At 66.4% G+C, this 55,564-nt stretch carries 49 protein-coding genes (1 of these 49 cut by a window edge); 30 read left to right on the forward strand and 19 right to left on the reverse strand.

Annotated elements, in window-relative coordinates; all coding sequences use genetic code 11:
• Window positions 1–186 (reverse strand): hypothetical protein (locus ZRA01_RS00140; RefSeq protein ID WP_218028624.1); only part of this gene is annotated, 186 nt, incomplete at its 3' end.
• Between the two features lie 155 nt (window positions 187–341).
• On the opposite strand from ZRA01_RS00140, the gene ZRA01_RS00145 reads away from it, so the two are divergent.
• Window positions 342–1,646, forward strand: a complete 1,305-nt coding sequence (locus tag ZRA01_RS00145; RefSeq protein ID WP_141348720.1) for a hemolysin family protein — start codon at window positions 342–344, stop codon at window positions 1,644–1,646.
• A gap of 13 nt (window positions 1,647–1,659) precedes the next feature.
• Here ZRA01_RS00145 and ZRA01_RS00150 read toward each other — a convergent pair whose 3' ends face one another.
• Window positions 1,660–2,202 carry a hypothetical protein gene (locus tag ZRA01_RS00150; protein ID WP_141348721.1) on the reverse strand — a complete coding sequence of 181 codons (543 nt, stop codon included), beginning with the start codon at window positions 2,200–2,202 and terminating at the stop codon, window positions 1,660–1,662.
• Window positions 2,203–2,341: 139 nt separating this feature from the next.
• Here ZRA01_RS00150 and ZRA01_RS00155 point away from each other — a divergent pair, with 139 nt between their 5' ends.
• The 7 genes from ZRA01_RS00155 to pstS (ZRA01_RS00185) all read left to right on the forward strand — a co-directional run bounded on the left by ZRA01_RS00155 (window position 2,342) and on the right by pstS (ZRA01_RS00185) (window position 10,054).
• Window positions 2,342–3,355 carry a sulfate ABC transporter substrate-binding protein gene (locus ZRA01_RS00155; RefSeq protein WP_141348722.1) on the forward strand — a complete coding sequence of 338 codons (1,014 nt, stop codon included), beginning with the start codon at window positions 2,342–2,344 and terminating at the stop codon, window positions 3,353–3,355.
• A complete protein-coding gene (gene cysT, locus ZRA01_RS00160) occupies window positions 3,355–4,188 on the forward strand; it encodes a sulfate ABC transporter permease subunit CysT (protein WP_141348723.1) in 834 nt (277 codons plus the stop codon). Before ZRA01_RS00155 ends, cysT begins: the two co-directional genes overlap by 1 nt.
• On the forward strand, window positions 4,188–5,090 hold the full coding sequence (cysW, locus tag ZRA01_RS00165; protein ID WP_141348844.1) for a sulfate ABC transporter permease subunit CysW: 903 nt from the start codon (window positions 4,188–4,190) through the stop codon (window positions 5,088–5,090). The genes cysT and cysW overlap by 1 nt, the downstream gene beginning before the upstream one ends.
• A gap of 13 nt (window positions 5,091–5,103) precedes the next feature.
• Window positions 5,104–6,213: a sulfate/molybdate ABC transporter ATP-binding protein gene (locus ZRA01_RS00170; RefSeq protein WP_141348724.1), complete on the forward strand. Its 1,110-nt coding sequence runs from the start codon at window positions 5,104–5,106 to the stop codon at window positions 6,211–6,213.
• Complete coding sequence (locus ZRA01_RS00175; RefSeq protein ID WP_141348725.1) at window positions 6,213–7,157, forward strand: CysB family HTH-type transcriptional regulator; 945 nt, start codon at window positions 6,213–6,215, stop codon at window positions 7,155–7,157. The genes ZRA01_RS00170 and ZRA01_RS00175 overlap by 1 nt, the downstream gene beginning before the upstream one ends.
• A 505-nt stretch (window positions 7,158–7,662) precedes the next feature.
• Entirely contained in the window at window positions 7,663–8,733 is a 1,071-nt protein-coding gene (pstS, locus tag ZRA01_RS00180; RefSeq protein ID WP_218028625.1) for a phosphate ABC transporter substrate-binding protein PstS, read from the forward strand.
• A 259-nt stretch (window positions 8,734–8,992) separates the two neighbouring features.
• Window positions 8,993–10,054 (forward strand): phosphate ABC transporter substrate-binding protein PstS, encoded by a 1,062-nt coding sequence (gene pstS, locus ZRA01_RS00185; RefSeq protein WP_141348726.1) that lies wholly within the window; start codon window positions 8,993–8,995, stop codon window positions 10,052–10,054.
• Between the two features lie 8 nt (window positions 10,055–10,062).
• Here pstS (ZRA01_RS00185) and ZRA01_RS00190 read toward each other — a convergent pair whose 3' ends face one another.
• Both ZRA01_RS00190 and ZRA01_RS00195 read right to left on the reverse strand, forming a co-directional pair.
• On the reverse strand, window positions 10,063–10,536 hold the full coding sequence (locus tag ZRA01_RS00190) for a hypothetical protein (protein ID WP_141348727.1): 474 nt from the start codon (window positions 10,534–10,536) through the stop codon (window positions 10,063–10,065).
• A gap of 68 nt (window positions 10,537–10,604) precedes the next feature.
• Window positions 10,605–12,335, reverse strand: a complete 1,731-nt coding sequence (locus ZRA01_RS00195) for a sensor domain-containing protein (RefSeq protein WP_141348728.1) — start codon at window positions 12,333–12,335, stop codon at window positions 10,605–10,607.
• A gap of 381 nt (window positions 12,336–12,716) precedes the next feature.
• On the opposite strand from ZRA01_RS00195, the gene hflX reads away from it, so the two are divergent.
• Window positions 12,717–14,069 carry a GTPase HflX gene (gene hflX / locus ZRA01_RS00200; RefSeq protein ID WP_141348729.1) on the forward strand — a complete coding sequence of 451 codons (1,353 nt, stop codon included), beginning with the start codon at window positions 12,717–12,719 and terminating at the stop codon, window positions 14,067–14,069.
• A 157-nt stretch (window positions 14,070–14,226) separates the two neighbouring features.
• On the forward strand, window positions 14,227–14,826 hold the full coding sequence (gene wrbA / locus ZRA01_RS00205) for an NAD(P)H:quinone oxidoreductase (RefSeq protein ID WP_141348730.1): 600 nt from the start codon (window positions 14,227–14,229) through the stop codon (window positions 14,824–14,826).
• Window positions 14,827–14,941: 115 nt separating this feature from the next.
• Here the strand turns inward: wrbA and ZRA01_RS00210 are convergent, their stop codons facing one another.
• Genes ZRA01_RS00210 through ZRA01_RS00225 form a run of 4 tightly spaced genes read right to left on the reverse strand, consistent with a single transcriptional unit; the run spans window position 14,942 to window position 17,501 of the window.
• The gene (locus ZRA01_RS00210) at window positions 14,942–15,541 is read right to left on the reverse strand and encodes an FMN-dependent NADH-azoreductase (RefSeq protein ID WP_141348731.1); all 600 of its coding nucleotides are present in this window, start codon (window positions 15,539–15,541) and stop codon (window positions 14,942–14,944) included.
• A 23-nt stretch (window positions 15,542–15,564) separates the two neighbouring features.
• Window positions 15,565–16,284 carry a pirin family protein gene (locus ZRA01_RS00215; protein WP_141348732.1) on the reverse strand — a complete coding sequence of 240 codons (720 nt, stop codon included), beginning with the start codon at window positions 16,282–16,284 and terminating at the stop codon, window positions 15,565–15,567.
• 56 nt (window positions 16,285–16,340) lie between these two features.
• Window positions 16,341–16,907, reverse strand: coding sequence for a YceI family protein (locus tag ZRA01_RS00220; RefSeq protein ID WP_141348733.1), 567 nt, complete (start codon window positions 16,905–16,907; stop codon window positions 16,341–16,343).
• A 30-nt stretch (window positions 16,908–16,937) separates the two neighbouring features.
• Window positions 16,938–17,501, reverse strand: a complete 564-nt coding sequence (locus ZRA01_RS00225; RefSeq protein ID WP_141348734.1) for a YceI family protein — start codon at window positions 17,499–17,501, stop codon at window positions 16,938–16,940.
• Window positions 17,502–17,620: 119 nt separating this feature from the next.
• Between ZRA01_RS00225 and ZRA01_RS00230 the strand changes: the two genes are divergently transcribed.
• From ZRA01_RS00230 to ZRA01_RS00250, 4 genes are all read left to right on the forward strand, one after another.
• Complete coding sequence (locus ZRA01_RS00230) at window positions 17,621–18,514, forward strand: LysR family transcriptional regulator (RefSeq protein WP_141348735.1); 894 nt, start codon at window positions 17,621–17,623, stop codon at window positions 18,512–18,514.
• Window positions 18,515–18,985: 471 nt separating this feature from the next.
• Window positions 18,986–22,783, forward strand: a complete 3,798-nt coding sequence (locus tag ZRA01_RS00240; RefSeq protein ID WP_141348736.1) for an N-6 DNA methylase — start codon at window positions 18,986–18,988, stop codon at window positions 22,781–22,783.
• An 82-nt stretch (window positions 22,784–22,865) separates the two neighbouring features.
• The gene (locus ZRA01_RS00245; RefSeq protein WP_141348737.1) at window positions 22,866–24,059 is read left to right on the forward strand and encodes an AAA family ATPase; all 1,194 of its coding nucleotides are present in this window, start codon (window positions 22,866–22,868) and stop codon (window positions 24,057–24,059) included.
• Window positions 24,056–24,706 (forward strand): DUF4276 family protein, encoded by a 651-nt coding sequence (locus tag ZRA01_RS00250; RefSeq protein ID WP_141348738.1) that lies wholly within the window; start codon window positions 24,056–24,058, stop codon window positions 24,704–24,706. The genes ZRA01_RS00245 and ZRA01_RS00250 overlap by 4 nt, the downstream gene beginning before the upstream one ends.
• Before the next feature lie 295 nt (window positions 24,707–25,001).
• Here the strand turns inward: ZRA01_RS00250 and ZRA01_RS00255 are convergent, their stop codons facing one another.
• The 7 genes from ZRA01_RS00255 to ZRA01_RS00285 form a co-directional block, all read right to left on the reverse strand.
• Complete coding sequence (locus ZRA01_RS00255) at window positions 25,002–25,376, reverse strand: hypothetical protein (protein ID WP_141348739.1); 375 nt, start codon at window positions 25,374–25,376, stop codon at window positions 25,002–25,004.
• Between the two features lie 746 nt (window positions 25,377–26,122).
• Window positions 26,123–28,033 carry a family 2A encapsulin nanocompartment cargo protein cysteine desulfurase gene (locus ZRA01_RS00260; protein WP_141348740.1) on the reverse strand — a complete coding sequence of 637 codons (1,911 nt, stop codon included), beginning with the start codon at window positions 28,031–28,033 and terminating at the stop codon, window positions 26,123–26,125.
• Entirely contained in the window at window positions 28,002–28,940 is a 939-nt protein-coding gene (locus tag ZRA01_RS00265) for a family 2A encapsulin nanocompartment shell protein (protein ID WP_141348741.1), read from the reverse strand. The genes ZRA01_RS00260 and ZRA01_RS00265 overlap by 32 nt, the downstream gene beginning before the upstream one ends.
• Window positions 28,941–29,182: 242 nt before the next feature.
• Complete coding sequence (gene epsC, locus ZRA01_RS00270) at window positions 29,183–30,202, reverse strand: serine O-acetyltransferase EpsC (RefSeq protein WP_141348742.1); 1,020 nt, start codon at window positions 30,200–30,202, stop codon at window positions 29,183–29,185.
• A gap of 3 nt (window positions 30,203–30,205) precedes the next feature.
• The gene (locus ZRA01_RS00275; RefSeq protein WP_141348743.1) at window positions 30,206–30,721 is read right to left on the reverse strand and encodes a rhodanese-like domain-containing protein; all 516 of its coding nucleotides are present in this window, start codon (window positions 30,719–30,721) and stop codon (window positions 30,206–30,208) included.
• A gap of 431 nt (window positions 30,722–31,152) precedes the next feature.
• Window positions 31,153–31,839, reverse strand: coding sequence for an RBBP9/YdeN family alpha/beta hydrolase (locus ZRA01_RS00280; protein WP_141348744.1), 687 nt, complete (start codon window positions 31,837–31,839; stop codon window positions 31,153–31,155).
• A gap of 2 nt (window positions 31,840–31,841) precedes the next feature.
• The gene (locus ZRA01_RS00285) at window positions 31,842–32,861 is read right to left on the reverse strand and encodes a sulfate ABC transporter substrate-binding protein (RefSeq protein WP_141348745.1); all 1,020 of its coding nucleotides are present in this window, start codon (window positions 32,859–32,861) and stop codon (window positions 31,842–31,844) included.
• A gap of 238 nt (window positions 32,862–33,099) precedes the next feature.
• Between ZRA01_RS00285 and ZRA01_RS00290 the strand changes: the two genes are divergently transcribed.
• The 5 genes from ZRA01_RS00290 (at window position 33,100) to ZRA01_RS00310 (ending at window position 41,646) form a co-directional block, all read left to right on the forward strand.
• The gene (locus tag ZRA01_RS00290; protein ID WP_141348746.1) at window positions 33,100–33,642 is read left to right on the forward strand and encodes a redoxin family protein; all 543 of its coding nucleotides are present in this window, start codon (window positions 33,100–33,102) and stop codon (window positions 33,640–33,642) included.
• 539 nt (window positions 33,643–34,181) lie between these two features.
• Complete coding sequence (locus ZRA01_RS00295) at window positions 34,182–37,238, forward strand: response regulator (protein WP_141348747.1); 3,057 nt, start codon at window positions 34,182–34,184, stop codon at window positions 37,236–37,238.
• Between the two features lie 286 nt (window positions 37,239–37,524).
• Complete coding sequence (locus ZRA01_RS00300) at window positions 37,525–37,833, forward strand: HPF/RaiA family ribosome-associated protein (protein WP_141348748.1); 309 nt, start codon at window positions 37,525–37,527, stop codon at window positions 37,831–37,833.
• A gap of 199 nt (window positions 37,834–38,032) precedes the next feature.
• A complete protein-coding gene (locus ZRA01_RS00305) occupies window positions 38,033–38,968 on the forward strand; it encodes a sodium:calcium antiporter (protein WP_141348749.1) in 936 nt (311 codons plus the stop codon).
• 14 nt (window positions 38,969–38,982) lie between these two features.
• A complete protein-coding gene (locus ZRA01_RS00310) occupies window positions 38,983–41,646 on the forward strand; it encodes a cation-translocating P-type ATPase (RefSeq protein WP_141348750.1) in 2,664 nt (887 codons plus the stop codon).
• A gap of 145 nt (window positions 41,647–41,791) precedes the next feature.
• Here ZRA01_RS00310 and ZRA01_RS00315 read toward each other — a convergent pair whose 3' ends face one another.
• The gene (locus tag ZRA01_RS00315; RefSeq protein WP_141348751.1) at window positions 41,792–42,130 is read right to left on the reverse strand and encodes a hypothetical protein; all 339 of its coding nucleotides are present in this window, start codon (window positions 42,128–42,130) and stop codon (window positions 41,792–41,794) included.
• Between the two features lie 346 nt (window positions 42,131–42,476).
• On the opposite strand from ZRA01_RS00315, the gene ZRA01_RS00320 reads away from it, so the two are divergent.
• Both ZRA01_RS00320 and ZRA01_RS00325 read left to right on the forward strand, forming a co-directional pair.
• A complete protein-coding gene (locus tag ZRA01_RS00320) occupies window positions 42,477–42,929 on the forward strand; it encodes a DUF4760 domain-containing protein (RefSeq protein WP_141348752.1) in 453 nt (150 codons plus the stop codon).
• 350 nt (window positions 42,930–43,279) lie between these two features.
• A complete protein-coding gene (locus ZRA01_RS00325; RefSeq protein ID WP_170182858.1) occupies window positions 43,280–44,131 on the forward strand; it encodes a GTPase family protein in 852 nt (283 codons plus the stop codon).
• Window positions 44,132–44,398: 267 nt separating this feature from the next.
• Here the strand turns inward: ZRA01_RS00325 and ZRA01_RS00330 are convergent, their stop codons facing one another.
• Entirely contained in the window at window positions 44,399–44,983 is a 585-nt protein-coding gene (locus ZRA01_RS00330) for a superoxide dismutase (protein WP_141348754.1), read from the reverse strand.
• Between the two features lie 127 nt (window positions 44,984–45,110).
• Window positions 45,111–46,469, reverse strand: coding sequence for an exodeoxyribonuclease VII large subunit (gene xseA / locus ZRA01_RS00335; protein WP_141348755.1), 1,359 nt, complete (start codon window positions 46,467–46,469; stop codon window positions 45,111–45,113).
• A 298-nt stretch (window positions 46,470–46,767) separates the two neighbouring features.
• On the opposite strand from xseA, the gene ZRA01_RS00340 reads away from it, so the two are divergent.
• The 8 genes from ZRA01_RS00340 to ZRA01_RS00375 all read left to right on the forward strand — a co-directional run bounded on the left by ZRA01_RS00340 (window position 46,768) and on the right by ZRA01_RS00375 (window position 53,518).
• The gene (locus ZRA01_RS00340; RefSeq protein ID WP_141348756.1) at window positions 46,768–47,373 is read left to right on the forward strand and encodes a MotA/TolQ/ExbB proton channel family protein; all 606 of its coding nucleotides are present in this window, start codon (window positions 46,768–46,770) and stop codon (window positions 47,371–47,373) included.
• A 10-nt stretch (window positions 47,374–47,383) separates the two neighbouring features.
• Window positions 47,384–47,806: an ExbD/TolR family protein gene (locus ZRA01_RS00345; RefSeq protein ID WP_141348757.1), complete on the forward strand. Its 423-nt coding sequence runs from the start codon at window positions 47,384–47,386 to the stop codon at window positions 47,804–47,806.
• A gap of 18 nt (window positions 47,807–47,824) precedes the next feature.
• On the forward strand, window positions 47,825–48,835 hold the full coding sequence (gene lpxK, locus ZRA01_RS00350) for a tetraacyldisaccharide 4'-kinase (RefSeq protein ID WP_141348758.1): 1,011 nt from the start codon (window positions 47,825–47,827) through the stop codon (window positions 48,833–48,835).
• Window positions 48,816–49,004, forward strand: a complete 189-nt coding sequence (locus ZRA01_RS00355) for a Trm112 family protein (RefSeq protein WP_141348759.1) — start codon at window positions 48,816–48,818, stop codon at window positions 49,002–49,004. The genes lpxK and ZRA01_RS00355 overlap by 20 nt, the downstream gene beginning before the upstream one ends.
• Before the next feature lies 1 nt (window position 49,005).
• A complete protein-coding gene (gene kdsB / locus ZRA01_RS00360; protein WP_141348760.1) occupies window positions 49,006–49,767 on the forward strand; it encodes a 3-deoxy-manno-octulosonate cytidylyltransferase in 762 nt (253 codons plus the stop codon).
• 58 nt (window positions 49,768–49,825) lie between these two features.
• Window positions 49,826–50,479 carry an adenylate kinase gene (adk, locus tag ZRA01_RS00365; RefSeq protein WP_141348761.1) on the forward strand — a complete coding sequence of 218 codons (654 nt, stop codon included), beginning with the start codon at window positions 49,826–49,828 and terminating at the stop codon, window positions 50,477–50,479.
• A 92-nt stretch (window positions 50,480–50,571) separates the two neighbouring features.
• A complete protein-coding gene (locus tag ZRA01_RS00370) occupies window positions 50,572–51,822 on the forward strand; it encodes a 6-phosphofructokinase (RefSeq protein WP_141348762.1) in 1,251 nt (416 codons plus the stop codon).
• Complete coding sequence (locus ZRA01_RS00375; protein ID WP_141348763.1) at window positions 51,812–53,518, forward strand: gamma-glutamyltransferase family protein; 1,707 nt, start codon at window positions 51,812–51,814, stop codon at window positions 53,516–53,518. Before ZRA01_RS00370 ends, ZRA01_RS00375 begins: the two co-directional genes overlap by 11 nt.
• A 29-nt stretch (window positions 53,519–53,547) precedes the next feature.
• Here the strand turns inward: ZRA01_RS00375 and ZRA01_RS00380 are convergent, their stop codons facing one another.
• Window positions 53,548–54,177, reverse strand: a complete 630-nt coding sequence (locus tag ZRA01_RS00380) for a YbhB/YbcL family Raf kinase inhibitor-like protein (RefSeq protein ID WP_141348764.1) — start codon at window positions 54,175–54,177, stop codon at window positions 53,548–53,550.
• Window positions 54,178–54,376: 199 nt separating this feature from the next.
• Here ZRA01_RS00380 and ZRA01_RS00385 point away from each other — a divergent pair, with 199 nt between their 5' ends.
• Window positions 54,377–55,564 carry the 5' portion of a phenylacetate--CoA ligase family protein gene (locus ZRA01_RS00385; protein ID WP_141348765.1) on the forward strand. Its footprint extends 153 nt past the window's final position, so only the first 1,188 of its 1,341 coding nucleotides appear in the window; the start codon lies at window positions 54,377–54,379; its stop codon lies off the right edge, out of view.

Consider the following 55,564-nt stretch of genomic DNA (forward strand, 5'->3'; position numbering starts at 1 on the left):
GGGCGGGCGGGTGTCGACGGGCGGCGCGGTGGGGCGGGGCGCGAGGCGGGCCTGCAGCGTGGTGCTGCGGGGCGGGGCGTCTGGCGGCTCGAGATCGAGCAGCAGCAGGGCCAGGTGGAAAACCAGCGACAGGGCGAGCGCCGCGGCGAGCGTTCGCGACCGCGGGGCGGACGAAGGGTGGAGCATCGGCGCGATTTTAGACGCTGGCCCGGCGGGGCGGGCAGCTTTTTGGCGGGGGCGCTTGCGCGGGTACTGCCGTGCATCGGGCGAAGACAGGGCTACAATAGGCGCCGTTTTTATTCCCTGGCCACACGTCCGCCGGACGCCGGGTGGCCTGCCTGATGGATATAGTTCTGATTCTGCTGCTGATTCTTCTCAACGGCGTCTTCGCGATGTCCGAGATCGCCGTTGTTTCTTCCCGCAAGTCCAGGCTGCAGAACCTGGCCGACGACGGGAGCCTGGGGGCCGAGGCGGCGCTCAGGCTGCATCAGGAGCCGGCGAGCTTTTTGTCGACGATCCAGGTCGGCATCACGCTGGTGGGCATTCTGAATGGTGCGGTCGGCGAGGCCGCCATCGCCGACCCGCTGGCCGAGTGGTTTGCCCAGATCCCGCTGCTGGCGCCCTACGCGCGGGGCGTGGCGCTGACGATCACGGTGGTCGTCCTCACGTATTTCTCGGTGGTGGTGGGCGAGCTGGTGCCCAAGCGCCTGGCGCTGCTGGCGCCGGAGGGCATCGCAGCGCTGATGGCGCGGCCGATGATGATCCTGGCGCGCGTCACCCACCCGCTGGTGGTGATCCTGTCGGGTTCGTGCTCGGCGCTGCTGCGCCTGCTGGGCGCCCGCCGCAAGGAAGAGCCGCCGGTGACCGACGACGAGATCAAGGTGCTGATGGAGCAGGGCGCCGAGGCCGGCGTCTTCCACGAGAGCGAGCAGGAGATCGTCTCCAACGTGCTGCGCCTCGACGAGCAGCGCATCTCGGCGATCATGACCCCGCGCCGCGACATGTTCATCATCGACCTCGACGAGGGCGAAGAGGTGGTGTGGCAGCGCCTGGTGGAGACCTCGTTCTCGCGCCTGGTGGTGTGCCGCGACGGGCTGGAGCACGTGCTCGGCGTGCTCCAGACGGGCGATCTGCTCAAAAAGGCGCTTCCTGGCCACGGCGTCACGCTGGACGATCTCGAGGCCCTGCTGCGCCCGCCGCTGTATGTGCCCGAGTCGGTGACCACCACCCAGCTGCTTGAAAGCTTCCGCCGCGCGCGTCTGCAGTTTGCGCTGATCGTCGACGAATACGGCGAGGTGCAGGGCCTGGTGACCCTCACCGACGTGCTGGCGGCCATCGTCGGCGAGCTGTCGGTGCCCGAGGCCCCCGAAGATCGCGACATGCTGCAGCGCGAGGACGGCTCGTGGCTGGTGGATGGCGACGTGGGCATCGAGCGGCTGAAGTCGGTGCTCGACATCGGCGACGACCTGCCCGGCGAGGAGGAGCACTCCTTCAACACCGTCGGCGGCCTGATAATGCACGTGCTCGGGCGCATCCCCGCGCCCACCGATCACTTCGAGGCCGGCGGCTGGCGCTTCGAGGTGCTCGACATGGACCGCAACCGGGTCGACAAGGTGCTGCTCTCGCAGGTGACGCCGGCCGCCTGACCCCGCGCGGCGGCTAGCGCCCGCACCACTCGCGCCGGTCGCCGCGGCCGAAGGGCAGCGACTGCCGCTCGGTGAGGCTGATGGTGGTGCGCACCTTGCCGCTGGTGGCGTCGAAGAGCACGCTGAAGCGGGCCGGCTCGGCCCAGTCGTCGCAGTAGCGCCACTCCCACACCAGCTCGTCCCGCGCCTTGAAGTAGATCGTCCAGCCCGGATACGACGGGCCCAGGACGCGCAGCACCTCGTCCTGGCTCATGCCGGCCTGGATGCGGGCGAAGTAGCGGGGCTGCATCACGTTGTCGATGCTCACGAGGCGCCCGCCGGCGTCGGTGCGGGCCATCCAGGTGTGCACGCCCATCGGGCCCCGGGGGTAGGCCAGCTGCTCGCCGCCGTCGGTTTCGCGCCAGCGCATGGCCGGGGTGCCGAGGCTGCGCTGCAGGTCGGCGAGGGTGCTGACGCCGGGCTCGAGGGGCGGGCCGCCGAACTGGGCGCAGGCGCCCAGCGCGAGGGCGGCGAGGCTGGTGAGGAGGGGTTTGAGGCCGTGAGCCAATGGGTTCATGGTGCGCTCCGATGGGATCTGCCGGTGCCTGTTGGCGTTCTTACTTCCAAAAAGTAATAAGCAAAGCCTTTTTTATTCGTTTGGGTGGGGGTTCGGCTTTTCTATACTCGCGTTTCTCGACTTTCAATGGAGAATCGCCATGTCCCCGTCCCGTCTCTTCGTGCGCCCCGTCGTGGCTGCCCTGGCCGCCGTGAGCCTGCTGTCTGCCGGTGGCGCACAGGCCGATACTACGCTCCTCAACGTCTCCTATGACGTGGCCCGCGAGCTCTACAAGGAGATCAACCCGGCCTTCGTCGCCCACTGGCAGCGTACCGCCGGCGAGAAGCTGACGATCAACCAGAGCCACGGTGGTTCGAGCAAGCAGATCCAGTCGGTGATCGCCGGCCTCGAGGCCGACGTGGTGACCATGAACCAGGCCGCCGACCTGGACGTGCTGGCCAAGAGCGGCCTCACCGGCGCCGACTGGCGCAAGGCTTTCCCCAACGCGGCGGCGCCCTACACCTCGGCAACCATCTTCCTGGTCCGCAAGGGCAACCCGAAGGGCATCAAGGACTGGGACGATCTGGCCCGCGCCGGCGTGCAGGTGGTGATCCCCAACCCCAAGACCTCCGGCAACGGCCGCTACACCTACCTCGCAGCCTGGGGCTACGCGCTGTCGAAGGGTGGCAACGACGCCAAGGCGCAGGAGTTCGTCGGCAAGCTGTTCGGCAACGTGCCGGTGTTCGACGGTGGCGGCCGCGGCGCGACCACCACCTTCACCCAGCGCGGCATCGGTGACGTGCTGGTCACCTTCGAGAACGAGGCGGTGCTGATCGACAGCGAAGTGGGCGGCGACAAGTTCGACGTGGTCTATCCGTCGCTGTCCATCGACGCCTCGGCGCCGGTGGCGATCGTGAACAAGGTGGTGGACAAGCGGGGTACCCGCAAGCAGGCCACCGCCTACCTCAACTTCCTGTATTCGCCCGAGGGCCAGGAGATCATCGCCAAGCATTACTTCCGCCCGCGTGACCCGGCGGTGGCCAAGAAGTACGCGGCCCGCTTCCCGGCGATCCGCACCTTCACGGTCGAAGAAAAGTTCGGCAGCTGGGAAGCCGTCCAGAAGACCCACTTCGCCGACGGTGGCGTGTACGACCAGATCACGGTGAAACGTTGATGGCTTCCCGCAGCAATCGCGTGTTGCCGGGCTTCGGCCTGTCGCTCGGCTACACGCTGGTCTATCTGTCGCTGATCGTGCTGATCCCGCTGGCGGCGGTGTTCGTCAAGAGCAGCAGCCTGGGCTTCGAGCAGTTCTGGAACGTGGTCACCGCCCCGACTGTGGTGGCCTCCTACAAGCTGTCGTTCGGGGCCTCGCTGCTGGCGGCGTCGATCAACGCGGTGTTCGGGCTGATGCTGGCCTGGGCGCTGGTGCGTTATTCCTTCCCCGGCAAGCGGCTGGTGGATGCGCTGGTGGATCTGCCCTTCGCGCTGCCCACCGCGGTGGCGGGCATCGCGCTGACCGCGCTCTACGCGCCCAACGGCTGGGTCGGCCAGCACCTCGAGCCGCTTGGCATCAAGGTCGCCTTCACGCCGCTGGGCGTGCTGGTGGCGCTGATCTTCATCGGCCTGCCTTTCGTGGTGCGCACCGTGCAGCCCATCCTCGAAGACCTCGATACCGAGTACGAGGAGGCTGCCGTGAGCCTGGGCGCCAACCGCTGGCAGGCCTTCCGCCACGTGGTTTTCCCGACGCTGATGCCGGCGCTGCTCACCGGTTTTGCGATGGCCTTCGCCCGTGCGGTGGGTGAATACGGGTCGGTGATCTTCATTGCCGGCAACATCCCGATGGTTTCCGAGATCACCCCGCTGATGATCATCACCAAGCTCGAACAATACGACTACGCCGGAGCGACCGCGATCGCGGTGGTCATGCTGGTCTTCTCGTTCACGCTGCTGCTCGCCATCAACGGCCTGCAGGCGTGGACCGCCAAACGTACCGGGAGGGAACGCTGATGTCGGGCGCTGCTGCAGTTCTCAAGGCCTCATCCGGCAACGCTGGTGGCCGCTCCACCCGCTACGAGGCCAACGCCGCCACGCGGGAGCCGGCGTGGGTCAAGTGGTCCATCCTCGGCGTCTCGCTCACCTTCTTTGCGGTGTTCCTGCTGATGCCGCTGGTGGCGGTGTTCGTCGAGGCCTTCCGCAAGGGCTGGGACACCTACCTCGCGGCCCTCATCGAGCCGGACGCCCTCTCGGCGATCAAGCTGACTCTCATCGCGGCCTTGATCTCGGTGCCCCTCAACCTCGTTTTCGGCGTGGCCGCGGCGTGGTCGATCACCAAGTTCGACTTCCCCGGCAAGCACCTGCTGATCACCTTCATCGACCTGCCGTTTTCGGTCTCGCCGGTGGTGGCGGGCCTGATCTACGTGCTGGTCTTCGGCGCCCAGGGCTGGTTCGGGCCGTGGCTGTCGGACCACGACGTGAAGATCATCTTCGCGGTGCCGGGCATCGTGCTGGCGACGGTCTTCGTCACCTTCCCCTTCGTCGCCCGTGAGCTGATCCCGCTGATGGAGGCCCAGGGCAAGGACGAGGAAGAAGCCGCGGTGGTGCTCGGCGCGCGGGGCTGGCAGACCTTCTGGCACGTGACCCTGCCCAATGTGAAGTGGGGCCTGCTCTACGGGGTGATCCTGTGTAACGCCCGGGCGATGGGCGAGTTCGGCGCGGTGAGCGTGGTGTCGGGCCATATCCGCGGCCTCACCAACACCATGCCGCTGCACGTCGAGATCCTCTACAACGAATACCAGTTCGCCGCCGCCTTTGCCGTGGCCTCGGTGCTGGCGCTCTTGGCGCTGGTAACCCTGGCGGTGAAGGTGTGGGTCGAGAAGCGCGCCGGTGCCGCCGGCGCCCGCGAAGAATGAGGTTGAAGCAAAAATGAGCATCCAGGTTCGCAACATCCGCAAGCAGTTCGGCGGTTTCACCGCGTTGAAAGACGTTTCCCTCGACTTCCCCACCGGCGAGCTGGTGGCGCTGCTGGGGCCCTCCGGCTGCGGCAAGACGACGCTGCTGCGCATCATCGCCGGGCTGGAATCGGCCGACGGCGGTCAGGTGCTGCTCGACGGCGCCGACGCCTCCGACACCCATGTGCGGGAGCGCCAGGTGGGCTTCGTGTTCCAGCACTACGCGCTGTTCCGCCACATGACCGTGTTCGACAACGTGGCCTTCGGGATGCGCATGAAGCCCCGCGCCCAGCGCCCGTCCGAGGCGGCGATCAAGGCCAAGGTGACCGAGCTGCTGAAGCTCGTGCAGCTCGACTGGATCGCCGACCGCTTTCCGTCGCAGCTCTCCGGCGGCCAGCGCCAGCGTATTGCGCTGGCCCGGGCGCTGGCGGTCGAGCCGCGGGTGCTGCTGCTCGACGAGCCCTTCGGTGCGCTCGATGCCAAGGTGCGCAAGGAGCTGCGCCGCTGGCTGCGCCGGCTCCACGACGAGCTGCACATCACCTCGATCTTCGTCACCCACGACCAGGAAGAAGCGCTGGAAGTGGCTGACCGCGTGGTGCTGATGGACCACGGCAAGGTGGAGCAGGTGGGTACGCCGGAGGAGGTCTATCGCCACCCGGCTTCGCCCTTCGTGTATGGCTTCCTGGGTTCGGTGAACCTCTTCCACGGCCGCGTCGAGAACGAGGCGGTGCATGTGGGCGGCGAACGCCTGTCGGCCGACAAGGTGGCGCTGGATGCCGGCTCGGAGGTGGTCGCCTTCGCGCGCCCCCACGAGCTCAACATCGTTGTCAGCCCCGAGGACGCCAGCGGCGTGCCGGCGCGGATCAGCCGCATCCTGTCGTTTGGCGTCACGGCGCGGGTCGAGCTCGACGGCCTCAACGGGTCGAGCGGCCAGATCTTCGAGGTCGAGATGACCCGCGAGGAGGTCGGCCAGCTGGGCCTCCATGAAGGCCAGGCGGTGCGCCTGGTGCCTTCGCGCCTCAGCATCTTCGAGCGCGGGGTGACCGGCGTGCCGGCGCCCGCCGCGCCCAACTGGGAGATCTGATGAACTTCCAGCAACTCCGCATCGTGCACGAGACGGTGCGCCGCAACTTCAACCTGACCGAGGTGGCGGCGGCGCTGTTCACCTCCCAGTCGGGCGTCTCCAAGCACATCAAGGACCTCGAGGACGAGCTCGGGCTGGAGCTCTTCGTGCGCAAGGGCAAGCGCCTGCTGGGCCTCACCGAGCCGGGCGAGGAGCTGGCGGTGGTGGTGGACCGGATGCTGATGGACGCCCGCAACATCAAGGGCATCGCCGCCCAGTTCAGCAACAAGGACCACGGCCAGCTCACCATCGCCACCACCCACACCCAGGCCCGCTACGCGCTGCCGCGGGTGGTGACGCGCTTCAAGCAGGCTTATCCCAAGGTGCATCTGGTGCTCCACCAGGCCAGCCCCAACGAGATCGCCACCATGCTGCAGGACGGCCGCGCCGACATCGGCATCGCCACCGAGACCCTGGCCGAGATCAGCGATTGCGTCTCCTTCGGCTTCTACGGCTGGCACCACTCCGTGATCGTGCCCGCCGGCCACCCCCTCGAGGGCGTGACGCCGCTGACCCTCGAGGCCATCGCCGAGCATCCGCTGATCACCTACCACCAGGGCTTCACCGGCCGCACCCGCATCGACGAGACCTTCGCCGACGCCGGCCTCGCCCCCGACATCGTGATGTCGGCCCTCGATGCGGACGTGATCAAGGCCTACGTGGAGCTCGGCCTCGGCATCGGCATCGTCGCCTCGATGGCCTTCGACCCGGAGCGCGACCGCAACCTGAGCATGCTGCCGAGCGACCACCTGTTCGGCGAGAACCTGGCCCGCATCGCGGTGCGCAAGGGGCACTTCCTGCGCGGCTTCGCCTACCGGTTCATCGAGCTGTGCTCGCCGGCGCTCGGCGAGTCCGTGGTGCGGGCGGCGCTGCGGCCGGAGACGGAGCGGGAAGCGGTGTTCTGATCGGCGAGTAGGCGTTGTGGCGCGCGGCCGGGCGCCCGCGGCCCTTCGTGGCCCCTAGCTGGCCCTTGGCTGGCCGGGTCGGGGCCAATCCAGGCCCCGATGCGGGACGGGCAAGTTCCCGTAAACCGCAACCGCCTTCCGCCCCGCGAGCCTTGACGTAGGCTCCCCAGGCGGACGCGACGCCGCGCTGGTCAGCGCAAGAATGGCCCGGCGCTGACATCAAACCGTCTAACTCTTCTGCTCCAATACCTTGAGCCCTGTAGGCCCCCGATGTTGCCGAAGGGCGCTGCCGGCGGCGCTTCCACGGGGCGCAGCGGGTGTCCGTGGCATTTCGGGCGCCGGACACCAATCTTTTCACATGCGGCCGGGCGGCGAGTGACTAAGCTCACGGCTCGATCAACAAATCGGGAAGCAGCGTCCCGCGGGCTCTTCGCCGGCGCGCATTTCCGGATCAACCATTGCAGAGAGAAGGCGGTGCGCCGCTGGCGTGCTGCCAATGGGAGCTATGAAAAGAAGCCTTTCGAAGGGCGTCCTCGGCCTGTGCCTGGGCGCTGCCATGGTCGGCCAGCCTGCCCGCGCGGCGGACGACATCACTGGCGCCGGCTCGTCGGCCGCCGCGCCGGCCTACCGGATCTGGGGCCAGGAATACCGGAAGGCCGGCGGCGAGGCCCTTGAGTACGACCCGGTCGGCTCCGGAGCGGGCATGGCGCGCATCAAGCAGCGTCAGGCCGACTTTGGCGCGTCGGATGTGATCGCCCCGCAGGCGGCCCTCGCCAAGGACGGGCTGGTGATGTTCCCGACCGTGGTGTCGGGGATCGTCCCGGTGGTGAACCTGCGCAAGGGCGGGGCACCGCTCAAGCTGAGCGGAGAGGTGCTGGCGCGGATCTTCCTGGGCGAGATCAGCCACTGGCAGGCTCCCGAGATCGTGGCCCTCAACCCGGGCGTGAGCCTGCCGAACGAGGCCATCCGCGTGGTGTGCCGGAGCGACGGCTCCGGCTCGACGCACCATTTCTCCGATTACCTGAGCAAGGTCAGCCCGGCCTGGAAGGCGAGCTTCGGCGTGGCCAGCAAGCACCCGTGGCCGGAGGGCTTCATCGCCGTCAAGGGCAGCGGGGAGGTCTCGAAGACGGTCCGCAGCACGCCGGGGGCCATCGGTTACATCGATTACAGCTACGTGGTCGAGGACCACCTGACCCCGGTTCAGCTGAAGACGGCCAGCGGGCGGTATCTCAGCGCCTCGCCCGAGAGCTTCCGCAGCGCGGTGGTGGGCAGCCGCTGGTTCTCCCACGGGGATTTCTCGGAGGGCCTGATCCAGATGCCCGGCGAGGGTGCGTGGCCGATCACCATGGGCACCTATGTGGCGCTGCCGAAGGTGGCCGCCGATACGGCGCGGACCGCCCGCGCGCTGCGTTTCTTCGTGTGGGCCTACGGCCGCGGCGACGCGCTGGCCCGCCAGGCGAAGTTCGTGCCGCTGCCCGAGAAGGTGCAGGCCAGCGCGTTCCGGGAGCTTTCGAGCGTGGTGGGGAAGAACGGCGAGCCGATCGGCATGAGTGCGGTGAGCGTGCTCGTCAGGTAAGCCCCCACGCCAGCCTTTGCCGCCGCAGTCAACCGGGCCCCGCGGGGGCTGCGCGGCCGGAATGGGAACCAGGCCCGGCCCGCGGCCATGGCATTTCAAATGCCGGCACCAATCTTTTCACGGGGGGGCGGGCGGCGAGTGACTAAGCTCACGGCTCGATCAACGAACCGACAGGCGACGTCCCGCGGCCGGCCCGTCGCGCCGCATTCCCGCGCGAGCCTTGGCAGGCAGAAGACGGGGCGTCCCATCGCAGGAAACCATGAACATAAGTCTTTCGAAGCGTGCCATTGGCCTGGGCCTGGGCGCCATGCTGACCTGCCAGTTTGCCGCGGCCGCGGACGGCATCGGTGGGGCGGGCTCGTCTGCCGCCGCGCCGGTCTACCGGACCTGGGCCCAGGAATACCGGAAGGCTGGCGGTGAAGCGCTGGAGTACGATCCGGTCGGCTCCGGCGCGGGCCTCGCGCGCATCAAGCAGCGTCAGACCGATTTTGGCGCCGTCGATGTGATGGTCCCCAGGAACGAGCTGGCCCGCGACGGGCTGGTGATGTTTCCGACCGCGGTGTCCGCCATCGTGCCGGTCGTGAACCTGCGCAAGGGCGGGGCGCCGCTGAAGCTGAGCGGCGAGGTGCTGGCCCGGATCTTCCTCGGCGAGATTACCGCCTGGAATGCCCCCGAGATCGCCGCCCTGAATCCGGGGCTGTCCTTGCCCAACGAGCCGATCCGCGTGGTGTGCCGCAGCGATGTCTCCGGGACCACCCATCATTTCTCCGACTACCTGAGCAAGGTCAGCCCGGCCTGGAAGGCGCGCTTCGGCGTGGTGGGGAGGCCCGCGTGGCCGGCAGGTTTCATCGCAGTCAAAGGCAGTTCGGAGGTGTCCCGGGCTGTCCGAAGCACGCAGGGGGCCATCGGCTACATCGACTACGGTTATGTCGTCGAGGATGCCCTGACGCCGGTTCAGCTCGCCGCGGCGAACGGCCGCTATGTCGGCGCTTCGCCGGCAAGCTTTCGCAATGCCGTGGTGAGCAGCCGCTGGTTCACCCACGGCGATTTCTCGGATAGCCTCACCCAGATGCCCGGCGAGGGCGCCTGGCCGATCACGATGGGCACCTATGCGGTGGTCCCGAAGGTGGCCGGCGAACCGGAGCGTGCGGCGCGGACGCTGCGTTTCTTTTTATGGGCTTACGATCACGGCGATGCGCTGGCGCGGCAGGCCAGGTTCTCCCCGCTGCCGGAGAAGGTCCAGGCCAGCGCCTTCCGCGAGCTCTCAAGCGTGATCGGCAGGAACGGCGAGCCGATCGGCCTGAACGCGCTGGTCAGATGAGGCTGGGCTCAGCGCCGGCCCTTGCCGCCGCGCCAGGGGCTGCGGCGGGTGTCTTCTTCTTCGACCTTGGGCTTGGGCATCAGCAGGTTCTTGCCGGGCTCCTTGGCGGCGGCGCGCTGGGCGAGCACCGCGGTGTCCACCTGGGCCTGGCCCAGATGCACGCTCTGGAAATTGGCCGGGCCGTCGAAGGCGGCGAGCTTGCCGCGCAGGTGGGTGACGAGGCCGGCGGTGTCGGTTCTTTTGGGCAGCCCGACCATCAGCTGCTGGCCCGCGGCGGTGAGCGAGAAGCGGTCGTCCTCGACCTGCACCAGGCCGTGGGCGGTGAGGCGCCGGATGGTGTCGATCAGCCGGCTGGTGCCGGGCACGGCCTCCAGCAGCGGCTCGAAGCCGGCCATGATCTCGACGAGCTCCGCCGGGCGGCGCTTGGAGGCGAGCGTGGTGGCAAGAAGAAAGAGGGCGTCGGTGTCGGAGATCGGGTGCATGGCTGGCGTGCTGGCGGGCGGTTGCGCGGGGCCATGAGTGTACGCGTTTTCGGGCGCGGCTGCCGCGCTCACTGTGCGGCGAAGCGGATCTGGTTGCGCCCGGCCGCCTTGGCCTGGTACATCGCCCCGTCGGCGAGCTTGAGGATGGCCTCCATGTTGCTCTCTTCGGGCGGGAACAGGGTCACGCCCAGGCTCGCCGAGCACCGATGCTCCACTGTCCGGGCGGGCCCGCCGTCGTCGCCGAGCGCCAGGCTGTAAGGCCGGGCGAGGGCGTCGCGGATGCGCTCCGCAACCTCGACGACATAAGCGCGGGTGGTGGCGTGGTCGGGAGCCACGTTGACCAGCAGCGCGACGAACTCGTCGCCGCCCAGGCGGGCCACGGTGTCTTCCTCGCGCAGGCAGTGGGCGAGGCGCCGGGCGGCCTCCTGCAGCAGCAGATCGCCGGCGCGGTGGCCATGCCGGTCGTTGACCGGCTTGAAGTTGTCGAGATCGAGGTAGATCACCGCGCCGTGCCGCCCGCTGCGGCGGCTTTGCGCCACGGCCTGGGCCAGGCGGTCGAAGAACAGGCGGCGGTTGGGCAGGCCGGTGAGGGCGTCGTAGAACGCCAGCTGGTGGATCTTGGCCTCGTAGAGCTTGCGGTCGGTGATGTCGCGAATCGAGGCCAGCAGGGTCGGCTCGCCGTCGAGGTCCATGGCGCTCAGGACGACATCGACGGGGACTTCGGCGCCGTTGTCGTGGCGCCGCTGCACCCACTCGAAACGGAGATGCCCCAGGCGCGAGGCGCTCGCCATGTGCTCCCCGGCGAGCTCTTCGGAGGTCTTGCCGCAGGGCTGCACGGCGGGGGCGAAGTCCCAGGGATGGAGCTCGCGCAAGGCGTCCCGGCTGGTCACGCCCAGCATGTCGAGGAGGGCCTGGTTGCCGTCGATGATCCGGCCTTGCCGGAGCACCGCCACCGCATCGTGGCTGGCTTCGAAGAGGGTGCGGAAACGCGCCTCCGAACGCAGCGTGGCGGCCTGGGCGTCCTTGAGTTCGGTGATGTCCGAGGCGAAGCCGAGCAGGCAGTCGGGCTGTTCGGGCCGGCGCAGCAGCAGCTTCTTCAGCCAGAAGTGGCGCAGCCTCCCGTCGGCGGTCGGCATGAGCACCTCGGTGGTCTGCTTCTCGCCGCGGGCAAACACCAACTCGTCGGATGCCCGCACGTGCTGGACGACTTCGGGGGGCAGCAGCTCGCTGTCCTGCATCCCCAGGAGCTCCTCCGGCGTGCGCCGAAACAGCGCGGCGGCGGCGCGGTTGGTGTAGGTGTAGCGGTGGTCCTGGCCCTTGGTGTAAATGTAGCCATCCACGCTGTCGAGGATCGCATCGAGGAACTGCTGGTTCTCCTTGAGGGCCTGCTCGAAGTGCTCGCTCTCGGTGATGTCGATGGAGACCCCCGACAGGCCGACGATTTCGCCTTGCGGCCCGACGATGGGCGTCTTGATGGTCAGGTAGCGATGCCGCGCGCCGCTCTTCTTGAAGAAGCGGGTCTCCCGCTGCTGCGTGCTCTGCCCGGAGGCAAGAACCTTTGCGTCATGCTCGTGGAGCAGGGTGGCGGTGTCGGCGTCGAAGAACTCATCGGCCGTGTGGCCCACCACGTTTTCGAGGGGCGCACCCACCAGCTCGCAGAAGTGCTGGTTGGCGTAGGTGTAGCGGTAGCGGTCGTCCTTGCTGAAGATCAGGGCGCCGACGTTGTCGAGGGCGGCCCGGAGGGCGTCCAGTTCACCCTGGGGTGAACGATTGTTGCGCCCCATGTCGCGGCAAGCCATGACAGCCCCCTCTTCGCAAGAAGATCGGAATTGAAAAATTTGTTATTTATTCCCTGAAGCTATTCTAGTACAAGACGTGGTGCCCCCCTTGACGTATCGCGTCCGGTAACAGCCCTTCAGCGCTGGGGCTCCGCATTCCGGTGTATGCGAAGTGGCTTGGGCTGGCGTGGCCTGCTCCTTGGATGTCTTTCTGTGGCGCGGGTTGGCTGCGATGATCCAGCATGAAAATGGCGCGTGTTTGCGATAAATGTCATATTCGCGATATCCGGCGCCCACGCCCGAAGGCGCTGCGCTCGCCGTCCCGATGCGAGCCCGGTGGGGGTGTTTCGCCCCGCTGCGGGTACTATCCGTGTTCAACCACTCAAAAGAAGCCGATTGCCGATGCAAAGTGAAGTCAAAGAGAAGCCCATGTGCGCCGTCGTGGCGGCGGTGCAACTGCCCAACGTGAGCGACGGAGAGTTCGAATCCTCGCTCGCCGAGCTGCGGGAGCTCGCCAAGACGCTGGGCTTCGAGGTCGTCCACAGCTTCATCCAGAAGCGCGCCGGCTTCGACACCACCGGCTACCTCGGAGCCGGCAAGCGGGACGAGATCCGCCGCTTCGTGCTCAACGAGCCCGCCATGGAGGATTTCGAGGGCTTCGAGCAGGTGCAGGCGGCGCTCGGCGGGCGGCCCATCGAGGCCATCCTGGTCGACCACGAGATTTCGCCCACCCAGGCCCGCAACCTCGAGGTGGAGGCCGGCTGCCCGGTGATGGACCGCACCATGGTCATCCTCGAGATCTTCCACCGCAACGCCCGCTCCCGCGCGGCCCGCGCCCAGGTGGAGATCGCCCGGCTCGGCTACATGGCGCCGCGCCTGCGTGAGATGGCCAAGCTGGCCGGGCCCCAGGGCCGCCAGCGCAGCGGGGTGGGCGGCCGCGGTGCGGGCGAATCCCACACCGAGCTCGACCGGCGCAAGATCCGCGACCGCATCGCCGAGCTGCAGCTCGAGATCACCGCGATGGAGCTCGAGCGCAAGACCCAGCGCGCTCGCCGCCAGGGCCGCCAGGGCCTCGCCGCGGTGGCGCTGGTGGGCTACACCAACGCCGGCAAGTCCACGCTGATGCGCGCCCTCACCGGCAGCGAGGTGCTGGTGGCCAACAAGCTCTTCGCCACGCTGGATACCACGGTGCGCGTGCTCTACCCCGAGAGCGTGCCCCGCGTGCTGGTGAGCGACACGGTGGGCTTCATCAAGAACCTGCCCCATGGCCTGGTGGCCTCGTTCAAGTCCACCCTCGACGAGGCCCTCGACGCGGCGCTGCTGCTCCACGTGATCGACGCCAGCGACCCCGGCTTCGAGCGCCAGCTGCAGGTGACCGACGAGGTGCTGGCCGAGATCGGCGCCGACGAGGTGCCGCGCCTCCGCGTCTTCAACAAGATCGACCACGTGGGCGACGCCACCGCCCAGGCCGAGCGCGAGGCGGACCTGCGCGCCCTCTACCCCGGCTGCGTGGTAATGAGCGCTCGCCGCCCCGACGACGTGGCGGCGCTGCACCAGCTGATCGTGGCGCGCTTCCAGCAGGACTTCATCGAGGCCGAGCTGTTTCTGGCCTGGTCGGCCCAGCAGCTGCGCGGCGAGGTGTTCGCCAACTGCGAAGTGCTCGAAGAGCGCGCCGACGAGGAGGGCGCCTTCTTCCGCGTGCGCGGCGGCCGCGACACCTTGGAAGCCCTGCGCGCGCAGATCGCCCGGGCTTGAGCTTGGCGCGGGGGTGGGCTGGGCCCACCCGGCGCCGGGGTGGCCGGCTTTGCCTTTACCTGGTGAAAGCAGCAGCTACTATCAGACGAGGGCCACCCGGCCGGCCAGGCCGACGGGCGGGTTCATGCCGCGGTTCCAACTCTCCGGGAGAAGCTCCATGTCCAAAGTCCTCGTCCTGTATTACTCCACCTACGGCCACATCGAAACCATGGCCGAGGCGGTGGCCGAAGGCGCCCGCGCCACCGGCGCGACGGTCGATCTGAAGCGGGTGCCCGAGACGGTGCCCGAGGCAATCGCCGGGCCGGCCCACTTCAAGCTCGACCAGGCCGCGCCGGTGGCGGCCGTGGCAGACCTGGAGCACTACGACGCGATCATCGTCGGCTGCCCGACCCGCTTTGGCCGCCTGCCCTCGCAGATGGCCAGCTTCTTCGACCAGGCGGGCGGGCTGTGGGCGCGGGGCGCGCTCAACGGCAAGGTGGGCGGCGCCTTCACGTCCACCGCCACCCAGCACGGCGGCCAGGAGATCACGCTGTTCTCGGTGATCACCAACCTGCTGCACTTCGGGCTGATCATCGTCGGCCTGCCCTACAGCTTCCAGGGGCAGACGACCATAGACGAGATCGTCGGCGGCAGCCCCTACGGCGCCACCACCATCGCCGGCGGCCAGGGCCAGCGCCAGCCGAGCGCCATCGAGCTGGACGGTGCGCGCTACCAGGGCCGGCTCATAGCGGAGACGGCCAACAAGCTGTTCGGGTAAGGCCGGGCCGGCATACAAGACAAACGGGCCCAGCGGGCCCGTGTTTTTGCGGCAAATGCAGCAACCCGGGCCGGCGGCAATCGCCCGGCCCGGGTTTTCAGGCCATTCAGCCCGTTCAGGCCACCACGGCACCGATCGCGGCTTCGGCTGCGGCGAAGGCCTTGTCGGCGCTCTCGGGGCCCATCGCCAGGCCTTCGGCGTAGATGAATTCCACGTCGGTCATGCCCAGGAAGCCCAGCACGCCCTTGAGGTAGGGCACTTGCGAATCGGCCGGGGTGTCGCGGTAGATGCCGCCGCGGGCCAGCGCCACGTATACCTTCTTGCCCTTGAGCAGGCCTTCGGGGCCGTTCTCGGTGTAGCGGAAGGTGACGCCGGCCCGGGCGATGGCGTCGATCCAGGTTTTCAGCTGCACCGGCACGCCGAAGTTGTACATCGGCACGCCCAGCACGATCGCGTCGGCGGACTGCACCTGGGCGATCAGCGCGTCGTCGAGGGCGACGCGGGCGGCCTGCTCGGGCGTGCGCTGCTCGGCGGGGGTGAACAGCGCGCCGAGGGCGGCTTCGTCGAGCACCGGGTGCGGGTTGGCGGCGAGGTCGCGCAGCTCGACCACGGCGGCCGGGTTGGCGGCCTTCAGGCGGGCGGTGATGGCGTCTGCCAGGCGGGTCGAGTTGGCGCCGGCGGAGCGGGCACTGCTGTTGATCTGCAGGATCTTCATGGGGTTCTCTCCAGGGTGTGGGGTCAGAAATCGGGGAGTTCGTTGGGGCGCAGGTCGAAGACCAGCACTTCGGCTTTCTCGCCCTGGCTGAATTCGATGCGCTCCGCATTACGCAGGCGGGCGCCGTCGCCGGCCTGCATGGGTTGGCCATTCACCACCAGCCTGCCCTGGGCCAGATGCACATAGGCGTGGCGGCCCGGGGGTAGGGTGAGGGTGTGCTGCTCGGCGCCGTCGAACAGCCCGGCATACACGCGGGCGTCCTGGTACACGCCCAGCGAGCCGTCGGTGCCGTCCGGCGAGATGATCAGGCAGAGGCGCCCACGCTTGTCGGCGGCACTGAAATGCCGCTGCTGGTAGCGCGGCTCGACGCCCTGGCGGTCGGGCACGATCCAGATCTGCAGAAAGTGCACCGGCGCGCGGTTGGAGGCGTTGAACTCGCTGTGGCGGATGCCCGTGCCGGCGCTCATCATCTGCACGTCGCCGGGGCGGATCACCGAGCCGGTGCCCATCGAATCCTCGTGGGCGAGGGCGCCGTCGAGCACGTACGAGAAGATCTCCATGTCCCGGTGCGGGTGGGTGCCGAAGCCCTGGCCGGGGGCGACCAGGTCGTCGTTGATCACCAGCAGGTCGGAGAAGCCCACCTGTTTCGGGTCGTGGTAGTGGCCGAACGAGAACGTGTGGCGGGAATCGAGCCAGCCGAATTGTGCGTTGCCGCGCTCGGCGGCGGGTCTCAGTTCAAACATGGAGCCTCCTTTTTGGTGTTGCCGGGCACTGCCGCGGGGGCTGTGCCCGCGGGCGATCAGCCCTTGATCGCTTCGAGGGAGATCGTGATGGTCACGTCGTCGCCCACGTGGGGGGCGTACTTGCCGGCGTTGAACTCGCTGCGCTTCACCACCACGCTGGCGTCGGCGCCGATGGCGTCCTTCTTGAGCATCGGGTGGGGCATCGCCACGAAGTTGTTCACCTTCAGGGTCACCGGCTTGGTGACGCCCTTGAAGGTCAGGTCACCGGTGATCGACACCGGCTTGTCGCCCTTGAAGACCACCTTGGTGGATTTGAAGGTGGCGGTCGGGTACTTGGCGGTGTCGAGGAAGTCTTCGCCCTGGATGTGCTCGTTGAAGGTGTCGTAGCCGGTGTCCACCGACTTGGTGTCGATCACCACGTCCACCGAGCCGGTCTTGGCGGCCTTGTCGAGCACCACGGTGCCGGTGGTCTTGTTGAACTTGGACAGCTGGGTCGACATGCCGAAGTGGCTGTACGAGAAGCGCGCAAAGGTGTGGGTGCTGTCCACGTTGTAGGTTTCCGGCGCGGCGAAGGCCGGGGCGGCGAGGGTGAGGGCGGCGATGAGGGTGGCGATTTTTTTCATGGAGGACTCCTGTTGGGGGGTGTTGCGGGATTACTTGCCGGAGGCGGCGATACGGAACTTGATCTGGATGTCGTTGGCGACGATGTCGAAGGCGGCCCACGGCCCTTCGCCGATGGTGAAGTCACCGCGGCGGATGGTGAGGCTGCCGTCGAACACGCCGGTATTGCCCTGGGGCGTGAAGGTGGCGGGCACCACCACGTTGTGGGTCTTGCCCTTGATCGTCAGGGTGCCGGCCACTTCATAGCGGTTGGCGCCCAGGCTCTTGACTGCGGTCGACACGAAGCGTGCGGTCGGGAAAGCCTTGGTGTTGAACCACTGCTTGCCGGCCACTTCGGAATCGGCCTCGGCGGTGCCGGTGTCGATGCTGGCCAGGTCCACGTCGATGGTGGCCTTGGCGTTGGCCGGCTGGGCCGGGTCGAAGCTGAGCTGGCTCGCAAACTTCTTGAACTTGCCGTCCATCGCCACGCCCATCTGCTTGTAGCCAAAGCCGATACGGCTCTTGTCGGCCTGAACCTGGTTGTATTCGATGGCGTGGGCTGCCGGGGCGAGGGCGGCACCGAGGGCGAGAGCAAGGGCGAGGGCGGGGCGTTTCATGGCAGGTTCTCCGTGTGGCTGCGATGCGCTGTGGGCACCGGCGATGGATGAACTGTAAACGTCCTTGCCTGCGCTAAATAGACGACAATAAAGAACGAACTGTTTGCACAGAGGCAACAATGAATCAACTCGATGCAATGCGCACCTTCATGCGGGTGGCCGAGCTGGGCAGCTTTGCCGCGGTGGCCAACCAGCTCGGCACCGTGCGCTCGGTGGTCACCCGGCAGGTTGCGGCGCTGGAGGAGCACCTGGGCGTCAAGCTCATGGTGCGCAGCACGCGCAGCCTCACGCTCACCTCGGCGGGCGCCGCCTACCTCGACAAATGCCGGGCCATCCTCGACATGGTCGACGCCGCCGAAGCCGAGCTGATGGAGGAGCGCGCCACCCCGCGGGGCAAGCTGCGGGTGAGCCTGCCCCTCAGCTACGGCCTCAAGCGGCTGGCTCCGCTGATGCTGGCGTTCTCGCAGCTCTACCCCGAGATCCAGCTGGCGATGGACTTTACCGACCGGCGGATCAACCTCATCGAAGAGGGCGTCGACCTCTCGGTGCGCGTCACCGGCCGCCTCGAGCCCGGCGACATCGTGCGCAAGCTCGGCACCAGCCAGCTGCTGGCGCTCGCCTCGCCCGGCTACCTGGCCCTCCGCGGCCGCCCGCAGCACCCGTCCGAGCTCATGCGGCACGCCTGCATCGGCTACGCCCCCCACGGCAGCGGCCGCCCGTGGGTTTTCATGGTGGATGGGCGGCTCGAGAGCTTTGCGCTGTCGTTCCGGCTGCAGGCCAACAACGGCGATGTGCTCGCCGAGGCCGCCGCCCAGGGCATGGGCATCACGATCCAGCCCGACTTCATCGCCGCCGACTACCTGGCAGCGGGCCGGCTCGAGACGCTGCTCGACGCCTTCGCCCCGCCGCCCCTGGGCGTTTACGCGGTGCTCCCGAGCAACCGCTACATGCCCCACGCGGTGCGGCTGCTGATCGAGTTTTTGTCGGAGAGGCTGGGGGCGGGGGAGGGCTGAGGCCGCTTGGCGATGTCGACGAGCGGGCCACCGAGGTTGGTCTGGCGGGTGGGCTCGCCGATCACGGCGGCAGCCAACGCAGGCGTAGGTCGGGTTAGCGCAGCGTAACCCGACACCCCACGACCGGCAGGCCGACAACGGCACCGATTTCAAACGGTCGCAATCTGATAGATTGCGCGGCTTGCGATTGAAACCGTCTTGATACTGGGCGAATCCCATCAGCCAGAGTGCTGCCATGACTGCCCGAACCTCGGGTGTTCGTGGGCCGGATTGCCGAACATCCGGGCGTCACGCGTGGTTCGATCCACCGTAAAAATCAGACGGCACACCGCGCCGGACGGTTGTGGCGGTTCAAAGTGTCCAAGGTGGATCAGTGGGCGCGCTAATGGGGCAAACGAGGTTGTTGGTAACGGTCCGGCCTCGTCCAATGATTGATGGCGTGGCCAAGAAATAGAACAGGAAAAGAACGAGATGCTCACTCAAGATAATTTGGCCGATCTGCTGCACGCCCTCAGTTTCGAGAAAAAGGGGGTGATTCACCGTAAGGCGATCGGCGCTGCGGTTTTGGAAGTGAACTTCAAGACAAAGGAGATCACTTATCCCGAAGCCGCGGGCCTGGTCATCAATGAGCGCCAGACCTGCAACTTCGAAGCCAACGAAAATTTTGTTGTGCTCGAATGCGTCCACCGTCTGCTGGAGAAGGGCTACAAACCTGAGCACATCGAACTGGAGCCCAAGTGGAAGGTGGGACGTGGCGCAAGCGGTGGCCGTGCAGACATTCTGATCAAGGACAACGATGGCCGCCCACTGCTGATCATCGAATGCAAAACGGCGGGAGGCGAGTTCAAGCGTGCGTGGAACAAGACTCAGCAGGATGGTGACCAATTATTCAGCTACGCACAGCAGATCAGCGAAACCCAATTTCTGTGCCTGTATACCTCGGATCTGGATGCTGGTGCGGCCAGTTACACCAGTCACATCATCGCGCACCGCGACAACGAAAAATATCTGGCGGATAACCCGCTGCTCAAAAGCTTCAGATCGGTAACTGATGTGAAAGAGCGTCACGCTGTCTGGCGTGACACGTACAAGCTCGATTACACGACCAAGGGCATTTTCGAAGAAAACATTCAGCCCTACCACATCGGCAAAGACAAATATTCACTAGCTGACTTGCACGCCATCTCTGCCCGCGACCAGCAGAAGAAATACCACGAGTTTGCCACTATCCTGCGCCAGCACAATGTGTCGGGACGCGAGAACGCCTTCGACAAGCTGGTCAATCTGTTTCTGTGCAAGTTGGTGGATGAAATCGAGAACCCATCCGACTTGAAGTTTTACTGGAAGGGTGTTGCCTACGACACCCATTTTGACCTGATGGACCGCCTGCAGCAGTTGTACCAAGCGGGGATGGGAAAGTTTCTCGGGGAAGACATCACCTACATCAACCAGGGCGACGTCAACAACGCACTTCGATTCATCAAGCAGAACCCGGATGCCACGCAGCGCGCGGTATGGAATCTGTTCATTCAGCAGAAATTTTTCACCAACAACGATTTTTCGTTGATCGACGTCCACAACGAAAAGCTGTTCTACCAGAACGCCGAGGTGCTGCTGAAGATCCTGCAGATGTGGCAGGACATTCGCCTGACCGACCCGCACGGCCATAACCAGTTTCTGGGCGATATGTTCGAGGGCTTCCTCGATCAGGGCGTCAAGCAGAGCGAGGGGCAGTTTTTCACCCCCATGCCGATCTGCCGCTTCATCATGATGAGCCTGCCGCTGGCCTCACTCGTCCGGCGCAGCGTCACACCGCCCAAAGCCATCGATTACGCCTGCGGCGCAGGACACTTTCTTACCGAGCTGGCCTTGCAGCTCAAGCCCTTGGTGGAAACGCATCAGCCCGCAGCGGACCTTGCGGCGTATCACAAGGCCCTGTACGGCATCGAGAAGGAATATCGCCTCTCCAAGGTCGCCAAGGTATCGGCCTTCATGTACGGCCAGCAGGGTATCAACATTTGCTACGGCGACGGGCTGATCAACCAGCATGAGGCATTCCCGGACATCAAAGACGGAACCTTTGATCTGTTGGTCGCCAACCCGCCCTACAGCGTGCGCGGCTTTCTGGAAACGTTGCCGGAAGAGGAACGCAAGGCCTATACCCTGACCGAGACCATCAACGACTTCGAAACCTCCAACAGCATCGAAACCTTTTTCATCGAGCGCGCTAAGCAGTTGCTGCGCGCCGACGGCGTGGCCGCGATCATCCTACCGTCCAGTATCTTGTCCAACGGTGGCAGCGCCTACATTCGCACCCGTGAAATCCTGATCCAGTATTTCGACATCGTGGCCATTGCCGAATTCGGTAGCGGCACCTTCGGCAAGACGGGCACCAACACCGTTACCCTGTTCCTGCGCCGCAAGAAAACCGCGCCGGACACTGCCGCGCACTACCGTGAACGCGTGGAAGAATGGTTCAAGGGCTGCGATGCCAGCAAGCGCAAGCAGGTCATCTACAAGGACGAGCACCTGATCGCCCGCTATGCCGCCCATATCAATGTGCCGTTGGATGATTACAAAACCCTGCTCAAGGGCGATCCGGAGGGTAGCTGGACCAAGCATCTGGAGGCCATCTACCTCGAAAAATTCAACACCAGCACCGAGGTCACCAATCTCTACAAGGCAAAATGGTTCAAGGCTTTGCCCCCGGCAGAGCAGGACGTCGAGATCAACAGACGCTACCTTGTCTTTGTCCAAACCATCGAACGCGACAAGCTCTATCACTTCGTGATGGCCTGCGATCAGCCCAATCCGGTGCTGATCATTCGCAGCCCGACCGAGACCAAGGCCATCAAGCAATTCCTCGGCTACGACTGGAGCTCGGCCAAGGGTGACGAGGGCATCAAGCTCATCAAGGATGCCCACGGGCGGCACCTCACACCGCTTTATGACGAGACCAATCGGGACAATACCGGGAAGCTCAATTTTCGCATTGCGGCGAATTTCAACGGAACGTTGGCGGCCATTCCAGCGGCGTTGGAGGGCGTGGCGCGGACGGCTCCTTTGGTGGAAATGCTGGACTTTTCTCGCCCTGTTTTTGAAAAGCAGATTTCTGTCACACCACAGGTGTCTGTTGCTTTGGTTTCAAAGTGGCCTGCCGAACGTCTTGGATCACTTGCCGAAGTCATACCAGGTCAATCACCCGAATCTACCCATTACAACGACCAGAAAAAAGGACTGCCGTTTTATCAAGGCAAGAAAGACTTCGGCATAACAGAACTGCTTCCCCCGACCACTTGGACAACTCAAGTTACCAAGGAAGCAGTCAAGGGCGACATCTTGATGAGCGTCCGGGCTCCGGTGGGAGATGTGAACTTCTGCCCCCTAGATAAGATTTGTATCGGCAGAGGTCTGGCCGCGATTCGGCCAGGAGACAGGATCGACTCGAGATTCCTGTTTGAATTCATTGCTTGCAATAAAGAACTCTTCAAGGGGAAACAAGGAGCGACTTTCGAATCAATATCTGCGACTGATCTCCGTGAGAAAAAACTGCCGCTGCCGCCCAAGGAGGTCCAAATTGCGGCTGCCAAAGATTGTGTTGCCGTAGATGCAGATCGAAATGCATCAGAGGCTAGGATGGTGTCTGCAGAGAATGATCTCGTCAACGCTATAGCTGCCATTTATTCGTCCTCAGCACCAAGGGTGGAGATCGACAAAATCGCTACCAACGTTCATTACGGCCTAAACGAAGCCATGAACGAGGGCGGTGTCGGTTACAAGATTTTTCGCATGAACGAGATCATCCGTGGTCGGATGGTGGACAACGGCAGCATGAAGTGCGCCGACATCAGCGCCGAGGAGTTTGCCAAGTACAAGCTCAACAAGGGTGACCTGCTTTTCAACCGCACCAATAGCATCGAGCATGTGGGCAAGACCGGGCTGTTTGATCTGGATGGAGACTATTGCTTTGCCTCTTACCTCGTGCGCGTGGTGCCCGACACCGGGAAGGTGCTGCCGAAATTCCTGGAAAAGATGATGAATTCGTCAGCCTTCCAAACTGAGGCCAAGGGCAAGGCCTCCAAGTCCATTAATCAGGCCAACATAAACGCGACGATAATGCGCAATATCAAGGTGCCCGTTCCTTCTTTGCCTGAGCAGAAAAAGTTCGTCGCCGAAATCGAGGCGCTGGAAAAGCAGATTGCCGAAGCCCAAGCGGTGATCGACGGCGCTGCCGCCCGCAAGCAGGCCATCCTGCAGAAGTACCTGTGAGTAAGAGGTAAGTCCGAATTCCTGTGTAAACTGAATCGCCCCGGTGTTTCTGTATCGCATGTTCTCGATGAAGGATGTTTGAATGACCGCCATAACGCCACCCGATAAAACCAACCGGATTTGCTCGGTCACCATCGAAGGCTTTCGCAGCCTGAAGAACATCCGCAACCTGGAGCTGCCGCAGCTGACCGTGCTTATCGGGGCCAACGGTGCCGGCAAGTCCACGTTGATCCGCTTCTTCGAGATGCTGGGCTGGATGCTGAAGGCGAAGAACCTGCAGGAATTCGTGCTGCGCCACGGGGGAGGCGATGACCAGTTTTTCATGGGCGCGCGCAAGACACCGCGCATCCATGCCGAGTTGTGTCTGGAGACAGCATCCGGCCACAACGACTATCGGTTTGATCTGGCCCATGTCTCGGCCGGCGATACGGTCATGGTAATGAACGAGGCGATCCGCTTTGCACCAGGCCATATTCAGAATGAGGCGACATGGACAGAAATTGACGCGGTGGGCAAGGAGTCCGGCCTGCTCGACTGGACGACCAAGACCAAGACTGCCCAAACCATCGTCAGCCTGCTGCGGCAATGTTCCACCTATCAGTTCCACGATACCTCCATCAACGCGGCCATTCACAACCGCTGGGATGTCACCGAGTCGTTCCGCCTGCGCTCCGACGGCGGCAACCTCGCGGCCGTGCTGCTGGGCCTGCGTAATAGCGACCGCAAACGCTACGAGCTGGTCGTGAAGCAGATTGGCCGTGTGCTGCCGACGTTCAAGGACTTTGTGCTGGAAGAAGAGGCCGGCAAGGTGCTGTTGCGTTGGGTGGGCCGTCAAAGCGACAAGGTCTTCGGCTCGCACCTCACGTCGGATGGGTCGCTGCGGCTGTTTTGCCTTTTGACCTTGCTGAACCTGCCGCCCGACCGGCTGCCCGACGTGATGTTCTTCGACGAGCCCGAGCTGGGCCTGCACCCCCATGCCATCACCCTGGTGGCCGAGATGTTCAAGCGCTTGTCGAAGAAGCGCCAGATCTTCATCGCCACGCAGTCGCCCTATCTGGTGGACTGCTTCGAGCTGGAAAACATCATCGTGGCCACCGCCAACAACGGCGAAACGGTGTTGCGCAACCTGCCGCGCGAGCACTACCAGCGCTGGCTGGACGAGGAGTATCAGCTCTCCGAGATTTGGTTGCAGCAAGCCACTGGCGGCGTGGCCTGGTTGGGTGACAAGCAGGCTGTCAAGCGGGTCGGGGCCCTGGATGCGGGGCGGGCCGAATGATCCGGATTTGTGTCATCTGCGAAGGCCCCACCGAGGTGGATTTCGTCAACCGCTGCCTGGAGCCCTATCTGCGGCCCAGCGGCGTCAGCGTCTACGGAACCGTGCTGAGCGCCCGGTCGGGGCGGCATCGTGGCGGGCGTGTCACCGTGGATCGGCTGGCCCACAAGATCTCACTGCACTACGGCGAGGCCGACCGCGTCTCCACGCTGGTGGACTTCTACGGTTTTCAAGACCGCGCCGGCCGTACCCGAGCCCAACTGGAAGCCGACATTGCCGCTGCCGCGCGGGCCATCACCACGGGCTACGACCCCCGCTATGTGCTGCCCTATGTGCAGATGCATGAATTCGAGGGCCTGCTGTTCACCAACCCCGCAGACTTTGAATGGGCAGAAGACGGCTGGAGCGAAGACGTGAAAGCCGCGTTGATGGCGGTGGCGCAGGCGTTCCCGAACCCGGAGGACATCAACGACAGCCCGGAGACTGCGCCGTCCAAGCGCATTCTGAAAATCTTTCCCGACGGTACATATTCAAAGCCCGAACACGGCCCATTGATCGCCGAGGCGACGGGCATCGCCGCCATTCGGGCCAAGTGCCCGGCCTTCAACGAGTGGGTAGAGAGACTTCAAGCCTGGGGAGGCGCAGCCTGATATGGCAACCAAAAAACAGGCTGGCCGAGTGGCTGCCAAAAGCGCAGCTTCCAGCAGGAGCTAGTCCTCAACCGGCTGGGTGCTGTGCCTTTTTCAGGGCAATACGCTGGCGGCACTCAAGTAGTGGGGTAAGTCTGAGTTTCTGTGCAACGCTCCGCGTCGCAAGTTATCGCCAACACCACCCGGTATCAATGCGGCCCGCAAAAAAACTGGCGCCCCCTCGGGCGCCAGTTTTTTTATCCAACTCCACAACGCCGGCCACATCACCCGCCTTGCAGATCTGCACATCAACACCTCACGCGCCGTTCCCGTCCGGCTTGCTTTGCCGCTTCGGGGGCTTGCGCTCGGAGGCTTTCTTGAGGCCGATGGAGGCGACTTCGTTGGAGTCGTTGCCGAACTGGGCGCGGACCTGGTTCTTGACGCTCTTGACGCGATCATGGCGCTCGTTCTGGAGGGCGAGGGTTTCGTCGCGGGCGGCGGCGTAGCTGTTGGCGAGGTGGAATTCGCGCTCTTCGGCGGCGGCTACGCGGGTCTGGAGATCGGTGAGGGCGGCGAGGGTGTCGGCGGGGTTGCTGGGGGCGTAGCCTTCGATCACTTTGAGTGCGGTGATGCAGTCGAGGTCGGCTTGCAGGACTTCGGCGGACAGGCGACGATTAACGGCGTTGGGCATGGTTCCTCCGGTGGTGGGGTGGTTCAGGGTTTATTTGTTGTGACTAAAGATACTCCTTCGGCAAGGTGGTGCGCAATAGCAAAATTGAGTACGGGAAGGCCATGGGCATGGTGGGCCCTGTGTGCTTCGGGGGGGCGGGCGTTTGGGCCTGAGTGGAGCGGGTGAACGCCGTGATGGTGGGTGCATTTGCTTCCGTGAAGGGTGCACATCCTTCGAGGGCGGGTGTACTTGCCTTGGTGGTGGGTGCACTTCCTTGTGCGGTGCCTGCCAATGCTGTTGTGAAGCGTGCACTTCCTTCATGCAGGCATCGCAAGGCTGTTGTGAGCCGTCACACCATGATGTGCACGGGTGTACTTTGAGTTGTGACGGCTCACAACAGCCTTGCGATAGTTGCCATTCGAATGTGCAGGCATGTAATCAAGGGAAAAAACTATCGCAATCGTGTTGTCAGGCGTCACAACACGATTGTGATAGTTGCCATTCGAATTTACAGGCGTGTAATTGAGGGAAAAAGCTATCGCATTCGAGTTGTGAAGCGTCACAACAGGATTGTTATAGTTGCCATTCGAATGTGCAGGCTTGCAGGCAAGGAAAAAACTATCGTCGATGGCTGTGCGGGGGGTGTGTCGGGTTACGCTGCGCTAACCACGACCTACGTGGGGGGAGGTGGGCGATGGGGCTGCGCCAGCAAAAACCCCCGGACACCTTGCGGAGCCGGGGGCGGGTGGGTTTGCTAAAACTGCCGCTCAGCGGGCCTTGCGCCCTGTGTTGCCGGCGAGGCGTTTGAGCACGGCGACGAGGGTGTCGACTTCTTCGCAGGTGTTGTAGAACGCCAGCGAGGGCCGCACGGTGGCTTCCTGCCCGAAGCGGCGCAGGATGGGTTGGGCGCAGTGGTGGCCGGAGCGCACCGCGATGCCTTCTTCGTTGAGAGCCTTGCCGACTTCCTCCGGCCGGTAGCCATCGAGTACAAACGACAGCACGCTGGCTTTGTCCTGCGCGGTGCCGATCAGCTTGAGGCCGGGCACCGTGAGGAGGCCGCGGGTAGCGTACACCAGCAGGTCGTGCTCATAGCGGGCAATGTTCTCCAGGCCGATGCGTTCCACGTAGTCCAGCGCCGCACCCAGGCCCACGGCGTCGGCGATGTTGCCGGTGCCGGCTTCGAAGCGGGTCGGGGCGCCGTGGTAGACGGTCTTCTCGAAGGTGACGTCGGCAATCATATTGCCGCCGCCCTGCCACGGGGGCATGGCCTCCAGGATGTCGCGCTTGCCGTACACCACGCCGATGCCGGTGGGGCCGAAGATCTTGTGGCCCGAGAACACGAAGAAGTCCGCGTCGATGTCCTGCACATTGACCCGCATGTGCGACACCGACTGGGCGCCATCGACCACCGCCACCGCGCCGAAGCGGTGGGCCTCGGCCACGATCTCCTTCACCGGCACCACGGTGCCGAGGGCGTTGGAAACCTGGGTCACCGAGACGATCCTGGTGCGGCTGGTGAGCAGCTTGCGGTATTCACCAAGCAGCACCTGGCCGCTGTCGTCCACCGGGATCACCTTGATCTTCGCCCCCTTGGCCGCGGCGAGCTGCTGCCAGGGCACGATGTTGGCGTGGTGCTCCAGGTGGGAGACGATGATCTCGTCCCCTTCGCCCACGTTCTGCGCGCCCCAGGTCTTGGCGATCAGGTTGATGCCTTCGGTGGTGCCGCGCACAAAGATGATCTCCTCGGTCTGCGCGGCGCCCAGAAAGCGGGCCACCTTGTTGCGCGCGCCCTCGTAGGCATCCGTGGCGCGGGCGGCGAGTTCGTGGGCGGCCCGGTGGATGTTGGAGTTCTCGTGCTGGTAAAAATACGCCAGCCGGTCGATGACGGCCTGAGGCTTGTGGGTGGTGGCGGCGTTGTCGAACCAGATCAGCGGCCGGCCATTGACCCGCTCCTGCAGGATGGGGAAATCCCGCCGCACGGCCTGCACGTCGAAGGCCGGGCGGGGGCTTTGGCCGATGGCGGGGGCGGCTTCTTCCTGGCTGGGGGCGAGGAAGTAGAAGGCCGGTGCACCGGGTGCCGCCGGGGCGTGCTCCCGCTTGCCGCCGTCGAGCCCGGCGAGCAGGGCGCGCAGCTCGGTGTCGCCTGGCAGGCCGAAGGAGCGGGCGGTGACCCGGTCTTCCGGCACGTCCGGGCTGGCGTCCTTGTGGGACGGCAGCGCGGTGGGCGCTGTTGAAGCGGTTGACGCTGTGGAGGGGTAGGCGCTGGCCTCGCCCAGGAAGTAATAGGGCGAGGACGGCGCGCTCGGGCCCCGCGGGGGCTCGGGCGATTCCACCCGCGGCAGTGCGGCGGCATAGGCCTCGGGCACGCCGTACACCGGGTTGGCGGCGCGGCCGGTGCCGGTGGCGGCGTCGACAGCTTCGTCGGGGGCCGCGGCCGGGCGGGCCGGCGCCGGGGCGAGGGCGGGTGCGCGGTTGGCCAGGGCCAGCTCGGTCTGCGGCGGCTGGGGTGGGGCGCCAAAGGGCAGGCGCGCGTCGTGGCTGCCGCTGGGCAGGGCGGCGAAGAACTCGCCGGCCAGCTGCGCTAGCAGCGTCACGTCGGGCAGGCCCGCCGGTGCGCCGCCGAGGCCGCTGAGGCCGGCGAGGCCGTCACTTGTAGGTGTCGAGGGCACTGTAGTCATGGTACTTGCCGACCTCCACGTCATCGAGCACAGCCAGCGCATCTTCGGTGTGCACCACCAGAGAGCAGTAGAGGGAAATCAGGTAGGACGCGATGGCGTTGCGGCTGATGCCCATGAAGCGTACCGACAGGCCCGGGCCCTGCTCGCCGGCCACGCCGGGCTGGAACAGGCCGGTGACGCCCTGGCGCTTTTCGCCGACGCGCATCAGCAGGATCTTGGTCTTGCCGTCTTCCACCGGCACCTTGTCGGAGGGCACCAGCGGGATGCCGCGCCAGGTGAGGAACTGCGAGCCGAACAGCGACACGGTGGGGGGCGGCACGCCGCGGCGGGTGCATTCGCGGCCAAAGGCGGCAATGCCCAGCGGGTGGGTGAGGAAGAAGGCGGGTTCCTTCCACACCTTGGTGAGCAGGTCGTCGAGGTCGTCGGGGGTGGGCGCGCCGGTGAGGGTGGAGATGCGCTGCTCGTCGGCCACGTTGGCCAGCAGGCCGTAGTCGGGGTTGTTGATGAGCTCGGATTCCTGGCGCTCCTTGACCGTCTCGACGGTGAGGCGCAGCTGCTCCTTGATCTGGTCGTGGGGGCTGCTGTAGAGGTCGGAGATGCGGGTGTGCACGTCGAGCACGGTGGTGACCGCGTTGAGGAAGTATTCCCGCGGCTGGTCTTCGTAATCGACAAAGATCTCCGGTAGGTCGCCTTCGTCTTCGCGCTGGGAGCAGCTGACGCGCACGTCCTGGGGGTTCTTGACCGTGTTGAGCCGGTAGATGCCGGCCTCGACCGGCAGCCATTGCAAAAAGTGCACCAGCCAGCGCGGCGAGATCGTGGAGAGCTGGGGGACGGTCTTGGTGGCGTTGGCCAGCTGACGCGCAGCGGCATCGCCCAGTGCGTGATGCACCCTGTTTTCTACTGCCATGACTTACTCCTTGTTCCTGCCTGGGCAGGTGTGGTTGAAACCTGAAACCCATGGCGCCGTTGCCGGTGCCGGTCGGGTTTTGCGAAACACGTATCCGCCTTGTGTAGGGGCGACTTCAGTCGCCTTCAGCCGGTTGAACCGGGGTAGATCCTTCAATGTGGCCTCCGCGGGCGACTGAAGTCGCACCTACAGGGGGGTGTGCCGGTTGGGGGCGTTATCACGGGGGGGCGCGGGACGACTCCTTATATGTAGGCTCCGTCGCCGGCGGCGGGCTCCTGTTGCAGGCCGGCCTGGGTGACGTGGCTGCCCGGCGGCAGGCTGCGGGTGAGCCACACGTTGCCGCCGACGCTGGAGCCGCGGCCGACGGTGATGCGCCCGAGCACGGTGGCGCCGGCGTAGATCACCACGTCGTCCTCGATGATCGGGTGGCGGGGCAGGCCCTTCTCGAGGCTGCCGTCGGCACCCACCGGGAAGCGCTTGGCGCCGAGGGTGACGGCCTGGTAGAGGCGCACCCGGGCGCCGATCACCGCGGTTTCGCCGATCACCACGCCGGTGCCGTGGTCGATGAAGAAGCTGGGGCCGATCTGCGCGCCGGGGTGGATGTCGATACCGGTGGCCGAGTGGGCCAGCTCGGCGACGATGCGGGCGATCAGCGGCACGCCCAGGCGGTAGAGCTGGTGGGCGAGGCGGTGGTGGATCACTGCGTGGATGCCGGGGTAGCACAGCACCACCTCGTCCACGCTGCCGGCGGCGGGGTCGCCCCGGTAGGCGGCTTCGACGTCGCTGTCGAGGAGTTCGCGGATCGCCGGCAGGGCGGCGGCAAACTCGCGCACGATGCGGGCGGCGGCGTCGGGGCCGGCGTCCACATCCGGGCGGCCGTGGCGTTGCTGGTAGTCGAGCTCCAGCGCCACTTGTTCGGCGAGGCCGTTGAGGGCGGCGTCGAGGGTGTGGCCAACGTAGAAGTCTTCGTTCTCCTGGCGCAGCTCGGCGGGGCCGAGGCGCATCGGAAAGAGCGCGCCGCACAGGCCGGCCACCACGTTGCGCAGGGCCTCGCGGGAGGGCAGCTCGCGGCCGCCCCATTCCCGCTGGCGCTGCTGGGAGAGGCGCCAGCGCTCGCGCACGCTGCGCAGGCCGCTGACGACGGCCTCCAGGTTCCACGAGGCCGTGGCCACGGCGGCGGCGGGGTGCAGCCGGGTGACGGGGGCCGGCGTGGCGTCGCCGGGGGCGGGGCGTTCGGGCTTGCTGAGGGCAGCGGTGCTCATGGCTCAGTCCTGCACCCAGGGCAGGCCGTGGAAGCGCCAGCCATCCAGGCCGCCGCGGCGGGTGTCGGCATCGAGTTCGCCCTCGAAGCCTTCGAGCACATTGAAGACGGCGCTGAAGCCGGCCCGGGCGGCGGCTTCGGCAGCGGCCGCCGAGCGCTTGCCGCTGCGGCACAGCAGCAGCACCACCGCGTCCTTGCCCACCTTGGCCTCCAGCTCCTTCACGAAGCGCGGGTTGCGGGTCATGCCGGTGCCGGTGGCCCAGGCCACATGGACGCTGCCCGGCACATGGCCGACAAACTTGCGTTCTTCGTTGGTGCGCACATCGACGAGCACGGCAGCGCCGGCGCTGAACAGCGTCCAGGCGTCGTTGGGCGCGAGGCCGCCGGCGTAGGGCAGGCCGGCGTCGCGGGCGGTGCGGCAGGCGTTGTCCAGGAGGCTGTCGAGGAGGGCGTCGTCCGGCTGGGCGTGGGCGGCCTGAAAGCGGGGCTGAAGGGCTTCGGTGGGCTGAGAGGCGAGCATGATGTTCTCCACGGGTTTGGCTGGCGGGCGCTCGGCTGCGCCCTGTCCGGTGGAGAAACATTAACGGCCCGCCCGCCGCTGACGAACCAATAAGAATTCAGATCGATTGCAGGCGGGATCTGATAAGCATTGCAGGATTGGTGGGGAGCGTCTGCGCAGGCGCGAAGGCAGGCGTATGCGGGTCGGCGTGTTGCAGGGGCGGCCGCGGCCGCACGCAACAGTTGATGAGACCAGGAGTCCTTGTCTGCCCCCACGGGTGGCCTGGCGAGACAGGCACGCCCGCCCAGCAAGGTTCCCCCCTGCCAAGGGGGGACAGGGGGGGCTGCCGCTGCGAGGGCGCGAAGCAACTTGCGGGGCTCGGATTGGGCGAGTCCGCGCTCACTCTCCACCAAACCCCTCCCCGACCCTCCCCTTGTCAGGGGAGGGAGACGTCAGCTGCCGCGCGGGTCGAACAGGCGGCCGTCGTTGCGGGTGCCGTGGCGCAGGCGGGCGAGGGCGCCGTGACGGCCGCGGCGGTTGTGGGGCGCTTCGTCGAGGGGGCCTAGGGGCAGATTGTCGCTGGCGGCCTGCAGGGCTTGCAGGCGTTCGAGGCCGTCGGGCCAGGGGCCGTGGCCGGAGTCGGTGTTGATGTGGCCGGCGGGGCCGATCTGGTCGAGCCGGCTGCCCCAGCAGTCGGCCCAGTAGGCCGCCGACGAGAGGCGCACCCACGGGTCGTTGGTGCTGGCGACGACGATGCTGGGGGCGCCAAGGGGCGTGCGGGGGATCCAGCGGGCCAGGCTCTCCTGTTCGGGGTGGGCGTTGCTGTCGCGCAGGCCCGCGAGGCTGAAGCGTTCGGGGTCGGCGGGGGCGACCAGCATCAGGCCGGCGACGCGTTCGGGCCGGTCTGCGGCGGCGACCACCGAGGCGAGGCAGCCGAAGCTGTGCGCCACCACCCACACCGGGCCCGGCGCGCGGTCGATGGCGTCGCGCACGGCGCCGGCCCAGCGCGCCAGCACGGGGGCTTCCCAGTCGATGCCGATGACCCGCCGGGCGTCCGGCAGGCGGGCCTCGAACCAGCTCTGCCAGTGGGTCGGGCCGCTGCCGTGGAAGCCGGGGATGATGAGGGTGGTGTGCTGCATGATCAGCGCCGGTTGATCTCGTCGAACAGGCCGCCGTCGGCAAAGTGGGTCTTCTGGGCGTTGGCCCAGCCGCCGAAGACTTCGTCGATGGTGAACAGCTTCACCGGGGCAAACTGTTTGGCGTATTTGGCGGCGATCTTGGCGTCGCGCGGGCGGTAGTAGTTGTCGCCGGCGAGGGTCTGGCCTTCGGGGGAGTACAGGTATTCGAGGTAGGCGGTGGCCACCTTGCGGGTGCCGCGCTTGTCCACCACCTTGTCGACCACCGCCACGGGCGGCTCGGCGAGGATGGACAGCGAGGGCGTGACCAGCTCGAACTTGTCCGGGCCGAGCTCCTTGAGGGCCAGGTAGGCTTCGTTCTCCCAGGCGATCAGCACGTCGCCGATGCCGCGCTCGACGAAGGTGGTGGTGGAGCCGCGGGCACCCGAGTCGAGCACCTTGACGTTGCCGAAGATCTTCTTGACGAAGTCCTCGGCGGTGGCGTCGTTGCCGCCCGGCTGCTTGAGGGCGTAGCCCCAGGCGGCCAGGTAGTTCCAGCGGGCGCCGCCGGAGGTCTTGGGGTTGGGGGTGATCACATCGATGCCGGGCTTGGCCAGGTCGTTCCAGTCGCGGATCTTTTTGGGGTTGCCCTTGCGCACCAGGAACACGATGGTCGAGGTGTAGGGGGCGGCGTTGTGGGGCAGGCGCTTCTGCCAGTCGGCGGGGATCAGCTTGCCCTTTTCGTGGAGGGCGTCCACGTCGTAGGCGAGGGCCAGCGTGACCACGTCGGCCTCAAGGCCGTCGATCACCGAGCGGGCCTGCTTGCCGGAGCCGCCGTGGGACTGCTTGATGGTGACCACCTCGTTGTTGCGGTTCTTCCAGTATTTGGCGAAGGCGGCGTTGTAGTCCTGGTAGAGCTCGCGGGTCGGGTCGTAGGAGACGTTGAGCAGGGTCACGTCGGCGAGGGCCTGGCCGGCGATGCCGAGGGACAGGATGGCAGCGAGCAGGCCGCGGGCGAAGCGCGGCGTGGAGGGCTTGGAGCGCATGGTTTCTTCCTTGGTTTGAGTGGATGGGGCGAGTCTAGGGACATCGCCCAGCGCCACGAACCAAGAAAAATGACGAAGCTAATCGGGAATCGTGAAATGGCGGCGCGGGCGGCGGGCGGGGTAAGCTCACGCCGGCCCGGCGGGCTTCCCCTGCGGGGGCGACTTGCAGGGGCGACTTCAGTCGCCCCTACAATCATCGCTTTAAAGATCGCCGCTGCCACGACAACCGGACCCTCCCATGCCTGCTCCTGCCACCAATCCCCCCACCCGACGCCCCCGCTGGCAGCGCTGGTTGATCGACGCTGCGCTGATCGCGCTGGTGTTTGCCGCCGTGCAGCTGTGGCAGACCCGCCACGTGCCCGCCGGCCCCGCGCCGGCCTTTGCCGGGCTGCTGGCGGCGGGCGGGCAGGGCAGCCTCGCCGCCTGGCGTGCCGCCCACCCGGGCGGGCCGGTGGCGGTTTACTTCTGGGCCGACTGGTGCCCGATCTGCAAGGCCCAGCAGGGCAGCATCAGCGGCCTCGCCGAGGGCTGGCCGGTGCTCACGGTGGCGATGCAGTCCGGCGACCCGGCAGACGTCGCCAAGGTGCTCGCCGAGCGCGGGCTGCACTGGCCGACGGTGGTGGACGAGGACGGCGCCATCACCGCCCGCTACGGCCTCGCCGGGGTGCCGGCGCTGGCGGTGATCGACGCCGACGGGCAGCTGCGCTCGGTGGCGGTGGGCTACACGACGGCCCTGGGAATGCACCTGCGCCTGTGGTGGGCGAAGGTGGTGACGGGGTGAGCGGGAGTGTTTCTGGTTTGTAAAGTGATCTAAATCAAGATGTCGCCGCTCTGTGGTGGGCAGCAAAGATTTTCTGTACGGCATAAAAGATTTTTTTGAGAAACTGGGTTTCACTTCGTGAAAATACGTTTCTCAATTCATCGATGCTCTCCAGCCCGACGCAGCGTTTTTTCGGCAGCGAGGCCGGGCCTTCGGTGCACACATTAATACCCGTCTGGGTACAAGGTTCGCCCCAGGAGACCGGGCGCCGCTCGAAGCCTGGCCATTGGTCAGGCAGCGATGGGCGCGTTTCCGGGGCGTCCTTCGCCCGGCCCGGGCCGCTTCATCGTGCCGGCCTGGGCTGGACGGGAGTTTTCTGGATGCAATCACGCGTGAGCACGACTCGCTCCGCGACCGGCGGTTTCCGGTTCCGCTGCGCTCGATATGCGAGGGGCCTCGCCGTGGTCGCCTTCGCGGTCTTGCTGTTCCCGCAGCTCGCGCCGGCTGCCGGGGGCGCAGCCACTCCCCCTGGCGGTGAGGGCGGCACGGGGCGCCCGGCGATGGCCCAGGGCGCTGAGCACAAGAGCGTGCTGATCCTTTCCGGGACACAGTACGGCCTGCCTGTGTCGGATGCCGTTAACGCCGGTGCGGTGGCTGCGCTCAAGGAAAAGGGTGTCAGTGTCAATGACATCTACGTCGAATCCCTGGACATCGTCCGCGCCCCCGATGCGCACCGGCGTGCCGTGCTGGCGAGCCTGCTGAAGGACAAGCTGGCGACTAAGAATGTGGCCCTCGTGATCGCCGCCAACCAGTGGGGGCTGGATTTTCTGGCCCGGGAGGGCAACGAGCTCGCGCCGCCCGACACACCTGTGGTGGCGACCTTCATCACGACCGCCGCCGTGCCCTGGCAAGGTACGCCGCGCCCCATCCTCGACCTCTCCGACCGGGCCGACGTTGCGGGCACGATCCGCTATGGGCTGGACCTCTTTCCGCGCACGCGGCGGCTGGTGACCGTGTTCGGTGCGGACGACCGGCAAGCGCCCACTTCCGTGCAGGTCGCCGATGCGCTGGCGGCGCTGCCCGGCAGGCTGGAGGTCGAGAACACGGCGGCCCTGTCCCACGATGAGATGCTGCAGCGCGTTGCCGCCTTGCCCGCCGACAGCCTTGTCCTGCTGGGGACTTATTTCCGGGACCGGACAGGGCGCAGCTTCATTCCGGCCGAGGTCGCCGCCGAGATCGCCAGGCGGGCCAATGCGCCGGTGATGGCCCTTTACGATGCCCACATCCGGGAGGGGCTCGTCGGCGGGGCCGTGGTGACGTCCGCCGCGATCGGCCGGCGTGCCGGCGAGATCGGCTTCGAGATCCTGAGCGGTGCGCGCGACCTCCAGGCGGGTGTCGGCAAGCTGGCGCTGCCACCGCAGCCCCTGTTCGACTGGTCGCAATTGCAGCGCTGGGGGGCCGACCCGGCGAAACTCCCGGCGGACACCGTGTTCCTGAACCGCCCGCGCACGCTGTGGAGCGAATACCGGGACACCGTCATCGGCGCGTCGGCCGTCATGCTGGCCTTGTTGGCCCTGGCCGTCGCGCTGGCTGTCCAGAACCGCCGCTGCAGGCGGGTCGAGGGCAGGCTGCGCCTTCAATCGCTGGTGCTGGATCAGATTCAGGACCAGGTCATGGTCTCCGACCTCGAAGGGCGTGTGACTTACGTGAACCGGGCCGCCACGATGCACCGGGCGCAGGGCAGTGAGGCCCTTCTCGGGCGGACCGTCGCGTCCTTCAACGACCAACCGGAGGCGCCGGCGACGCACGCCGGGATTATCGAGGAGACACGACGAACGGGTGGATGGCGTGGCCGGGTGGTCAGCGCGCGGGCGGACGGCGCCCAGAGGCTGCTCGATCTCCGGACCACGCTCGTCACCGACGAGACGGGCAAGCCGGTTGCAACGGTTGGGGTGGGGACCGACATTTCCGATCGAACGCAGGTCGAGCAGACGCTCCACGACAGCGAGGAGCGCCTGCGCCGGGCCCAGGAGGGCGCCCACGTGGGCGTGTGGGACTGGGACCTGAAGACCGGCCAGATTTACTTCTCGCCCGAATCTGCGCGACTCCTCGGTTTGCCCGCCGAGGGGGTGTTTGCCAACGAGGCATGGCGCGCCCGGGTGTTCGAAGAGGATCTGGCCGCGGTCGATGCGCGGGTGATGGAGGCGATCGCCCAGGGCGATTTGCTGGAGGTGGAGTTCCGTGTCTGCGTCGGCCCGGATGAAACGCGCTGGCTGTTGTCGAAGGGCAAGGCCCAGTTCGACGGCGCCGGCCAGGCGGTGCGGCTGCTGGGCATCAATCTCGACATCACCGAGCGCAAGCAGGCGGAGGCGGCACTCGACACCTACCGCCAGCAGCTCGAGGCGATGGTCGAGGCGCGCACCGCCGAGCTGGTCGAAGCCACCCGCAAGGCCGAAGGTGCCAACGTGGCCAAGAGCACCTTCCTGGCCAACATGAGCCACGAGATCCGTACGCCGCTCAACGCCATCGTCGGCATGTCTCACCTGATCCGGCGCGCCGGGCTGGCGCCGGAGCAGACGCTGCGGATGGAGAAGCTCGAGGCCGCCGCCGGGCACCTGCTGGCGATCATCAACGCGATCCTCGACCTCTCCAAGATCGACGCCGGCAAGTTTGTGCTCGAGGAGATCCCGCTGCGCGTCGAGTCGGTCGTCTCGAACGTGGTGTCGATGCTCGACGACCGCGCCCAGGCCAAGGGGCTGCGCCTGGTTAGCGTGGTGGACCGGATGCCGCGCAACCTTGTCGGCGACCCCACCCGGCTGCAGCAGGCCCTGCTCAACTACGCCAACAATGCGATCAAGTTCACCGAGGTCGGCTTCGTCACACTGAGCGCCCGGATCGTCGACGAGGACGCGGACAGCGTGCTGGCGCGTTTCGAGGTCGAGGACACCGGCAGCGGGATCGAGCCGAGCGTCATCGCCAGGCTCTTCTCGGCCTTCGAGCAGGCGGACAGCTCGACCACCCGCAAGTCGGGCGGCACCGGGCTGGGGCTGGCGATCACCAAAAAGCTGGCCGAGCTGATGGGCGGCGACGCGGGCGTGCGGAGCGTCCCGGGGGTGGGCAGCACCTTCTGGTTCACCGCCCGCATCCGGAAGGGCGAGGTTGCGGCGCCCGGCGACGACGAGTCGAACGCAAAAGCCGCGGCGGCGATCCTCAGCCGCGACCATGCGGGCACCCGTGTCCTGGTGGTCGAAGACAACGATATCAACCGCGAGGTCGCCCAGGCCGTCCTCAAGGACGTTGGCCTCGTCGTCGACCTGGCCGAGGATGGCCTGCAGGGCGTGGCGATGGCAGATGCCGACGCCTACAAGCTGGTGCTGATGGACATGCAGATGCCCAACATGGACGGGCTGGACGCCTCGCGGGAGATTCGCAAGCGGTGGTCCAAGGAGCGCCTGCCCATCATCGCAATGACCGCCAACGCCTTCAGCGAGGACAAGGCCCGCTGTTACGAGGCGGGCATGAACGACTTCGTCAGCAAGCCGGTGGTCCCCGACGACCTCTACGCCGTGCTGCTGAGCTGGCTGGAAAAGGCTTCCGGGGCGGCGAAGGCGGGCTGAACGGCCAGACTGCCGCTGTCGGGGCTGGCAGCCGTTGGTCCACGCCCTGTCGATCGCCCTGGTCGGGTGGGCGGGCAGCCCGCCATCTCTACCCTTTACGGCTTCACCGGCGCTGGCCGTGATCGCCGCCGACAGGCCACCGTGCCCGGCCCGGACCCGCCCAAGGCGAGCCAAAGCTTCGGAATAAATTGAGGGTTCCTAAGAAAGATACGGATTTAATGAATAGGTAGATCGCGCTAAGGTATTGTCCATGCAGCATTTTTGCTGTGGCTTAGAGGAGCATCAGATGCGAGTTCAAATCCAGGTCATCGGCCTTCAGGGGGCTGCAAAGCTGCGCCGTTTCGCCGCGCAGAAGCTTGACGTCGCGCTTGCCTGTTTCCCGGATGGAATCGAGGCGGCCTCGGTCCGCCTGCGCGACATCAACGGCGCCGATCGCGGCGGTGTCGACAAGCTGTGCCGCGTCGTGCTCACCCTGAGAGGCGATGCCGTGCTCGTCATCGAAGAGCTGGGCAGCAACATCCTTCAGGCCATCGAGCGCGCCGCCGAGCGCTTGCGCCTGCGCGTTTCACGCCAGCTGTCGCGGGCCCACACCTGAGTATCAGTGCATCGGGGCTTCCCCGCCGGCGGCCTCGTTGATCTTGCTTAGGCAACGCGGTGCGCGCCGCAGCTGGGCATAGCCCCGCTTGTTTGCCCTGCCGCCGTCCAACCGCCGCGTGAGAATGCCATGACGCCGCCGCTCCCGCCCGCAGGCTGCCTTTACCGGCAAGCCGGAGCGGCCGACCGAAGCTGAAGCCATGAGCATCGCCCTTGATGATCTGTTTGCCGTGCTCGCTGCGGTCGTTCTGGCCGTGGTGGGCGGCGAGGCTTTCCTCAAGTCCATTCTTGGGGCCGCCATTCACCTGCGGGTGCCCAAGCGGGTGGTGGCGGTGACCCTGGCGGCCTTCGCCACGTCCAGCCCCGAACTCACCGTCTCCAGCGTCGCCGCCCTCGCCGGCCAGCCGCAGATCGGCCTCGGCGACGCGCTGGGCAGCAATGTGGTCAATATCGCCCTGATCTTCGGTCTGGCGCTGCTGTATGGGGCGGTACCCACCAGCCGTGGCGATTTCGGGCGCGATTACTACCTCGCCCTGGCGGTGCCCGTGCTCACCCTGGTGTTCGCCGTCGACGGGCAGATCGCGCGCGCGGAGGCGCTGCTGCTGATCGTGGCCTTCGCCGTCTGGCTGGCCGTGACCCTCCGTCAGGCCCTGCGCGAGCGCGACGCGCCGGCGGCGCTCGACGCCGGCGAGATGTCGGCGGTGCGCAGCCTCATCCTCGGCACGGCCGGCCTCGCGGCGCTGATCGGCGCCGGCCGCCTGTTTGTCGGCGGGGCGACGGGCATCGCCTCGGCCTTTGCTGTCGACACCTATGTGGTCGGCGTGGTGCTGGTGGCGATCGGCACCTCGCTGCCCGAGCTCGTCACCGTGCTCCTGTCACGCCTGCGCGGCCATGACGACGTGGGCGTGGGCACCCTGATCGGCAGCAACCTCTTCAACGGGCTGGCGATCGTCGGCGTCGCCGGCGTCATCCATCCCATCTCCGCACCGCTGACCGAAGTGGCCCTCACCCTGGCCTGCGGCATCGCCGCGCTGCTGTTGCTGCGCCCCGACCGGGGCGGCCTCATCGGGCGCGGTCGGGGCGTCCTGCTGCTGATGCTGTATGCCGGCTTCGTCTGGCTGACGCTCACTTCCTGAACCCGGAAAACATCATGAACCGCGCCCCGGACACCGCCTGGCACGCCCTCAGCCCCGACGAGGTCACCCGCCGGTTCGAGCTCGACGCCGCCCACGGCCTGATCGCCGACGAGGCCAGCCGGCGGCTCGATGCCCACGGCCCCAACCGGCTCGCCGAAAGGCGCCCGCGGCCGGCGTGGCTCAAGTTCTTCGACCAGTTCCGCAGCGTGCTGATCCTCATCCTGCTCGGTGCGGCGGTGCTGGCCGGGGCCATCGGCAACCTCAAGGACGCCGGGGTGATCGCGGTGGTGGTGCTGCTCAACGCCAGCCTCGGCTTCCTGCAGGAGCACCGCGCCGAGGCGGCGCTGGCGGCCCTCAAGAAGATGCTGGCGCCCTCCGCCCGGGTGCGCCGCGACGGCGAGGTGCAGCAGATCGAGGCCGCCGCGCTCGTCCCCGGCGACCTGCTGCTGCTCGAGGCCGGCGACCGCATTCCGGCGGATGCGCGGGTGCTGTCGGCCCACAGCGCCGAGGTGGCCGAGGCTGCCCTCACCGGCGAATCCCATGCCGTGGCCAAGCAGCCCCACGCCGTGGCCGAGCACGCGGTGCTGGCCGAGCGCCACGGCATGGTGTTCATGAACACGGTGGTGACCCGCGGCCGCATCGAGGCCGTCGTCACCGCCACCGGGATGGGCACCGAGATGGGCCGGCTGGCCGGCCTGCTGGCCGAGACCGCCGAGGGCGAGACGCCCCTGCAGCGCCAGCTCGACGGCCTCGGCAAGCGGCTGGCGCTGATCGCCTGCGGCGTGGTGGCGGTGATGTTCGGCATGGGCGTGCTGCGCGGCGAACCCCTGGCCCAGACCGCGATGACCGCCATCGCCCTGGCCGTGGCGGCGATCCCGGAGGGCCTGCCGGCGGTGGTCACCGTCACCCTGGCCCTCGGCATGCACCGCATGGCCCGCCGCCACGCCATCGTCAAGAAGCTCGCGGCGGTCGAGACGCTGGGCTGCACCACCGTCATCTGCTCCGACAAGACCGGCACCCTCACCCTCAACCAGATGACCGCCCGGGCGCTCGTCTGCAAGGGCCGGCACCACGCGGTGAGCGGCGAGGGCTACGGCAGCGAGGGCGCCATCGCCGGCGCCGGCGACCTGCGCGAGGTGCTGCTGCCGGCCGCCCTGTGCGTGGACGCGCGCATCCGCGACGGCGAGCTGATCGGCGACCCCACCGAGGGGGCGCTGCTGGCGCTGGCCGCCAAGGCCGGGCTCGACGCCGCCCGGCTGCAGGCGCAGCTGCCGCGGATCGCCGAGATCCCCTTCGATTCGGCCACCAAGTTCATGGCCACCTTCCACCACGACGGCGATCAGGTGCGGCTGTGCGTGAAGGGCGCGCCGGATGTGCTCCTCGGGCTGGCCGGCCAGTGCCTGACCGACGCCGGGCCGCAGCCCCTCGACGCGGCCTTGCGCGCGCGCCTCGCGGCCGACAACGAGGCCCTCGCCGCCCAGGCCCTGCGCGTGCTGGCGGTGGGCGGGCGGCTGATCCCCGCCGGCCGGTTCGACCCCGCCGGCGACCTGCTGCCCTGGGTGCAGGGCATCACCCTCCACGCCCTCGTCGGCATCATCGACCCGCCCCGTGCCGAGGCCCGTGAGGCCATCGCCCGCTGCCACGCCGCCGGCATCGAGGTGAAGATGATCACCGGCGACCACCGCGTCACCGCCGCGGCCATCGCGCGGGAGCTCGGCCTCGCCGGCGAGACCCACGAGGGCCGCGAGCTCGACGGCCTCGCCCCCGACGACATCGCCGCGCTGGTGGAGAAGAGCGCCGTCTTCGCCCGCGTCGCCCCCGAGCACAAATTGCGCATCGTCGAGGCCCTGCAGGGGCGCGGCCACGTGGTGGCGATGACCGGCGACGGGGTGAACGACGCGCCGGCCCTGAAGGCCGCCGACATCGGCGTGGCGATGGGCATCACCGGCACCGAGGTCACCAAGGAGGCCGCCACCCTGGTGCTCACCGACGACAACTTTTCGTCCATCGTGCGGGCGGTGGAGGAGGGGCGCACCCTCTACGAGAACATCATCAAGTTCGTGCGCTTCCAGCTGTCCACCAACATCGGCGCCATCCTCACGGTGCTGGCCGCGCCCTTCCTGGGTTTCGCGACGCCCTTCACGGCGATCCAGATCCTGTGGGTGAACATCATCATGGACGGCCCGCCGGCCATGACCCTCGGCGTCGAGCCGGGCCGCGTCGGCATCATGGACGAGCCCCCGCGCAGCAAGACCGCCGCCATCCTGTCGGCCCAGCGCCTGTGGCGCGTCGGCCTTTACGGCGTCACGATGGCCGTCGGCACCCTGGCCGCCTACGCCTGGGCCCTGCAGGGCGGCGACGCCACCCGCGCCGGCACCCTGGCCTTCACCACCTTCGTGCTGTTCCAGTTCTTCAACATCTTCAACGCCCGCGCCGAACATGGCAGCGCCTTCAACGCCCAGTTCTTCAGCAACGGCAAACTCTGGCTGTCCCTCGCCGGCGTGCTCGGCCTGCAGGTGGTCGCCGTGCATTGGCCCCCGGCCCAGGCCATCTTCGACACCGTCGCCCTCAGCCCGCTCGAATGGAGCGTCGCCATCGCCATCGCCTCCACCACCCTCGTGCTGGACGAAGCGCGCAAGCTGCTGATGTGCTTGTTCCGGAGGGTGAGCCGGGGCTGACGCAGCCGGCGGGCGCTAGCGATTCCCCTGGCAGTGCGCCGGCAACCGCTGTGGGTGGTGGTGTTTAGGTGAAAAACACTGGCGCTCTGGCTTGCGGTAAGGATGTTATGGAAAACATCGTTGTTTTTCGGTGAAGGATTTAGTTTTACGGCGAAAAACAAAATCTTTCTGTGAAAAAACTCAATTGTTCGGGCTGTAGATTGAGTTGTCGGAGCTGTAGATTGAATTGTTCGGGCTGTCGATAGAGTTTCACGCCGAAAAACTCAATCGTCAGGCCTGTCGATGACGATGTTTGGGCAAACAACAACGTTGTCGGCGCTGTCGATGACGTTGCAGGCGGGAAAACAGTGTTGTTCGGGGTGGTGGTGATGTTGTCGGTGCGACGGGGCGGCGTGTGCGGCGGGTGGGGAGAGTTTGAGGCGGTGTGGGCTGCGGGACGGGGGCGAAGGACTGCGGCGGAAAGCTTGATGGCGGGGGTGCTCAATGTGGGGCTGCGGGGGGATGAGCGGATGGTGTGGCGTGTTATGTTGTGGGGGTATGATTCGGGGGAGTCGTGGGAGTGGTGGGGCGGAGTTCGGCCAAGATCGGACGGTCGCCGCCCGATCCAGATAACGGCCATTCGGGCGAGGTGGTAGGCTGTTAGCCTGCGCGCCACATGGATCGAATCATCCTACTATGCCGTCGGCTGCTGCTTTCCCTGCCGTGTTATTTTGCATTGTGCTTAGTTTGCGTTTTTGAACAATAACTTGCCGGCCGTGTTATCCGGCATTCCGATGTTACGCGGCAGAACTGTCGCCCTAAAACAAAGTTAGCCAGCAAAGGAATCGCCTATGGATGTCAATTTGATCACTGCAGTTTCAGCGGCCGCAGGGGCTGTTTTATCTGGCGTTGCTACGACAATAGCGATCATCGTTGCCTACAAAGTGCATCAGAACCAGAAATTACTTTCTCAACGGCAACTACTCCTTCCTTTGTGGGACTACATGGCAACGTTAAGCAAAATTGACTCAAACACTCCGGTTACTCCGGATGTAATCAAGGTCGTCAATACGCTTGAGTTAGTGGCCCTTTGCTGTGAGGGTGGAATGATTGATGAAAAAGTTATACGACGAACATTCAAAGATCAATTCATCGTGCACTACGACGATGTCAAGAGATGTCGCTCAATTCCAGGGCTTTCAGTTGATGGTGAGGGGCTGCTCAAACAAAACAGGGCAGCCACTGAGTTTTACAACTCGCTTGAGAGTGAAAGACTGTCGCAGGATCGTGTTCAACGTGCTTAATCAATAGGAAATCATATGAATGAAAAAACCGTAGTCCAAACTGTTCGTGAGTTTGCAAAGAGTGGCGATCAAAGATTCAAGAAGTCCTTCTCTGTGTCGGGAAACTCGGATGAAATTATTACCGTCACAATCGAGCGTACCCGGCGAGTTCTGGCAACAGAGAGCCTTTCGTTTGAGGCCCGTGCCAATACAATCTCAGCCCTCCCATCAGGTGCGCCCTGCGGTTGTTGCGGGGGCTCAGGGAAAGCTGGCTAACCCATCATTCCACCGGACCTTGCGCATAAAGCCGCGCAAGGCCGGTGAATTCAAACGTTATGCCACTCACACCCTACAGCAAGGAAAAAATTCGAATGAATAAGCCACTTACGCACGAACAGTTGGTTCAAGAAATCAGCAAAAAAATTACACGAATGCGTTCATATACACCAAAAGTTGGTGTTTTTGGAAATTCTGGAGTTGGAAAATCAAGCCTTTGCAACGCAATCTTTGGAAAAGAAGTAGCAAAAATAAGTGACGTTGAAGCTTGCACAAGAAAACCCCAAGAAATTCTGATTGGATCAGAAAATAGCGGAATCGTTCTTGTAGATGTTCCTGGTATCGGTGAGGATCCGACCCATCAAAAAGAATACACCGCTCTTTACAAGAGCTTGGCTCCAGAACTTGATTTGGTTCTATGGACTATAAAAGCCGATGATAGAAACTACGCATCAGCTCTGGATGCTTACAAGGAAGTATTTGGTGCTAATGAAAAATCACCACCTATTTTATTTGTGGTCACACAAACAGATAAAACTAACGACATCGAAGACTGGGATCATCAAGAATACAAGCCCGGCGGATCACAGAATGGAAATATTGCCATCAAGGAAAATGACATCTCCAAGAGATTCGGCGTTAGTACAAATCAAATAATCTCTGTCGCTGTCTCTAAAAAAGGAAGAGCATACAACCTAAGAGAACTCGTTGAACTCGTTGTGGAGGCGCTCCCAAACGAAAAAAAGTTCTCTTTCACTCGCGAAGCAAAACAAGAAAACGTAAGCGAGGAGGCAAGAAAAGGCGCTGAAAAAGGAATCTGGGACTCTGTTAAGGAGTTTGCCGGAGAAGCATGGGATACAGTTAAAGACAAGGTGGTTGATGTCATTATTGCTTCTGCTCCAAAAATAATCTCCTCTATTGGACGCTGGATCAAGAGTTGGTTTTAAGCATAACAATTCAATCCAGCCGACGCCCGCAAGCGGGCGCGGCTGATTTCAAGCGTTGAACGACAGCTTTCCTCAAGGCTCAACGGCCGCCTTGGGTCGATAACAGACATCCCAAACATAAAGCCATAGCATCCCCTTCACCCCAAAACCGCCCCACGCACCAAAAAAAGGGAGCCTCTCGGCTCCCTTTTTTATTCCAGCCCTCTGGCCCCGCATCACGTCAGGGACGCGACCTCACGGGGCCTTCACGCCGAAAGTCGGCGCCGCTTACGCGAAGTTGGCGGCGGCGAAGTCCCAGTTGGCGAGGCTGTTCAGGAAGGTCTCGACGAACTTCGGGCGCAGGTTGCGGTAGTCGATGTAGTAGGCGTGTTCCCACACGTCGATGCACAGCAGGGCCTTGTCGCCGGTGGTCAGCGGGGTGCCGGCGGCGCCCATGTTGACGATGTCGACGGAGCCGTCGGCCTTCTTGACCAGCCAGGTCCAGCCAGAGCCGAAGTTGCCCACGGCGGAGGCCTGGAAGGCCTTCTTGAACTCGTCGAAGGAGCCCCACTTGGCGTTGATGGCGTCGGCCAGGGCGCCGGTGGGCGCGCCGCCGCCGTTCGGCTTCATGCAGCTCCAGAAGAAGGTGTGGTTCCAGACCTGGGCCGCGTTGTTGTAAACGCCGCCAGCCGGAGCCTTCTTGACGATCTCTTCGAGGGACAGGGCTTCGTACTCGGTGCCCGGGATCAGGTTGTTGAGGTTGACCACGTAGGCGTTGTGGTGCTTGCCGTGGTGGAACTCAAGGGTCTCTTCGGAAATGAAGGGAGCCAGGGCGTTCTTGGCGTAGGGCAGTTCGGGCAGGGTATGAGCCATCTTGTTCTCCGGGGTTGTTGGTTATGAAGCGGGCTTGTGTGTCCGACGATTTTAGTCGGGTTTTGTGTGCCTGCACAATCCGCGGCGGCCGGCGGATTGAATCGGGCTGGCCGGGCGCGGCTTGTGGTTAGTCATTGTGCGGGTTCACCGTGGCGTCCACGCTGCCCTGGTGAAGCTCGACGTGGATGCCATCGCCCGGGGACAGCGTGCCGGCGTCGCGCACGATTTCGCCGGCGGCGTTGCGGGTGATGCTGTAGCCGCGGGCGAGCACGCCGCGCGGGTCGAGGTGGGCGAGGTGCTGGGCGAGGGCGTCGAGGCGGCTGCGGCGGCGCTCGAGCAGGTTGCTGCCGGCGCGCTCGAGGCGCTGGGCGAGGGCGTCGAGGCGGGCCCGCCGCTGGGCGAGATCAGGCTTGCGGGCGGCGAGACGCAGGCCGAGGGCGCCCACCCGGGCCTCCCCGGCGGCGAGCTGGCGCGCCATGCGGGCGTGGAGCGCCTGCGTCAGGGTTTCGAGGCGCAGGCCGGCCTGCACGAGGCGCTGGCGCGGGTGGGTGAGCCGGGCGGCGACGCGGTCGAGGCGCTGGGCTGCGGTCTCAACGCGACGCTGCATGGCGCGCGTGAGGCGGGCGTCCAGCAGGGCCAGCTTGTCGTGGAGCTCGACGAAGCCGGCGCTGGCCAGCTCGGCGGCGGCGGTGGGGGTGGCGGCGCGCAGGTCGGCGGCGAAGTCGGCGATGCTCACGTCGGTCTCGTGGCCGACGCCCACCACCACCGGCAGCGGGCAGGCGCGGATGGCGCGGGCGACGGCTTCGCTGTTGAAGGCTGCGAGGTCTTCGAGGCTGCCGCCGCCGCGCACCAGGAGCAGCACATCGGTGCCGTCACGGGCGGCGCTGCGGCCAGCCCGCCGGATGGCCGCAGCGATCTGGGCCGGCGCGCCGTCGCCCTGCACTGGCGTGGGGTAGAGGGTGATCGGCACGTGGGCCGCCCGGCGGGCGAGCGCCGCGGTCACGTCGCGCCAGGCGGCGGCCTGGGCCGAGCTGACCACCGCGATGCCGCGCGGAAAACGCGGCAGTGCCCGCTTGGCGGCCGGCTCGAAGAGCCCCTCGGCCTCGAGGCGGGCCTTGAGGCGCAAAAAGGCTTCGTAGAGGTTGCCGACCCCCGCGTGGCGGACGGCCTCGACATTCAGCTGGTAGTCGCCGCGGGGCTCGAACAGGCTCACCAGCGCCCGCACCTCGACCTGCATCCCGTGCTCCAGGCGGAAGGGCAGGAGCTGCGCGCGGTTGCGCCACATGGTGCACCGCACCTGGGCCTGCTCGTCCTTCAGCGTGAAATAAACATGGCCGGAGGCGGCGCGGGTGAGGGTGGATACCTCACCGGCTATCCACATCAGCGGGAAGCTTTCTTCGAGCACATTGCGGGCGGCCCGGTTGAGCCAGGACACGGAGACGACCTCGCCGGGCTTGACTTCGGCAGAATTTCGGGGGGTGTTCATGGGGCTGGATTCTACCGGAATCCACATCTTCGCCTTCCGGGTGCAAAAAAATCCCGTTGCCGGGCTTGACTTGGGTGGAAACAGTTAAGTCTTTGATTTGTATGGGATGTTGCCGTAGCCTATTTTTTGACCCGAGTAGGAAAAACCCTTGCTGGGCGCGGGTTTAGGGCGTTCGATCAACAGCAATCCACAAAGTTATCCACAGATTTTGTGGATTGTCGTGAAGCGCTCGCTGGTTGCCCTGCGCCGTGGGGCGGGTTACATTCTCGGGCTTCATACGATTCGCAGGAGTGTTCGCGTGTTCGCCATCATTCAGGCCGCCGGCTGGCCGATCTGGCCCTTGTTGTTTGCTTCCATCGTCGCGGTGGCCCTGATCATCGAGCGGCTCATCACCCTGCGCCGCAGCAAGATCCTCCCCGAGGGCTTGCTCGAAAAGGTCGTCGGCGAACTGCGCACCTCCGGCGCCACCCCCGAGATGGTCAACCGCGTCGCGCTGTCGTCGCCGCTGGGCCGCGTGCTGGCCGCCGGCCTGCGCAACGTGCGCAGCCCCCGCGAGGTGATGAAGGAGTCCATCGAGGAAACCGGCCGCGCCGTGGTGCACGACCTGGAGCGCTTCCTCACCACCCTCGGCACCATCGCCTCGATCAGCCCGCTGATGGGCCTTTTTGGCACCGTGGTGGGCATGATCGAGATCTTCGGCTCCCAGACGCCGGGCGGCTCCAACCCCCAGCAGCTCGCCCACGGCATCTCCATCGCCCTCTACAACACCGGCTTCGGCCTGGTGATCGCGATGCCCAGCATGATCTTCTGGCGCCATTTCAGGGCCACCGTGGATGGCCTCGTCGTCGAGATGGAGCAGCAGGCCATCCGCCTCGTGGAAGTGGTCCACGGCGACCGTCGCTGAGGCGCCCGCCATGAACTTCGGCCGTGGCCGCTCCCGCGAGGAGCCCGAGATCAACCTGATCCCGATGATCGACGTGCTGCTGGTGATCATCATCTTCCTGATGCTCACCACCACCTATTCGCGCTTTGCCGGGCTGGAGATCAACCTGCCCACCGCCGACGCCCAGGCCAGCAACGCCAAAACCGTGGAGGTCAACGTGGCCGTCACGGCGGCTGGCGACGTGGTCATCAACAAGCGACCGGTGAATGGCTCCGGCCAGCCGGCCATTGTGGCGGCCCTGCAGGCGGCGGTGCCGCCCGACGCCAAGGATCCGGTGGTTATCATCAACGCCGACGCCAAGGCGGCCCACCAGCGCGTCATCGACGTGATGCAGGCGGCCCAGCAAGCCGGGTTGGTGCATATCTCCTTCGCCACCCAGGCGGCCCAGCAGTAACGCGTCCGCGCGTCCATCATGCCGCGCAGCGCCCCCGGATTCTGGCTAGGCCGTGGGCTTGCGGCGTACTGCCTGCTTCCCCTCTCATTGCTTTTTGCGTTCCTCGCCGGCCTGCGTCGCCGGCTGTTCGCGCTCGGCGTACTCAAGGCGGAGCGCCTGCCGGTGCCGGTGATCGTGGTCGGCAACATCGCCGTCGGCGGCAGCGGCAAGACGCCTATCGCCCTGTGGCTGGCCGACACGCTGCGCGCCCGCGGGCACCGGCCGGGCATCGTCAGCCGGGGTTACGGTGGCTCCGTCGAAGGCACCGCGGAGGTGCCGCCCGGTGGCGATCCGGCGCGCTACGGCGACGAGCCGGTGCTGATGGCGGCGCTGTCGGGTTGCCCGGTGTGGGTGGGCCGCGACCGCCCGGCGGCGGGGCGCAGCTTGCTGGCGGCGCACCCCGAGGTGGATGTGATCATCGCCGACGACGGCCTGCAGCATTACCGCCTGGCCCGCGACGTGGAGATCATCGTGGTGGACGAGGCGACCCTCGGCAACCGCTTCCGCCTGCCCGCCGGCCCGCTGCGCGAAGGCGTCGGCCGGCTCGCCGAAGCCACCGTGGTGCTGGCTCAGGGCGGGCTTTCGCCTCGCCTGCGCGCCGCAATGGGGTGTGCGCCGGTGTTCGGCTTCGAACTTGCCGGCGTGGCCTTCGAGCGGGTCGGTGCCCGCAGCGAGCGACGGCTGCCGGCGGATTTCCGCGGCCGGCGCGTGCACGCGATGGCCGGCATCGGCCGGCCGGAGCGCTTCTTCGGGCAGCTCGAAGCAATGGGGCTGGTGATCGAGCGACGGCCGTTTGCCGATCACCACGCCTTCACGCCCGCCGATGTGGCCGTGCCCGATGGCGATGTGCTTCTGATGACCGAGAAGGATGCGGTAAAATGCGCGCCTTTCGCCCCGGCTGAAAGCTGGGTGTGGCCGGTTCGGGCGCAGCTTGCGCCGGAAGCCGCAGAACTGATTGTGGAGAAGCTCGATGGACCCCCGACTGCTTGAAATCCTCGTTTGCCCGATCACCAAGGGCCCCCTCGACTTCCACAAGGACAAGCAGGAGCTGTGGAGCGTGAGCGCGCGCCTGGCCTATCCGATCCGCGACGGCATCCCGGTGATGCTCGAAGAGGAAGCTCGCCCGCTCACCGAAGAAGAACTCGCCCAGGCGCGCTGAGATGGGTTTCCGCATCGTCATCCCGGCGCGTCATGCGTCGAGCCGCCTGCCGGGCAAGCCGCTGCTGGATATCGCCGGCAAGCCGATGATCCTGCACGTGCTCGACCGGGCCCGCGAGGCCGGCGCAGACGATGTGTGGGTGGCCACCGATCATCCAGGCATCGCCGCGGTTGTCGAGGCGGCGGGCGGTCAGGTGATCGTCACCGCGGCCGAGCACCCGTCGGGCACCGACCGCCTCGCCGAAGTCGCCACGCGCCTTGGCTGGGCCGATGACGACGTGGTGGTCAATGTGCAGGGCGACGAGCCGCTGATCCCGCCCGAGCTCATCGCCGCCGCCGCCGCCGCGCTGGCCGCCGACCCCGAGGCAGCCATCGCCACCGCCTGCCACCCGCTGCATTCCGCCGACGAGTTCTTCAACCCCAATGTGGTGAAACTCGTCCTCGATGCCCGCGGGCGGGCGCTGTATTTCTCCCGGGCGCCGATCCCCTGGGCGCGGGACGCCTTCGCCGCCGACCGGGGCACGCTGCCGACGGGCCTGCCGGCCTATCGCCACATCGGCCTTTACGCCTACCGGGCGGGCTTCCTCAAGCGCTACACCAGCCTCGCACCGTCGCCGCTGGAGCAGTGGGAAGCCCTCGAGCAGCTGCGGGCGATGGCCCACGGCTATCCGATCCAGGTCATGGTGCTCGATCACGCGCCTCCTGCAGGCGTCGACACCGCCGACGATCTCGAGCGGGTGCGCAGAGTGTTTGACCGGGTGTAAGCTTCGCGTTAGTTTCGCCATTCAACATCGCAACAACAATAACCACTGGAGGGAAAGCATGCGTCTGATTCTGTTGGGACCGCCGGGCGCCGGCAAGGGCACCCAAGCCAATTTCATCAAGGAAAAGTTCGGTATTCCGCAGATTTCCACCGGCGACATGCTGCGCGCAGCGGTCAAGGCCGGCACGCCCCTGGGCGTCGAAGCCAAGAAGGTGATGGACGCGGGCGGGCTTGTGTCCGACGACATCATCATCGGCCTCGTCAAGGATCGCCTGAAGGAAGCCGATTGCCAGTCGGGCTACATGTTCGACGGCTTCCCGCGCACCATTCCCCAGGCCGAGGCCATGAAGGCTGCCGGCGTGCCCATCGATTTCGTGCTCGAGATCGACGTGCCCGACGAGGAGATCATCGGCCGCATGTCCGGCCGCCGCGTGCATGTGGCCTCCGGCCGCACCTACCACGTCAAGTTCAACCCGCCGAAGGCTGAGGGTGTGGACGACGAAACCGGTGAGCCGCTGATCCAGCGCGACGACGACAAGGAAGAAACCGTCAAGAAGCGTCTCGACGTCTATCATTCCCAGACCAAGCCGCTGGTGGCCTACTATTCCGACTGGGCTGCCAACGGTGACGCCAACGCGCCCCAGTATCGCAAGATCGCCGGCCTCGGCAAGGTCGAGGAAATCCGCGACCGTGCCTTCGATGCGCTGAAGTAATCAGGCCGCAAGCAGGTTCGCAGGGCCGGCCGCCAACGCGCCGGCCCTTTTGTTTTTGCAGGGTTCATTGGAGTGCGCAGCGCGCTGCCGTCATGACAGGAAATCTTCTATACGCCCAGTCCGGCGGGGTGACGGCGGTCATCAACGCCTCGGCGGCCGGTGTCATCGCCGAGGCGCGCCTGCAGCCCGAGCGCATCGGGCGTGTGCTGGCGGCCCGCAACGGCATCCTCGGGGTGCTGCGCGAGACCCTGGTCGATACCGCCAGCCTCCTCGACCCCGATCTGCGCCGCCTGCGGGCGACGCCCGGCGGGGCCTTCGGCTCCTGCCGCTTCGATCTCGACCCCGAAGAGAGCAACCCGGCCCAGTACGCGCGCCTGTTCGCGGTGCTGGCGGCCCACGACGTGCGCTACTTTCTTTACAACGGCGGCAACGGCTCGATGGAAACCTGCCGCCAGGTGCAGGCCGCCGCCGACGCGCGGGGCTATGCGCTGATCGTGGTGGGCGTGCCGAAGACCGTCGACAACGACATCGTCGGCACCGACTGCTGCCCCGGCTATGGCTCGGCAGCCAAATACCTCGCCACCTCGGTGCGCGAGGTGGGCCTCGACCTTGCCGCGATGACCACCAACGCCGGCCGGGCCTTCGTGCTCGAGGTGATGGGGCGCAACGCCGGCTGGCTGGCCGCCGCCTGCGGGCTGGCCGCCGAAGACGACAGCGCGGCGCCGCACCTGATCCTGCTCCCGGAGGTGCCCTTCGACGAGGCGCGCTTTCTCGAGCGGGTCCGCGACACCGTCGCCCGCTGGGGCCATTGCTCCGTCGTGGTGGCCGAGGGGCTGCGTCGGGACGACGGGCAGATCCTGTCGATGCAGGACCGTAGCCAGAAGGGTTACGTCCAGCTCGGCGGCGCCGGCGAGGTGGTGGCCGAGCTGATCCACCGCAGCCTGGGCTACAAGGTGCATTACGCGGTGGCCGACTACCTGCAGCGCTCCGCCCGCCACCTGGCCTCCAAGACCGACACCGCCCAGGCCTTTGCGGTGGGCAAGGCGGCGGTGCGCCGGGCGCTCGCCGGGCAGCCGGGCGTGGTGGGCATGAAGCGCCTCTCCGACGTGCCCTACCGCTGGCGCACCAACCTGCTGCCCTTCGAGGCGGTGGCCAACCTCGAACGAAAGCTTCCGCCGGAGTTCATCGCCGCAGACGGATTCGGCGTCACCGAGGCTTTCCGCCGCTGGTGCCGCCCTTTGATCAGCGGTGAGGATCTGCCCGCCTTCCGCGACGGGCTCCCCGATTACCTGCGCCTGCAGCTCCCGCTGTTGCCGCCGGCGCTGCCTGCCTATGGGGCCTAGCGCCAGACGGCTGGCCGCGCTGGCCGGCCTGCTGCTGGCCGGCCTGTGCGCCGCCGAGCTACCGCCGCCCCCCGAGGCGGCGACGGCCTACCTTCCCCAGCCGCCGGCGCAGGGCCGGCGCTTCATGGCGGTCACGGCCAACCCCCACGCCACCGCGGTGGCGCTCGAGATGCTGCGGGCCGGTGGCTCGGCGGTGGACGCGGCGATCGCCGCCCAGATGGTCCTCGGCCTCGTCGAGCCTCAGTCCTCGGGCCTCGGTGGTGGCGGGTTGATGCTCTTCTTCGACGCCCGCCGCAAGCGCCTCGACGCCTGGGACGGCCGTGAGACGGCACCCCTCACGGCCTCCGCCGGGCAGCTGAGCGACAGCGCAGGCAGGCGTCTCGACTTTGCCCGCGCGGTGCGCGACCCCCGCGCCGTCGGCACGCCGGGTTTGCTGGCGATGCTCGGCCTGGCTCACCGCGAGGCCGGCCGGCTGCCCTGGGCGCGGCTTTTCGAGCCGGCGATCCGCCTGGCCGAAGAGGGCTTCGCGGTGTCGCCGCGCCTGCACGGCCTGCTGGCCCTCGAGGGGCGCTTCGCCGATCCGGCGGCCCAGGCGCTGTTCTTCGATGCCGACGGGCGGCCGTGGCCGGTGGGCTACACGCTGCGCAACCCGGCCCTGGCGCGCAGCCTGCGCCTCGTTGCCGCCGAGGGCCCGCGCGTGCTGCATCGGGGCGAACTCGCCGGGCGCGTGCGGGACGCGGTGCGCGGTGATCTGCCCGCCGACGAAGCCGACCGGCGCGGCCTGCTCGGCTATCCCGATCTCGCCCGCTATCAGCCGCTCCGGCGGGAAGCCCTGTGCCGGCCCTACCGGGGCTACCGGGTGTGTGGCTTTCCACCGCCGAGTTCGGGGGGCTCGACGGTACTCGCCACCCTGGGCATCTGGCGCCAGCTGCCGGCCGCGCCAGTGGGCTCGGTGGAATTCATCCATCGCTTCGCCGAAGCTGGGCGGCTGGCCTACGCCGACCGCGCGGCCTGCGTGGGTGATCCGATGGCGGCGCCGGTGCCAGTCGGGGCGATGCTCGACGAGCACTACCTGACCCGCCGGGCCGCGGCGATCGGCGCCCGGGCTGGCCCCCTGCGGCGGGCTGCGGGCCTGTGCGGCGAAGGGGGCGAGGCAGAGGGGGAGAGGCCGTCCACCAGTCACCTGTCGATCGTCGATGCCTTCGGCAACGCGGTGGCGCTCACGTCGTCGATCGAGGATGCCTTCGGCAACCGGCGCATGGCGGGGGGCTTCTTCCTCAACAACCAGCTCACCGATTTCTCGGAGACAGGGCCCAACCTGACCGCGCCGGGCAAGCGGCCACGCAGCTCGATGGCGCCGACGCTGGTGTTCGACCGCCAGGGGCTTTATGCGGTGCTAGGCTCGCCGGGGGGCAGCCAGATCCCCAACTTCGTCTCCCAGGCCTTGATCGGCCTCCTGGACGAGCGGATGGACGCGGTGGAGGTGGTCGCTCAAGCCCGGGTGGGCAGCCGTAACGGGCCACTGGAGGTGGAACAGGGGCGGCTGGCGCCGGCGGTGAGGGAGGCCCTCGAGGCCCGCGGCCATGGGCTGCGCGAGGTGGAGATGACCAGCGGCATCGCGCTGATCGTGCGCCAGGGGCGCGGCTGGGTGGGGGCCGCCGACCCGCGGCGGGAAGGCACCGCCGGCGGCGATTGAGCTCGCCACCGGCGCCGGGTTTCAGGCCTTCAGGCCGGGACGGCCGGGTTGAGGCTGTAGGTGCCGGTGAGGCTGGCCTGGGCCAGGACGTGGCCGGCGATCGCTTCGCGCACCTGCTGGCCGGTGAAGGTGCCTTCCACTGGCACGCGCGGGATGTCGAGGGCGAACAGCGTGAATACGTAGCGGTGGCGGATGCTGTCGTTCCACGGCGGGCAGGGGCCGTCGTAGCCGAAGTAGTTGCCCTTCATCTGCGTGTCGCCGGCAAACCAGCCGGTGTAGTCGTTGATGCCGTGGCGGCTGCCGCCGGGGCCGTCGGGGCCAGGCTTGCCGTTTGGGGTAACGGCACACGAGTGACTGCCAGGGGCAATGGCGGTGGTGGAGGCGGGCAGGTCGACCAGCACCCAGTGGAAGAAATCCACCCGCGGCAGCTCGGCGGGCACGCTGCGGCCCTCCTGGTTCACGTCGTCGCCGCGGCTGGGCACGTCGGGGTCGTGGCAGATCAGCGCAAACGACTGGGTGCCGGCGGGGGCGCCGGCCCAGGCGAGCTGCGGGTTGAGGTTGGTGCTGAGGGCCACGTGGCCCTCCCGGGCCGGCACGCAGAAGGCGAACTCGCCCGGAATCACGGCGCCGTCCTTGAAGCTCTCACTGCTCAGTTGCATGGTTTTCTCCTCCGGATGATGGGTAAATTCTAGCAGCCCGCCGGTGCTGCGCCGCGCGATAATGCCGGCTGTGAACTGACCGAGCAGAGAGCCGCTTCCACTCAGTCGGCCACCATCCTGTGTTCAGCCCCAAAGCAGAAAAACATCCACGAGGGGAGGGCAGGCGCAGCGGGGGCCCAAGTCACAGGAGACACCCAGTATGCTGCGAGAGAACTGGAACGACGCCGGCCCGGGCTTTCATCCGGTCAGTTCGTCGGACTACCTGCCCGCCGCCCAGTTGCGCGACCTCCAGTTGCGCCGCCTGAAGAGCATCGTCGGCCGTGCCTACGCGCATGTGCCCTTGTTTCGTGAGCGCATGGACGCGCGCGGCCTGACGCCGGCCAGCATCGAGTCGCTGGCTGATCTGGGGCGCCTGCCGTTCACGGTGAAAGCCGATCTGCGCGACACCTATCCCTTTGGCCTCTTTGCCAGCCCGATGTCGGAGATCGTGCGGCTGCACGCCTCGAGCGGCACCACCGGCAAGCCGATCGTGGTGGCCTACACGGCCGAGGACATCCAGGTGTGGTCGTCGGTGATGCTGCGCACGTTTGCCGCGGCCGGCATCAGCCGGGGCGACATCGTGCAGAACGCCTTTGGCTACGGCCTGTTCACCGGCGGCCTCGGTGCCCACTACGGCCTCGAGGCGATCGGCGCGACGGTGGTGCCGGTATCGGGCGGCAACACCGACCGGCAGGTGATGCTGCTGCGCGACTTTCGCGTCAATGCCATCTGCGCCACGCCGAGCTACTTTCTGCACCTCATCGAGCGGGCCGCCGAGCTCGGCATCGACCTGCGCGACTTGCCGCTGCGGGCGGGGGTTTTCGGCGCCGAGCCATGGACACCGGAGATGCGCCAGCGCATCGAGGCGGACGCGGGCATCAAGGCCTTCGACATCTACGGGCTCTCCGAGATCATCGGCCCGGGCGTCGCCAGCGAATGCAGTGCCCAGAGCGGCCTGCATGTGTTCGAGGACCATTTTTACCCCGAGATCATCGACCCGGAAACCGGCGCGGTGCTGCCCGACGGCGAGGAGGGCGAGCTGGTGCTCACCACCCTGTCGAAGCGCGCGATGCCGATGATCCGCTACCGCACCCGCGACATCACCCGCCTGGTGGCCGAGCCCTGCGCCTGCGGCCGCACGCTCCGCCGCATGGAGCGCGTCGGCCGACGCAGCGACGACATGATGATCATCCACGGCATCAACGTCTTCCCGTCCCAGATCGAGGCCGCGCTGCTGGCTGTCGAGGGCGCCTTGCCCCACTACCGCATCGTGCTGCGCCGCGAGCACGGGCTCGACCAGATGCACGTCGAGATCGAGGTCAGCCCGGAATTCTTCAGTGACCGGATC

Source organism: Zoogloea ramigera (assembly GCF_006539865.1).
Classification (GTDB): Bacteria; Pseudomonadota; Gammaproteobacteria; order Burkholderiales; family Rhodocyclaceae; genus Zoogloea; species Zoogloea ramigera.

Excerpts from the sequence above, each read along its gene's own strand:
- ZRA01_RS00290 (WP_141348746.1), top strand. The coding sequence starts at position 33,100 with ATGCCTGCTCCTGCCACCAATCCCCCCACCCGACGCCCCCGCTGGCAG.
- ZRA01_RS00300 (WP_141348748.1), top strand. The coding sequence starts at position 37,525 with ATGCGAGTTCAAATCCAGGTCATCGGCCTTCAGGGGGCTGCAAAGCTG.
- ZRA01_RS00275 (WP_141348743.1), bottom strand. The coding sequence starts at position 30,721 with ATGCTCGCCTCTCAGCCCACCGAAGCCCTTCAGCCCCGCTTTCAGGCC.
- pstS (WP_218028625.1), top strand. The coding sequence starts at position 7,663 with ATGAAAAGAAGCCTTTCGAAGGGCGTCCTCGGCCTGTGCCTGGGCGCT.
- ZRA01_RS00175 (WP_141348725.1), top strand. The coding sequence starts at position 6,213 with ATGAACTTCCAGCAACTCCGCATCGTGCACGAGACGGTGCGCCGCAAC.
- cysW (WP_141348844.1), top strand. The coding sequence starts at position 4,188 with ATGTCGGGCGCTGCTGCAGTTCTCAAGGCCTCATCCGGCAACGCTGGT.
- ZRA01_RS00245 (WP_141348737.1), top strand. The coding sequence starts at position 22,866 with ATGACCGCCATAACGCCACCCGATAAAACCAACCGGATTTGCTCGGTC.
- ZRA01_RS00280 (WP_141348744.1), bottom strand. The coding sequence starts at position 31,839 with ATGCAGCACACCACCCTCATCATCCCCGGCTTCCACGGCAGCGGCCCG.
- hflX (WP_141348729.1), top strand. The coding sequence starts at position 12,717 with ATGCAAAGTGAAGTCAAAGAGAAGCCCATGTGCGCCGTCGTGGCGGCG.
- ZRA01_RS00255 (WP_141348739.1), bottom strand. The coding sequence starts at position 25,376 with ATGCCCAACGCCGTTAATCGTCGCCTGTCCGCCGAAGTCCTGCAAGCC.
- ZRA01_RS00155 (WP_141348722.1), top strand. The coding sequence starts at position 2,342 with ATGTCCCCGTCCCGTCTCTTCGTGCGCCCCGTCGTGGCTGCCCTGGCC.
- ZRA01_RS00170 (WP_141348724.1), top strand. The coding sequence starts at position 5,104 with ATGAGCATCCAGGTTCGCAACATCCGCAAGCAGTTCGGCGGTTTCACC.
- ZRA01_RS00310 (WP_141348750.1), top strand. The coding sequence starts at position 38,983 with ATGAACCGCGCCCCGGACACCGCCTGGCACGCCCTCAGCCCCGACGAG.
- ZRA01_RS00345 (WP_141348757.1), top strand. The coding sequence starts at position 47,384 with ATGAACTTCGGCCGTGGCCGCTCCCGCGAGGAGCCCGAGATCAACCTG.
- kdsB (WP_141348760.1), top strand. The coding sequence starts at position 49,006 with ATGGGTTTCCGCATCGTCATCCCGGCGCGTCATGCGTCGAGCCGCCTG.
- ZRA01_RS00370 (WP_141348762.1), top strand. The coding sequence starts at position 50,572 with ATGACAGGAAATCTTCTATACGCCCAGTCCGGCGGGGTGACGGCGGTC.
- ZRA01_RS00250 (WP_141348738.1), top strand. The coding sequence starts at position 24,056 with ATGATCCGGATTTGTGTCATCTGCGAAGGCCCCACCGAGGTGGATTTC.
- ZRA01_RS00190 (WP_141348727.1), bottom strand. The coding sequence starts at position 10,536 with ATGCACCCGATCTCCGACACCGACGCCCTCTTTCTTCTTGCCACCACG.
- ZRA01_RS00265 (WP_141348741.1), bottom strand. The coding sequence starts at position 28,940 with ATGGCAGTAGAAAACAGGGTGCATCACGCACTGGGCGATGCCGCTGCG.
- ZRA01_RS00220 (WP_141348733.1), bottom strand. The coding sequence starts at position 16,907 with ATGAAAAAAATCGCCACCCTCATCGCCGCCCTCACCCTCGCCGCCCCG.
- ZRA01_RS00195 (WP_141348728.1), bottom strand. The coding sequence starts at position 12,335 with ATGGCTTGCCGCGACATGGGGCGCAACAATCGTTCACCCCAGGGTGAA.
- ZRA01_RS00230 (WP_141348735.1), top strand. The coding sequence starts at position 17,621 with ATGAATCAACTCGATGCAATGCGCACCTTCATGCGGGTGGCCGAGCTG.
- ZRA01_RS00355 (WP_141348759.1), top strand. The coding sequence starts at position 48,816 with ATGGACCCCCGACTGCTTGAAATCCTCGTTTGCCCGATCACCAAGGGC.
- ZRA01_RS00380 (WP_141348764.1), bottom strand. The coding sequence starts at position 54,177 with ATGCAACTGAGCAGTGAGAGCTTCAAGGACGGCGCCGTGATTCCGGGC.
- ZRA01_RS00210 (WP_141348731.1), bottom strand. The coding sequence starts at position 15,541 with ATGAAGATCCTGCAGATCAACAGCAGTGCCCGCTCCGCCGGCGCCAAC.
- adk (WP_141348761.1), top strand. The coding sequence starts at position 49,826 with ATGCGTCTGATTCTGTTGGGACCGCCGGGCGCCGGCAAGGGCACCCAA.
- cysT (WP_141348723.1), top strand. The coding sequence starts at position 3,355 with ATGGCTTCCCGCAGCAATCGCGTGTTGCCGGGCTTCGGCCTGTCGCTC.
- epsC (WP_141348742.1), bottom strand. The coding sequence starts at position 30,202 with ATGAGCACCGCTGCCCTCAGCAAGCCCGAACGCCCCGCCCCCGGCGAC.
- ZRA01_RS00285 (WP_141348745.1), bottom strand. The coding sequence starts at position 32,861 with ATGCGCTCCAAGCCCTCCACGCCGCGCTTCGCCCGCGGCCTGCTCGCT.
- xseA (WP_141348755.1), bottom strand. The coding sequence starts at position 46,469 with ATGAACACCCCCCGAAATTCTGCCGAAGTCAAGCCCGGCGAGGTCGTC.
- ZRA01_RS00260 (WP_141348740.1), bottom strand. The coding sequence starts at position 28,033 with ATGACTACAGTGCCCTCGACACCTACAAGTGACGGCCTCGCCGGCCTC.
- wrbA (WP_141348730.1), top strand. The coding sequence starts at position 14,227 with ATGTCCAAAGTCCTCGTCCTGTATTACTCCACCTACGGCCACATCGAA.
- pstS (WP_141348726.1), top strand. The coding sequence starts at position 8,993 with ATGAACATAAGTCTTTCGAAGCGTGCCATTGGCCTGGGCCTGGGCGCC.
- ZRA01_RS00225 (WP_141348734.1), bottom strand. The coding sequence starts at position 17,501 with ATGAAACGCCCCGCCCTCGCCCTTGCTCTCGCCCTCGGTGCCGCCCTC.
- ZRA01_RS00145 (WP_141348720.1), top strand. The coding sequence starts at position 342 with ATGGATATAGTTCTGATTCTGCTGCTGATTCTTCTCAACGGCGTCTTC.
- ZRA01_RS00325 (WP_170182858.1), top strand. The coding sequence starts at position 43,280 with ATGAATAAGCCACTTACGCACGAACAGTTGGTTCAAGAAATCAGCAAA.
- ZRA01_RS00330 (WP_141348754.1), bottom strand. The coding sequence starts at position 44,983 with ATGGCTCATACCCTGCCCGAACTGCCCTACGCCAAGAACGCCCTGGCT.
- ZRA01_RS00150 (WP_141348721.1), bottom strand. The coding sequence starts at position 2,202 with ATGAACCCATTGGCTCACGGCCTCAAACCCCTCCTCACCAGCCTCGCC.
- ZRA01_RS00375 (WP_141348763.1), top strand. The coding sequence starts at position 51,812 with ATGGGGCCTAGCGCCAGACGGCTGGCCGCGCTGGCCGGCCTGCTGCTG.
- ZRA01_RS00305 (WP_141348749.1), top strand. The coding sequence starts at position 38,033 with ATGAGCATCGCCCTTGATGATCTGTTTGCCGTGCTCGCTGCGGTCGTT.
- ZRA01_RS00320 (WP_141348752.1), top strand. The coding sequence starts at position 42,477 with ATGGATGTCAATTTGATCACTGCAGTTTCAGCGGCCGCAGGGGCTGTT.
- lpxK (WP_141348758.1), top strand. The coding sequence starts at position 47,825 with ATGCCGCGCAGCGCCCCCGGATTCTGGCTAGGCCGTGGGCTTGCGGCG.
- ZRA01_RS00295 (WP_141348747.1), top strand. The coding sequence starts at position 34,182 with ATGGCCCAGGGCGCTGAGCACAAGAGCGTGCTGATCCTTTCCGGGACA.
- ZRA01_RS00215 (WP_141348732.1), bottom strand. The coding sequence starts at position 16,284 with ATGTTTGAACTGAGACCCGCCGCCGAGCGCGGCAACGCACAATTCGGC.
- ZRA01_RS00240 (WP_141348736.1), top strand. The coding sequence starts at position 18,986 with ATGCTCACTCAAGATAATTTGGCCGATCTGCTGCACGCCCTCAGTTTC.